Here is a 54,907-nt window from a genome sequence, read left to right as displayed (position 1 = left end):
GCCAGCGTTCGCGCCTGTACCGCAAGGCCAAGGAGCAGGTCACCCACTCTCTGGTCTACAACTACAACGACCGCAAGAAGCGCAAGGGCGACTTCCGCCAGCTGTGGATCCAGCGCATCAACGCCGCTGCCCGCGCCAACGGCATCACCTACAACCGCTTCATCCAGGGTCTGAAGGCCGCCAACATCGAGGTGGACCGCAAGATCCTGGCCGAGCTCGCGGTCAACGACGCAGGCGCGTTCGCCGCGCTCGTCGAGGTCGCCCAGAAGGCGCTGCCGAGCGACGTCAACGCGCCCAAGGCTGCCTGACGGCGCACCGAGCCGACCGGACCCGCAGGCCTGAGGGCCTGCGGGTCCGGTGTGTTTGACCGTGCCCCGCGACCGATCCCAGCCGACCGAGGAAGAGAGCCCAAGGCGCCCATGCCCACCCCCGAGCTGATCTCCCCGCGTTCCCCGCGGGTCGCCGCCGCCCGGCGGCTCGCCAAGCGGAACTTCCGGGGGAAGGACCGGCTGTTCATCGCCGAGGGGCCGCAGGCCGTCCGTGAGGCCGTCGCCCACCGGGGCCCCGGCGGCGAACCGACCCTCGTCGAGCTGTTCACCACCGTCGAGGCCGCCGAGCGGTACGCCGACATCGTCGGCGCCGCCCGCGCCGCGGGCGCACGCGTGCACCACGCCGCCGACACCGTGCTCGCCGAGGTGTCCCAGACCGTCACTCCGCAGGGGCTCGTCGGGGTGTGCCGTTTCCTGGACTCGCCGTTCGAGGACATCCTCGCCGCCCGGCCCAAGCTGGTCGCCGTCCTCGCCCACGTACGGGACCCCGGCAACGCGGGCACCGTGCTGCGCTGCGCCGACGCCGCGGGCGCCGACGCCGTCGTCCTCACGGACGCCTCCGTCGACCTCTACAACCCCAAGTCCGTACGCGCCTCCGTCGGTTCGCACTTCCACCTGCCGGTCGCCGTGGGCGTTCCGGTGGAGCAGGCCGTCCGGGGCCTGAAGGAGGCCGGCGTGCGTGTACTCGCCGCCGACGGCGCGGGCGACGACGACCTCGACGACGAGCTCGACGCCGGGACCATGGGCGGCCCCACCGCCTGGATCTTCGGCAACGAGGCATGGGGCCTGCCGGAGGAGACCCGCGCCCTCGCCGACGCCGTCGTACGCGTCCCCATCCACGGCAAGGCCGAGAGTCTGAACCTGGCCACCGCCGCGGCCGTATGTCTGTACGCCTCGGCGCGTGCCCAGCGGGCCGGGGCCCGGGGCACCTCCCGCTGAGGGAGTACTCGCTCAGGGGGTCCGCCACGTCACTTTGAGCTAGTAGGGTGACGGGCTCGGGGCCCACTCGGCAGCGGAGAGGTGGGGTACGGGGAGATGACCGTCGGGACCAGCAGGCCGAACCGGACACTGGAGGCCGTCCTGTGCCGCACCGGCGGTCCCGAGGCGTCCGGAGCCGTGTCCGCCGTCGACCCCGACGACCTCCCCGACGGGCTGGTCGTCGCCGACGAGAACGGCCACGTCGTCTGCTTCAACGAGGCCGCGGTGCGCATCACCGCCGTCTCCAAGGCCGACGCCATCGGCGCCCCGCTGGAGAGCGCGCTGCCGCTGGAGGACCTCAAGGGCCGTCGCTGGTGGACGCTGACCGATCCCTACGGCGGCCTGTCCACCCGGGTCGGGCAGCCCGAGCGCAACCTGCTGCTCCCCGGCGGCCGCGAGGTCCTCGTGTCCGCCCGCTACGTGCGCGACGTGCCCACCGGGCCGCTGCGCCGGCTCGTCGTCAGCCTCCGCGGCACCGAGGCCCGGCGCCGCACCGAGCGCAGCCACGCCGAACTGATCGCCACCGTCGCCCACGAGCTGCGCTCCCCGCTGACCTCCGTCAAAGGTTTCACGGCGACCCTGCTCGCCAAGTGGGAGAGGTTCACCGACGACCAGAAGCGGCTGATGCTGGAGACCGTCGACGCCGACGCGGGCCGGGTCACCCGGCTCATCGCCGAGCTCCTCGACATCTCCCGCATCGACTCCGGCCGGCTCGAGGTACGCCGCCAGCCCGTCGACATCGCCGCCGCCGTCGCCCGCCACGTCCAGGCGCACACAGCAGCCGGCCAGGCGCCCGACCGGTTCCTCGTCCGCATCCGGCCCGGGCTGCCGGATCTGTGGGCCGACCCCGACAAGATCGACCAGGTCCTCGCCAACCTGCTGGAAAATGCGGTGCGCCACGGCGAGGGAACGGTCACCATCGAGGTGGCGCCGGCACCGGCGAAGGACGACGAGAAGGGCACGGCGGTCACCGTGAGCGACGAGGGTCCCGGCATCCCCGAGGAGTCGATGGCCCGTGTCTTCACCCGCTTCTGGCGGGGGAGCAAGCGCGGCGGCACCGGGCTGGGCCTCTACATCGTCAAGGGCATCGTCGAGGCGCACGGCGGGACGATCACCGTCGGCCGGGGACCCGGCGGCGGCGCCGAGTTCCGATTTATTCTGCCCGTCGGCACTCCGGCCCACCTCCTGTAGAGGCCGCCGGGCAGCCCACGGGCGCATTCGAATCCCCGCACCCCGTTAGACTCGGCCTTTGGCACCTTTGCGTCCTCGGTCGTCCCTGGTCGACGTGCGGGGTCCCCAGCCAGCCCATTCGGAAGTACGGGAAGAGATGTCCGCACCCAATAAGTCGTACGACCCTGTTGAGGTCGAGGCACTGAAACCGGAAGAGATCGAGCGCATGCGGGACGAGGCGCTCGCCGCCTTCGCCGCCGCCGCCGACCTCGAAGCGCTCGCCCACGCGAAGACCGCGCACACCGGTGGCACCTCGCCGCTCTCCCTCGCCAACCGCGAGATCGGCGCACTGCCGCCGCAGGCCAAGGCCGAGGCCGGCAAGCGCGTGGGCCAGGCCCGCGGCGCCGTCAGCAAGGCGCTGGCCGCTCGCCAGGCCGAGCTGGAGGCCGAGCGCGACGCCCGGGTGCTGGTCGAGGAGTCCGTCGACGTCACGCTGCCCTACGACCGCGTCGCCGCCGGTGCCCGCCACCCGCTCACCACGCTCTCCGAGCGCATCGAGGACGTCTTCGTGGCCATGGGCTACGAGGTGGCCGAAGGTCCCGAGGTCGAGACCGAGTGGCTGAACTTCGACGCGCTCAACATCGCGGCCGACCATCCCGCCCGCGGAGAGCACGACACCTTCTTCGTCGCCGACGCCGACGGCAAGTCGGACTCCGGCGTCGTGCTGCGCACGCACACCTCGCCCGTCCAGGTCCGGTCGATGCTGGACCGCGAGCCGCCGGTCTACGTGATCTGCCCCGGCCGCGTCTACCGCACCGACGAGCTGGACGCCACGCACACCCCGGTGTTCCACCAGGTCGAGCTGCTCGCCGTCGACGAGGGCCTGACCATGGCCGACCTCAAGGGCACGCTCGACCACATGGTCCAGGCGCTGTTCGGCGAGGGCATGAAGACCCGGCTGCGGCCGAACTTCTTCCCGTTCACCGAACCGTCCGCCGAGATGGACATGGTCTGCTACGTGTGCCGCGGCGAGTCCGTCGGCAACCCGGACCGGCCTTGCCGCACCTGCTCCAGCGAGGGCTGGATCGAGCTCGGCGGCTGCGGCATGGTCAACCCGAAGGTGCTCGTCGCCTGCGGTGTCGACCCCCAGAAGTACAGCGGATTCGCCTTCGGGTTCGGCATCGAGCGGATGCTGATGTTCCGCCACAACGTCGAAGACATGCGAGACATGGTCGAGGGTGACGTCCGGTTCACCCGGCCGTTCGGGATGGAGATCTGATGCGGGTCCCGCTTTCTTGGCTGCGGGAGTACGTCGACCTGCCGGCGACGGAGACCGGCCGTGACGTCCAGGCCAAGCTCATCTCCGCCGGCCTCGAGGTCGAGACCGTCGAGCAGCTCGGCGCCGGGCTCAAGGGCCCCCTGGTCGTCGGCCAGGTCCTGACGATCGAGGAGCTCGACGGCTTCAAGAAGCCGATCCGCTTCTGCACTGTCGACGTCGGCCAGGCCAACGGCACGGGTGAGCCGCAGGAGATCGTCTGCGGCGCGCGGAACTTCTCCGTCGGCGACAAGGTCGTCGTCGTGCTCCCCGGCGCGGTGCTGCCCGGCGACTTCGCGATCTCCGCCCGCAAGACGTACGGCAGGACGTCCCACGGGATGATCTGCTCCGGGGACGAACTCGGCATGGGCGACGGGGGAGGCGGCATCATCGTGCTGCCGCCCGAGCACGAGGTCGGAACGGACGCGATCGAGCTCCTCGAGCTCGTCGACGAGGTCCTCGACATTGCCGTCACCCCGGACCGCGGCTACTGCCTGTCGATGCGCGGTGTCGCCCGTGAGGCGGCCATCGCCTACGGGCTGCCACTGCGTGACCCGGCGCTGCTCGACGTGCCCGCGCCCAACTCCTACGGCTACGAGGTGCAAGTCTCCGACCCCGTCGGCTGTGACCGCTTCACCGCGCGCACCGTCGTCGGCCTGGAGCCCGAGGCCCGCTCCCCGATCTGGCTGCAGCGCCGGCTGCAGAAGGCCGGCATGCGCCCGATCTCCCTCGCCGTCGACATCACCAACTACGTGATGCTCGAGCTCGGCCAGCCGCTGCACGCCTACGACCGCTCCCGTGTCGACGGGCCGATCGGGGTGCGCCGCGCCCAGCCCGGCGAGCAGCTCACCACCCTCGACGGTGCCAAGCGCGTCCTCGACGCCGAGGACCTCGTCATCACCGACAACCGTGGCCCCATCGGCCTCGCGGGCGTGATGGGCGGGGCCAACACCGAGATCGCGGACGCTCAGCCCGACCCGGAGACCGGCCGGATCACGGGCACGACCGAGGTCGTGATCGAGGCCGCGCACTTCGACCCGATCGCCGTCGCCCGCACGGCGCGTCGCCACAAGCTGTCCTCCGAGGCGTCCAGGCGCTTCGAGCGGGGCGTCGACCCGGAGGCCGCGGCCGCCGCCGCGCAGCGGACCGTCGACCTGCTGGTGCTGCTCGCGGGCGGCACCGCAGAGGCCGGCGTCACGCAGATCACCGCGGCCGCCGCGCCGCGCACCGTCACGATGCCGGCCGACCACCCCGACCGGGTGGCGGGCGTCGCGTACGGGCGCGAGACCGTGGTGCGCCGCCTCCAGGAGGTCGGCTGCGACGTCCTGGGCCAGGACGAGCTCGTCGTCACCGTCCCGTCGTGGCGCCCCGACCTCGCCCACCCGAACGACCTGGCCGAGGAGGTCATCCGGCTGGAGGGCTACGAGAACCTGCCCTCCACGCTGCCCACGCCGCCGTCCGGCCGCGGTCTCACCGCCCGGCAGCGGCTGCACCGCCGGGTCGGCCGCGCGCTGGCCGGCGCCGGTTACGTCGAGGCGCCGAACTACCCGTTCGTCTCCGAGCAGGTCTTCGACCAGCTCGGCCTCGACGCCGACGACCCGCGGCGCAACGTGGTCACGCTCGTCAACCCGCTGTCCGACGAGGAGCCGGCGCTGCGCACGACGCTGCTGCCCGGACTGCTCGCGACCCTGCGGCGCAACGACGGGCGCGGCAGCCACGACCTCGCGCTCTTCGAGACCGGCCTCGTCTTCCGGCCGACCGGCGACGAGGTCCGCGCGGCCCAGCTGCCCGTCGACCGCCGGCCCACCGACGAGGAGATCGCCTCGCTGAACGCGGCCCTGCCGCGCCAGCCGCGGCGTGCCGCCGTCGTCCTCGCCGGCGCCCGCGAGCAGGCCGGCTGGTGGGGCAAGGGCCGCCCGGCCGACTGGGCCGATGCGATCGAGGCCGCGCGGCTGCTCGGCCGAGAGGCCGGTGTCGAGCTCACCGTGCGCGCGGACCGGCACGCGCCGTGGCACCCCGGCCGCTGCGCCGCGTTCTACACGACGGTCGACGGCGAGGAGATCCTCGTCGGTCACGCCGGTGAGCTGCACCCGCGCGTCCTCAAGGCGCTGCACCTGCCGGCCCGCACCTGCGCGATGGAGATCGAGCTCGACCTCCTGGAGCAGGCGGCCCAGGGTGCCGTCCGGGCCCCGAGGATCTCCACCTTCCCGGTGGCCACGCAGGACGTGGCGCTCGTCGTCGCGGACGACGTGCCGGCGGCGGACGTGGAGGCGGCACTGCGCGAGGGCGCGGGCGAACTGCTGGAGGCGGTCCGGCTGTTCGACGTGTTCACCGGTGAGCAGATCGGCGAGGGCCGCAAGTCGCTGGCGTACGCGCTGCGGTTCCGCGCGCCGGACCGCACCCTGACGGTCGACGAGGCGTCGGCCGCGCGGGACGCGGCGGTGTCGCTCGCGGCCGAGCGCACGGGAGCGGTGCTGCGGGGCGCGTGACGCCTCTTGGAGCCGGGGCCCGGGGGCGCTGCCCCCGGGCCCTTCTGCCTCTCCGCCCGGCCCCGACCCGGTGCCCGACCCGCCCCGCGCACCGACCGCGCGCGGATATCGGCGCAGTCGGGGAAGCCCTGCGCCGGTACCCGGCCGGAACCTCCCGTCGCCTGGGCCTGTGCTGCCTCGCGGTGTCCGGCAGGAGTGGGGCTGCCGCCGCGGCCGGCGCCGTCCGCCCTGCCGCGGAGTGTCGGGCAGATCAGCAGGGCAGACGGCGCGAGGGGGGCCGCCGCACTGTACGAGGGGGAGCCGGCGGCCCGGCCGCCTCTGTGAGAGGCAGTTCAGTCAACCGGCCCCCGATGTGCGGCGGGAGAGCACGCACGGTGCGGAACAGGGCACTTGATTCACACCCCGTGCGAATCGTCCTCTACTAGGCTGAGGCGGACCGAGTCACCGGAGGGGCCCATGCAGCCCAATACCCTGCTCGACGCCCTGCTCGACGAAGCGGGCATCTCCCACGCCGGTCTCGCGGCGCGCGTCAATCAGGCCGGCCGGGCCCGAGGACTGTCGCTGCGCTACGAACACACCGCGGTCGCCCGCTGGTTGAAGGGCCAGCGCCCGCGAGGACAGGTGCCGGATCTGATCTGCGAGGTCTTCGCCGTCCGGCTGCGCCGCGTCGTCACGCTCGACGACATCGGCCTCGGCGTACCGGGCGAGCCCGCCCCGCCGCAGGGGTCGTCGCTGTCCGGCTTCGTGGAGCGCGCCGCGGCCCTGTGGCGCTCCGACGAGCAGCAGCGACCGCACATCGTCGAGGCGCCCGCCGTCACCGGCACGCCGGCCGTGATGCCGGTCTGGGAATGGGAGAACCCTCCCGAGGACTCGGACGTCTCCCGTGCCGGCCAGACGTCCGTGGGCATGGCCGACATAGAGATGCTCAGGGCCGCCCGCGCGCACTACGAGCTGATGTACCGCAAGGCCGGCGGGATCGCGACCCGCTCCCGTGTCGTCGGCTTCCTCAACGCCGAGACCGCCCCGCTGCTGCGCGGCGCGTACAGCGACACCCTCGGCCGCCAACTGCACCGCGCGACCGGCGGACTGGTCGCCGTCGCCGGGATCTGTGCGTACGACTCCGACGCGCACGGTCTGGCCCAGCGCTACTTCCACCAGGCGCTGCGCCTGGCGAAGGCCAGCGGCGACCGGGGACTTGGCGCGTACGTGATCGCGCTGCTGGTCAACCAGTCGCTGTTCATGTCGGACTACCGTCAGGCCGTGGCCTTCGCGGAGGCCGCGCTGCGTGCCGCCGGGCACCAGATCACCCCCGCGCTCGCGGCCGACCTGTACGCGATGCAGGCCAAGGCCTACGCCCACCTCGGCGACGCCGCGAGCGCACTGCGGTGCATCCGCCGGGCCGAGTCGGAGGCGGAGCGTATCCGTCCGGGGCACGAGCCGGACGAGACGGGTTACGTCCAGCCGGGGCTGGTCAACGTCCAGGTGGCCGAAGCCCTGTTGAGCCTGGGAGACCTGGCCGCGGCCCGCGAGCACGCGGCGACCGCGGTGGACACCCCCGCGCACGACCGCGGCCGGGTGCACCGGCTGGCGATGCTCAGCCAGATCGAACTGCGCCAGGGCGAGGCGGACCGCGCGGCGCGGACGGCGGCACGGATGGTGGAGCGGGCCCGGGGGATGGAGTCGCAGCGGCTGAGGGACCGTCTGCGGGACGTGCGGAAGCACCTGGTGACCAGCGGCTGTGCCGATGCCGCGGAGGCGGCCCACCTCATCGACGGAGCGCTGCGCGTTCCCCTCTGAGCCGGGTCCTGCTGCCATGTTGCCATCGACTTGTCGGAAGGTGGCAGAAGCGTGCAGTGGACGAACTTAAGCGAACGAACTGTGTATGAGAACCGTTGGTTCAGGGTCAATCTGGCGGATGTCGCCCTCCCGGACGGCCGTCACCTGGACCACTTCCTGATTCGGCTCCGCCCGGTCGCCGTCGCGACCGCGGTCAACGACGCCAACGAGGTGCTGATGCTCTGGCGGCACCGCTTCATCACCGACAGCTGGGGCTGGGAACTCGCCGCGGGAGTCGTCGAGGACGGTGAGAGCGTCGCCGACGCGGCGGCGCGCGAGATGGAGGAGGAGACCGGCTGGCGTCCCGGCCCCCTCCGGCATCTGCTGACCGTCGAGCCGTCCAACGGCCTCACCGATGCCCGGCACCACCTCTACTGGGCCGAGGACGCCACCTACATCGGCCACCCCGAGGACGACTTCGAGTCGTCGCGCCGGGAGTGGGTGCCGCTCAAGCTGGTGCCCGACATGATCGCCCGTGGTGAGGTCCCGGCCGCCAACATGGCGGCCGGACTGCTGATGCTCCACCACCTGCGCCTGGGCTAGGGCCCCCGGCCGCGGCCTACGGGCTCACCGCCTGCCACACCGCGACCGCCAGCGCCCCCAGTGCGGTGAGCGCCGCCACGGCGGGCAGGGGCCATCGGGCGTGTTCGAGCGCCCCGACGCGCGCGGTCAGATCGGCCAGTTCCCGGTCGATCTGGTCGCCGCGCTGGGCCAGCAGTGCCAGGTGGCCGTCGATACGGGCCAGTCCCACGTCGATGCTGCGGCGCAGTTCGGCGAATTCCTCGACGGCCACTAAGTGATCAGGGTCGGTGGACACGGGTGCTTCTCCTGTTCGGGTAGTCGTACGCGGACCCTTGCTGAGCGGGACCGAGTCAACTCCGCCTTGCAGGAGGGCGGGAGCGTGCGCGCGTGGCATATGCGGGCACGCCCCGCGCGCCCCGTGTGAATCCTTGTTCGAATTCCCCTGTGGTCGCGTCAGGAGTAGGTGTAGAACCCCGAGCCGGACTTCCGGCCGAGCCGGCCCGCGTCGACCATCCGCTGGAGCAGCGGGGGAGCGGCGTACAGGGGCTCCTTGTACTCGGCGTACATCGAGTCGGCGACCGAGGCGACCGTGTCCAGGCCGATCAGGTCCGACAGCTTCAGCGGTCCCATCGGGTGGGCGCAGCCCATCTCCATGCCGTTGTCGATGTCCTCGCGGCTGGCGATGCCCGACTCGAACATCCGGATCGCGGACAGCAGGTACGGGATGAGCAGGGCGTTCACCACGAAGCCGGAGCGGTCCTGCGCCCGGATCGGGTGCTTGTCCAGCACCTGCTGCACCACGGCCTCGGAGCGCTTGATCGTCTCCTCGGAGGTGGTCAGTGCCGGAATCAGTTCGACCAGCTTCTGCACCGGGGCCGGGTTGAAGAAGTGGATGCCGATGACCTGGTCGGGGCGCGAGGTCGCGACGGCCAGCTTCACCAGCGGGATCGAGGAGGTGTTGGAGGCGAGGATCGCGTCCTGCCGGGTCACCACCTGATCGAGTACCTGGAAGATCTCGGTCTTGACCTGCTCGTTCTCGACCACGGCCTCGATGACGAGATCGCGGTCGGCGAACTCCCCGAGGTCCGTCGTGAAGGAGAGGCGCTCCAGGGTGGCGTCGCGCTCCTCCTCGGTGATCTTGCCGCGCTCGGCCGCCTTGGTCAGGGAGTTGTACAGCCGGGTCCGGCCGATCTCCAGCGCCTCGCCCGTGGTCTCGGCCACCTTCACCTCGAGGCCGCTGCGGGCGCACACCTCCGCGATGCCCGCGCCCATCTGGCCGCAGCCCACCACTCCGACGCGTGCAATGTCGGCCATTGAGTCCGTCACCTGATGCCTTTCGCTGGTCCTTCGGTCGGCAGGTCCCCCGTACGGTTCCGGCGCCCGCCGACCCCCCGACGTTACTCCGGATGCGTGGGTCACCGAGCCGCAGGGGCGGGCATGCTCTGCGGGACACGGCAATCGCTACCGTCAGCGACAAGGGTGGACATATGAGACATCTCAGGAGAAGAGGTTTCGTGGTCGCGGCGGCCGGAGCACTGGCCGCGCTCGCGACGACCGGGGAAGCGGCGGCCTCCGCCCGCTTCTCGGAGGGGGCCGGGACGGCAGGGGAAGGGGGTCCGATGGGCAGGGCCGCGTGGGGGAAGCGGGCCACACGGGAGTTCCGCGGGATGTGGGTGGCCACCGTCGGCAACCGCGACTGGCCGTCGGTGCCGGGTCTGAGCGCCGCCGAACAGCGAGCCGAGCTGCTGGCCCACCTCGACACCGCGGTGGAGCGCCGGCTGAACGCGGTGATGCTCCAGGTGCGGCCGACGGCCGACGCGCTGTGGCCGTCGCCGTACGAGCCGTGGAGCCAGTACCTCACCGGTGTCCAGGGGCGTGATCCCGGCTGGGACCCGCTCGGCACCGCGGTGAGGGAGGCGCACCGGCGCGGTCTGGAGCTGCACGCCTGGTTCAACCCGTACCGGGTGGCGGCCCACGCGGACCCCTCCCGGCTGGTGCCCTGCCATCCGGCCAGACAGCACCCGCACTGGATCGTGCCGTACGGCGGGAGGCTGTACTACAACCCGGGCATTCCGGAGGTCCGGGCCTTCGTCGAGGAGGCCGTACTGGACGCCGTCCGCCGCTACGACATCGACGCCGTGCACTTCGACGACTACTTCTACCCGTATCCCGTCGCCGGCCAGTATTTCGACGACGACGCGGCCTGGGCCCGGTACGGCACGGGATACGCGAACAGGGCCGCCTGGCGCCGGGCCAACATCGACCTGCTGGTGCGGGAGACGAGCGAGCGGATCAAGGGTGTGAACAAGCACGTCCGCTTCGGGATCAGCCCCTTCGGCGTGTGGCGCAACGCCTCCACCGACCCGGCAGGTTCCCGCACGACGGCGGGCGTGCAGACGTACGACGACCTCCACGCCGACACCCGCGCCTGGGTCAGGCGGGGCTGGATCGACTACGTCGTCCCGCAGGTCTACTGGCACATGGGCTTCGCCGCCGCCGACTACTCGACGCTCGTGCCCTGGTGGTCCGCCGTCGCCGACGGCACGGGAGTCGACCTGTACATCGGCGAGGCGCTGTACAAGGTGGGAATGGCGGGCCAGCCCTCGGCGTGGCACGACCCCGCGGAACTCTCCCGCCACCTCACGTACGCCTCGCGGTACCCGCAGGTGGGCGGCCACTGCTTCTTCTCGGCGCTGGAAGTGGGGACCGATCCGCTGGGGGCGATGACGAGGGTGGTGGAGGACCACTACCCGACCCGGGTGCGGACGGCGCGCTGAGCCCGGCGCCCGCGCTCCCGGACCGGAACGGTGTGGTCAGGTCTTCTCGTGGTGCTGGACCACGCAGTCGGGCCCGGGCGAAAGCACCGCCTCGTGCCCGTCGTCGAAACGGACGCGGTACGGAGGAGTGCCGTCGGGTCCCAGCACCTTGAGGACTTCGGCGTGCTTGTCGTGCTGCCCCACGGTTCTGCCGTGCACCAGCAGCGTGTCGCCCTCGTTTGCTTGCATCGGGAGTGACCTCCTCGGCAGCGGGTCCCTTTGATGGGTCTTTTCGAGTCTACGGCCGGGGGCATCCCGCGCATCCCCGGCCGTGGACTCAGGTGCGGGCCCGCTGTGTGACCGCGATGCACACGAGGACGCCCACGGCGGCGAGAGGGGCCGCGGGGGAGAGGGTCTCGCCGAGGAGGGCCACCGACCAGACCAGGGTGAGCAGCGGCTGGGCGAGCTGGAGCTGGCTGGCCCTGGCGATGCCGATCTCGGCCATGCCGCGGTACCAGACGTACAGCCCGAGGAAGGTCGATCCGACGGCCACCCAGACCAGCCCGGTCAGGCCCTTGGCGGTGAGGTGCACCGGCTCGACGGAGAGCGCGACGAGGGACCCGGCCAGGCTCAGCGGCAGACACAAGACCAGTGCCCAGCCGATGACGTGCCAGCCGGGCATCACCGAGGCGAGCCTGCCGCCCTCGGTGTAGCCGGCGGCGCAGACCAGCAGGGCACCGAAGAGGTACAGATCGCCCGTGTGCAGGGCACCGCCGCTCTGCTGCACGGTGAAGGCGATCACGATGACGGCTCCGGCGAGCGCGGCGGCCCAGAAGGTGCGCGACGGCCGGCGACCCGTGCGCAGGGCCGCGAAGGCCGCCGTGGTCAGCGGCAGCAGTCCCACGACGACCGCGGCGTGCGAGGTGGTCGAGGTCTGCAGGGCCAGGGTGGTCAGCAGCGGAAAGCCCACGACGACGCCGCCGCCGACGACCGCGAGTCCTGCCCAGTGCCGGCGCTCCGGGACGCGGACGCGCAGTGCCAGCAGGAATCCGCCCGCGACGAGCGCCGCGAGCACACTGCGCACGGCGACCAGGGACCAGGGGCCGAAGCTGTCCAGTCCCCAGACGGTGGAGGGGAACGTCAGGGAGAAGGCGAGGACGCCGAGCGCGGCGAGGACCGTGCCGCCGCTGACCGCTATCGTGGTGATGGGAGTAGCGCTATCCTGTGCTGTCATGCAACAGCGTAGCAGTGTGGTTGACCTGGCGCACTCGCTGAGGCGGGAGCTGGACCGCTACTCACCAGGTGGGAAGCTGCCGTCGAGTCGGGCCCTCGTCGAGCGCTACCGCGTCTCGCCGGTGACCGTCTCCCGCGCCCTCGCCCAGCTCGTCGCCGAAGGACTCGTCGTCACCCGGCCCGGTGCCGGGGCCTTCCGGGCCCACCCGCGCACCGACGTCCCGCCGGCCGCCGACACCTCCTGGCAGGAGGTCACCCTCAGCGCCGACGCCGCCGCCGAGGCGGTGCCGCGCGCCGTCGACGCGTCCGGAGTCCTCGTCACCCTGGCCGTGCCCGCCCCGGGCGTCGTCGAGTTCAACGGCGGGTACCTGCACTCCTCGCTCCAGCCCGAACGGGCCATGGCCGCGGCCCTCGCCCGCGCCGGCCGCCGTCCCGGAGCCTGGAGCAGACCGCCCACCGACGGCCTGCCCGAACTGCGTGAATGGTTCGCCCGCTCGATCGGCGAGACGCTGGGACCGGCGGACGTCCTGGTCACGGCGGGCGGCCAGTCCGCGCTGACCACCGCACTGCGCGCGCTCGCCCCGCCCGGCTCGCCCGTCCTCGTCGAATCGCCCACGTACCCCGGCATGCTGGCCATCGCCCGTGCCGCGGGGCTGCGGCCGGTCCCCGTTCCGGTGGACGCCGACGGCGTGCGGCCCGACCTGCTCGCCGCCGCCTTCCGCGCCACCGTCTCCCGCGTCTTCGTCTGCCAGCCGCTCTTCCAGAACCCGACCGGCGCTGTCCTCGCGTCCGAGCGCCGCCCGGAGGTGCTGCGTGTCGCCCGCGAGGCGGGCGCGTTCGTCGTCGAGGACGACTTCGCCCGGCGACTCGTCCACGAGGACGCGGGCCCGCTGCCCAGGCCGCTCGCGGCCGACGACCACGACGGCGTCGTCGTCCACGTCAGCTCGCTCACCAAGGCCACCTCGCCCAGCCTGCGCGTGGGCATGCTCGCCGCCCGCGGACCCGTGCTCGAACGGCTCCGCGCCATCCACGTCGTCGACACGTTCTTCGTCCCCCGGCCCCTCCAGGAAGCCGCACTCGAACTCGTCGGCGCGCCCGCGTGGAACCGGCACCTGCGCGCCGTGGCCGCCGAGCTGAAGGTCCGCCGCGACACCATGACCACCGCGCTGCGGCTCCACCTGCCGCAGCTCGCCCTGCCACACATCCCCTCGGGCGGCTACCACCTCTGGCTGCGCTTGCCCGACACCGTCGAGGAGAGCGCACTCGTCGCCGCGGCGCTGCGGGCCGACGTCGCGGTGGCCCCCGGCCGCCCGTACTTCTCCGCCGAACCGACCGCCGGCCACATCCGCCTGAGCTTCGCGGGCGTCGCCGGTGTCGGCGAGATCACCGAGGGGGTGCGCAGGCTGCGGGCCGCCTACGGCGAGCTGACGAGGTGACCGGACGTCCCGGAGAGATACTCCGGTGACAGCCCTCGCGCCGCTGTGCGACGCTCCCGCCCATGACCGAGACGATGCATGGCGCGTACACGATTTCCACCGACCCGGCCCGGCTGGACGAGGACCGGATCCACCGCTGGCTCTCCACCGAGGCGTACTGGGCGCTCGGCCGCAGCCGGGAGAAGCAGGACCGGGCCATCGCCGGATCGGTCAACTTCGGTGCGTACGAGACGGTCTCGGGGCAGATGGCCGGCTTCGCACGGGTGGTCACCGACCACGCCACCTTCGCCTGGCTCTGCGACGTCTACGTCGACCGGTCCGCGCGGGGCGAGGGGCTGGGCACCGCACTGGTCACCGCGGTCCGCGACCATTTCGCCGCCCTCGGACTGCGCCGCATCCTGCTCACGACCGACGACGCCCACGGCCTCTACGAGAAGGTGGGCTTCACCAAGCTCGCCGTCCCCGGCAACTGGCTCAACCTGATGTTCGAGTGACACCTTGACCTGCGAGGCTTTGCCCATCACCATCACGCCATGACTGTCCGGGTCACCCTGGTCGCCGCCGCGCGCAGCTCCCCGCTGCTCACCGAGCGGTTCGACGACGACCGGCCGCTCGACCAGGCCGGCTGGCACGAGGTGCAGCTCGCGGCGCACGCGCTCGTGCCGCTGAGCGCCGCCGAGCTGCGCTACTGCTCGCCCACCACCCGCAGCCGGGCGACCGGCGAGGCGCTCGGCTTCGCCCCGCTCGCCCAGCCCGCCCTGCGCGACTGCGACATGGGCCGCTGGCGCGGCTGCACGCTCGCCGAGGTGACCGCGCGCGAGCCCGCCGCGGTCGACGCCTGGCTCGCCGACCCGCGCAGCGCCCCCCACGGCGGCGAACCGCTGCTGGCGTTCATCTCACGGATAGGCGGCTGGCTCGACACCCGGCCCGCGGACGACTGCCGTGCGATCGTGGCCGTGGCCGAGCCTTCCGTGGTGCGGGCGGCCTTTGTGTACGCGCTGCGCGCCCATCCCTCGATGTACTGGAACGTCGATGTCCGCCCGTTGTCGACGGTCACCCTCACCGGACAGCCGGGCCGCTGGCACCTGTGCCTGGAGGCGGCCGCCTGACCGGCGCGGCACGGCTACTTCGCCGTCCCCACCACCCGCTCCGGCGTGATCCGGATGGCCACGCGCACGGCCTCAGGCGGCAGGTCCAGATACTCCTGCCCCGCGCCAGGCCCCTCGTACTCCTCCGCCAGCCGCACCGCCAGTGCGCGTCCCCGGTCCTTGGTGACGGTCGCGGTCCCGCGCACCTCCACGTAGCGCAGCGGGTCCTTGCGGTCGTACACCGTCAGCGAGACGCGCGGGTCGCGGGCGATGTTGCGGTCCTTGCGCCGGCCGGCCTGCGAGGAGATCACCAGTTCGTCTCCCTCGCGGCTCACCCAGACGACCGACGTCTGCGGGCTGCCGTCGGGCAGGACGGTGGCGAGAACAGCCGGATTCGGCTCGTCGAACATCAGGCGGGCTGACTCGCTCAGAGACATCGGCATGGGCCGAGGGTAACCCCCGTGCGGGTCAACGCGGTTGGGAATGGGGCCCGGGCCCCTCACACCGGCCCGAGTTCGCGGAGTCTGCGCTCCAGGTAGGCGGCCTCGGCCGCGTTCCCGGCGCTCGCGATCGCCGCTGCGTAGGCCGACGCCGCCTCGGCGCCGCGGCCGAGCCGCCGCAGCAGATCGGCCCGCACGGCGTGCAGCACGTGGAACCCGCCCAGCGTGGGGGCGAGCGCCTCCACCAGGTCGAGCGCCGGGCCGGGGCCCCGTACCTCGGCCACGGCGACCGCCCGGTTGAGCGCCACCACCGGGCTCGGCGCGATCGCCGTCAACTGGTCGTACAGACGCAGGATCTGGCCCCAGTCCGTGGCGGCCGCGTCCCGCGCGTCACTGTGCACCGCGCTGATCGCCGCCTGGATCTGGTACGGCCCGGGCCTGCCGCGGCGCAGACACCGCCGCACCAGCGCCTGGCCCTCGGCGATCAGGTCCCGGTCCCACAGGCCGCGGTCCTGCTCGGCGAGCACCACCAGTTCGCCGTCCGGTCCGGTGCGTGCGGGCCGTCGGGACTCCGCCAGCAGCATCAGCGCCAACAGGCCCGGCACCTCGGGCTCGTCCGGCATCAGACGGGCCAGCAGCCGGCCCAGTCCCACCGCCTCCGCGCACAGGTCCTCGCGCACCAGCCGGTCGCCCGAGCCCGCGCTGTAGCCCTCGTTGAAGACGAGGTAGACGACCGACAGCACGGCCGGCAGCCGGTCGGGCAGTTCGGCCTCGTCCGGGACGCGGTACGGGATCCGCGCATCGCGGATCTTGCCCTTGGCGCGGACCAGGCGCTGCGCCATGGCCGGCTCGGCCACCAGGAACGCGCGGGCGATCTCCGCGGTGGTGAGCCCCCCGACGAGCCTCAGGGTCAGGGCGACGCGGGCGGCCGGCGCGAGCGCGGGGTGGCAGCAGGTGAAGATCAGCCGCAGCCGGTCGTCCTCCACGGGGGCCTCCTCGAGCGGACGCTGCTGCGCGTGCAGCAGCGCGGCCTGCGCGTGCCGGTCCGCCCGGGACGCCTCCCGCCGCAGGCGGTCGATCGCCCGGTTGCGGCCGGTGGTGATGATCCAGCCCGCCGGGCTGGGCGGCAGCCCGTGCGCGGGCCACCGCTCCAGTGCCGTGGTGAAGGCGTCCTGGACCGCTTCCTCGGCGATGTCGATGTCGCCGAAGACCCGGACGAGGACGGCGACGGCGCGTGCGTACTCCTCGCGGAAGACCCGCTCGACGGCCGCCGCGCCGCCCGCCCCCGCCGGCCCCGTCGTCATCCGCCGCTGCCGTGGGCGAGCGGCCTCACCTCGATCGGGAGCGTGATCGCGCGGGCCAGCTTGCGGCCCCACGCCAGCGCCGCGTCGAGATCGGGTGCCTGGATGACGGTGAAACCGCCCAGGTGCTCCTTGCCCTCGACGTACGGACCGTCGGTGGTGAGCACCTCGCCGTCTTGGAGCGTGAGGACGGTGGCGGTGCTCGGCGGGTGCAGCCCGCCGGAGAACACCCAGGCCCCGGCCTCCCTCAGCTCGGCCTTCACGACCTCGACGTCCCGCATGATCGGGTCCAGGACCTCGGGCGGCGGCGGATCACCGTCGGGCTGGTAGATACTGAGCAGATACTGCTGCATGGTGGCCTCCTCGGTGCCTCGCGGCGTCCTGCCGCGTTCTCACCCTCTACACGAACGGGGCAGGCCCGGGATCGACACGTCCCGCCGGGAATTTCGCGTGTGTGAGACCCCGGCTCCGTCAGGGCCCCTCCCGCGACCTGGTTCATGCCTCCGTCCATGGGAACCCCCTTTGTGATGGAGTGACAACTCCCGGTCCGGTCGATCGCGGGTGTGTCCTTGCGCGTGACTCCACCCTGACAAGCGCATCAGGCGGGGCCCCGTGCGGAGCCCGAGGGAGCCGGTGATTATGGTTCTGTAGAGTTCCGACACTTCTTTGATGCCCGGTACATCTACTCGCGCGAGAGGTCATTGCATAGTTCTGCATCGCTGCGTATAGTCATGCCATCGATGAGGAGGCTTTCGATGACGGTTCGAGCAGCAGTGGCAGGGGCGAGCGGGTACGCGGGCGGAGAGTTGCTCCGACTGCTGCTGGCGCACCCCGAGGTCGAGATCGGCGCCCTCACCGGCAACTCCAACGTGGGCCAGACGCTCGGCGCGCTGCAACCGCATCTGCTGCCGCTCGCCGGCCGGGTGCTCCAGCCGACGACCGCCGACGTCCTCGCCGGTCACGACGTCGTGTTCCTCGCCCTTCCGCACGGCCAGTCCGCCGCCGTCGCCGAGCAGCTCGGGGACGACGTCCTGGTCGTCGACATGGGCGCCGACTTCCGGCTCGCCGACTCCGCCGACTGGGAGGCCTTCTACGGCTCCGAGCACGCCGGGACATGGCCGTACGGCCTCCCCGAACTGCCGGGCGCCCGCGCCGCGCTGGAGGGGTCCAAGCGTGTCGCGGTGCCCGGTTGCTACCCCACGGCCGTCTCGCTCGCGCTGTTCCCGGCGTACGCCGCCGGCCTCGCCGAGCCCGAGGCCGTGATCACCGCCGCCACCGGCACCTCCGGCGCGGGCAAGGCCCTCAAGCCGCACCTGCTCGGCTCCGAGGTGATGGGCTCGATGAGCCCGTACGGTGTGGGCGGCGGCCACCGGCACACCCCGGAGATGATCCAGAACCTGAGCGCGGTGGCGGGGGAGCGCGTCAACGTCTCCTTCACCCCGACGCTCGCACCCATGGCACGGGGCATCCTCGCCACCTGCTCCGCCAAGGCGAAGCCCGGCACGACCGCGGGCGACGTCCGCGCCGCGTACGAGAAGGCGCTGGCGGACGAGCCGTTCGTCCACCTGCTGCCCGAGGGGCAGTGGCCCGCCACCGCCTCGGTGTACGGATCGAACGCCGTCCAGATCCAGGTCGCCTACGACGAGGCGGCCGGGCGCGTCATCGCCATCAGCGCCATCGACAATCTCACCAAGGGCACCGCGGGCGGCGCGGTGCAGAGCATGAACATCGCCCTCGGATTCGCCGAGAGCACGGGTCTTTCCACGATTGGAGTTGCGCCGTGAGCGACGCGCGCGCAGCCGCCGGTCCGCGGATGAGGACGATGCCTGCGCCTCTGCGCTGCGCGGGCGGAGAAGCGAACGGAGAAGCACAGTGAGCGTGACCGCAGCGAAGGGATTCACGGCGGCCGGCATCGCCGCCGGAATCAAGGAGAACGGCAACCCGGACCTGGCCCTCGTGGTCAACAACGGGCCGCGCCGCGCCGCCGCGGGTGTCTTCACCTCCAACCGCGTCAAGGCCGCACCGGTGCTGTGGTCCGAGCAGGTCCTGAAGGGCGGCGAGGTCACCGCCGTGGTCCTCAACTCAGGCGGCGCCAACGCCTGCACCGGCCCGAAGGGCTTCCAGGACACCCACACGACCGCCGAGAAGGCGGCCGACGTCCTCGGCATCGGCGCGGGCGAGGTCGCCGTCGCGTCCACCGGACTCATCGGCGTCCTGCTGCCCATGGACAAGCTGCTGCCCGGCATCGAGCAGGCGGCCGCCCAGCTCAGCGAGCACGGCGGCGAGAAGGCCGCCATCGCCATCAAGACCACCGACACCGTCCACAAGACCGCCGTCGCGCAGGGGGAGGGCTGGACCGTCGGCGGCATGGCCAAGGGCGCGGGCATGCTCGCGCCGGGCCTCGCCACGATGCTCGTCGTCCTCACCACCGACGCGGACCTGGACGCGGCCACCCTCGACAAGGCGCTGCGGGCCGCCACCCGTCAGACGTTCGACCGGGTCGACTCCGACGGATGCATGTCCACCAACGACACCGTGCTGCTGCTCGCCTCCGGCGCGTCCGGCGCGACGCCCGCGTACGAGGAGTTCGCCGAGGCCGTGCGCACGGTCTGCGACGACCTGGCCCGGCAGCTGATCGGCGACGCCGAGGGCGCCTCCAAGGACATCCGCATCGAGGTGATCAACGCGGCGACCGAGGACGACGCCGTCGAGGTCGGCCGCTCCATCGCCCGCAACAACCTCCTCAAGTGCGCCATCCACGGCGAGGACCCGAACTGGGGCCGGGTGCTCTCCGCCATCGGCACCACCAAGGCCGCCTTCGAGCCCGACCAGCTCAACGTCGCCATCAACGGCGTCTGGGTCTGCAAGAACGGCTCCGTCGGCGAGGACCGCGACCTGGTCGACATGCGCTACCGGGAGGTGCGCATCACCGCGGACCTGGCCGCGGGCGCCGAGTCCGCGGTCATCTGGGCCAACGACCTCACCGCCGACTACGTCCACGAGAACAGCGCGTACAGCTCATGAGCACCACGAGGAAGCACACCGCCCTGCCCAAGGCGCAGATCCTCATCGAGGCGCTGCCCTGGCTGACCCGCCACAACGGCAAGACCGTCGTCATCAAGTTCGGCGGCAACGCCATGATCGACGACGAGCTCAAGGCCGCCTTCGCCCAGGACGTCGTCTTCCTGCGGCACGCGGGGCTCAAGCCCGTCGTGGTGCACGGCGGCGGCCCGCAGATCTCCGCCGCGCTCGACCGGCACGGACTGGTCAGCGAGTTCAAGGCCGGCCTGCGGGTCACCACGCCCGAGGCCATGGACGTCGTCCGGATGGTGCTCGCCGGGCAGGTCCAGCGGGAGCTGGTCGGTCTGCTCAACCAGCACGGGCCGCTCGCCGTCGGCCTCACCGGCGAGGACGCCCACACCATCACCGCCACCAAGCACCAGCCGACCATCGACGGGGAACTCGTCGACATCGGCCGGGTCGGCGAGATCACCGACATCGACACCGGGGCCATCGAGGCACTGCTCGCCGACGGACGGATCCCGGTGATCTCCTCGATCGCCCGTTCCGAGGACGACGGACACGTCTACAACGTCAACGCCGACACGGCGGCCGCGGCACTCGCCGCGGCGCTGGGCGCCGAGACGCTGATGGTCCTCACCGACGTCGAGGGCCTGTACGAGGACTGGCCCCACAGCGACGAGGTCATCAGCCGGCTCACCGCCACCCAGCTGGAGAAGCTCCTGCCCGACCTCTCCAGCGGCATGGTCCCCAAGATGGAGGGCTGCCTGCACGCCGTGCGCAACGGGGTCAACACGGCCCGCGTGATCGACGGCCGGGTGCAGCACTCGATCCTGCTGGAGATCTTCACCGACGAGGGCATCGGCACGATGGTCGTGCCGGACGGACAGGGGGACTGACATGACGAACCAGGAGCTCACGCACCGGTGGCAGGGCGTGATGACGGACAACTACGGCACGCCGAAGCTGTCCCTGGTCCGCGGCGAGGGCGCCCGGGTGTGGGACGCCGACGGCACCGAGTACACCGACTTCGTCGGCGGCATCGCGGTCAACGCGCTGGGCCACGCACACCCCGCGATCGTCGAGGCCGTCTCCCGCCAGATCGCCTCGCTCGGTCACGTCTCCAACCTCTTCGTCGCGGAGCCGCCCGTCGCGCTCGCCGAACGGCTCGTCCAGCTCTTCGGCCGGCCCGGCCGGGTCTACTTCGCCAACTCCGGCGCCGAGGCCAACGAGGCCGCCTTCAAGATCGGCCGGCTGACCGGCCGCGGGCACATGGTCGCCACCACCGGCGGGTTCCACGGGCGGACCATGGGCGCCCTCGCCCTCACCGGACAGCCCGCCAAGCAGCAGCCGTTCCTGCCGCTGCCCTCGGACGTCACCCACGTCCCCTACGGTGACGCCGAGGCGCTGCGCGCGGCCGTCACCGAGGACACCGCCCTGGTGATCATCGAGCCGATCCAGGGCGAGAACGGGGTGGTCGTCCCGCCCAAGGGCTACCTGGAGGCCGCGAGGGAGATCACCCGGGCCACCGGCACCCTCCTCGTCCTCGACGAGGTCCAGACCGGCATCGGGCGCACCGGCCACTGGTTCGAGCACCAGGCGCACCAGGGCGTCGAGCCCGACATCGTCACGCTGGCCAAGGGTCTGGGCGGCGGACTGCCCATCGGCGCGACGGTCGTCTTCGGCGAGGCGGCGGACCTGCTGAAGCCCGGTCAGCACGGCACGACGTTCGGCGGGAACCCCGTCGCCTGCGCCGCCGGACTCGCGGTCCTCGACACCCTCGCGGCCGGCGGAGTGCTCGACTCGGTCAAGCGGCTCGGCGAGAAGCTGCGCGACGGGATCGAGGGTCTCGGGCACCCGGTCGTCTCCCACGTCCGCGGCAGCGGCCTGCTGCTGGGTATCGTGCTCACCGGACCGCTCGCACCGAAGGTGCAACAGGCGGCCCAGGATGCCGGATTCCTGGTGAACGCCCCCGCGCCCGATGTCGTACGGCTCATGCCGCCCCTGATCATCGGTGACGCCGAGGTGGACGGGTTCCTCCAGGCGCTCCCGGGCATCCTCGACGCGAGCAACGGGGAAGGACGAGCCGGGGAATGAGACGACGATGACAGAGGCGCGGTACCCCGAAAACGCTGAGCACGGCGGCCCCGCCGTACCGCAGACCCGCACGGCCCGCCACCGCCGGATCGTGGACATCCTCAACCGCCAGCCGGTGCGCTCACAGAGCCAACTGGCCAAGCTCCTCGCGGACAACGGGCTGAGCGTCACGCAGGCGACGCTCTCCCGCGACCTCGACGAGCTGGGCGCGGTGAAGATCCGCAACACGGGCGGCGAGCTGATCTACGCGGTGCCCAGCGAGGGCGGTTTCCGCACTCCGCAGGCACCGCTGGGCGAGTCCGCCAAGGAGGAGCGCATGCGGCGCCTCTCCGGTGAGCTGCTGATCTCCGCGGAGGCGTCGGCGAACCTGGTGGTGCTGCGTACACCGCCGGGGGCGGCCCAGTTCCTGGCCTCGGCCATCGACCAGGCCGAACTGCACGACATCCTCGGCACGATCGCGGGCGACGACACCCTGATGCTGATCAGCCGCGACCCGGCCGGCGGGCAGGCACTCGCGGACCATCTGCTGCGGCTCGCGCAGAAGGAGCGCTGAACCCGTACGGCGCAGCACCCCCTCGCGGCGGTGCCGCGCCGTGCTGTGGCTCAGCCCGTGCTCACCGGGGCAGCGGCGGCAGCGGCAGCGGCAGTCCCGGAAGACCGTCGATGCTGGCCGCGATGTGCTCCTTCTTGGCGAAGTACGCGTCCAGCGAGGCGTCGTCCTCGCGCGCGAACCGCTTCCCGTGCAGGTCGCGGTCCTCGTCGTACGTCATGAACGGCACGGCGTACCCGCAGGTGTCGCGGATCAGTTCGGCCGTCACCACGATGACGGCGCGCAACCCGTGCGGTGACGGATCGATCCCGGGGAAGTGCGCGAGCAGCCCGGCCCAGCGCTCGTCGTCGCGGAAGACCGCCTCGCCGCGCCCGTGCACACGGACGATGTTCGGCGGCCCCTGGAAGGCGCACCACATCAGGGTGATGCGGCCGTTCTCACGGAGGTGGGCGATCGTCTCCGCATTGCTGCCGGCGAAGTCGAGGTAGGCGACGGTCCGTTCGTCGATGACGGCGAACGACCCCTTCAGGCCCTTGGGCGAGAGATTGACCGTGCCGTCCCCCGAGAGCGGCGCGGTCGCGGTGAAGAACACCGGCTGGGCCTCGATGAAGGCACGGAGTCGTCCGTCTATGTGCTCATGCGTCTTTCCCATGGGGGAATTATCGCCGCGCGGTCGTGGCGGCCACCTGGGATTCAGGCTCTGACACCGAGGTGGCCGCGCATCGCGTTCATCACGTGGTCGCTGAACAGATGCGTGCACCGTTCCAGCAGCGCCTCCAACTCCGCCCGCAGACCGCCCTCATCCGCCCGGAGCTCCGCGTACGGCAGCTCGTCGAGCCAGCGGCGCTCCTGCACGGTGGCCGCCGCGTTCCGCCGCACACCGGGGTCGGCGTCGGTCAACAAGAGCACGGCGGCGCGCAGTTGTGTGACACCTCCGTGCGCTTTCAGCAGCCGGAAGGCCGCCCGGCGCGTGTGCGCGGGCAGTTCGGGCGACAGCCGCTCGAAGAGCTCCTCGGCCGGCATCCGGCGCGAGAACGGCAGGAGGGCGCGAGCCGTTTCGCGGGCCACGGCCGCCGACGGGTCGTCGAGCAGCGCGCGTACGTCCTCCTGGGGGACCGCCTGGAGCAGTCGCAGACCGGCGACCGCCTGGGCGCGCACCCCCGCCACGGGGTGCGTGAGGAAACCGCGCAGCACAGCGGCGTCCTCCCGCCTGCCGCACTCGGCGAGCCCGGTCAGGGCCCAGGGCACGAGCGCCGCCGGGTCGGCGCACAGCTCGGTGCAGGCGGCGCGCGGGTCCCCGCCGTTCCCGCTCACGAGCCAGCGGGCGCAGGCGCGCACCAGAGGAGAGCGGTCGGCGAGGTGACGGGCCGCCTCGTGCGCACGGCCCGCCCGCCGCAGCGCGGTCACCCCGGCCGACCGTACGAGCGGCGCATGCGCGCTCAGCAGGATGTCGACGGCCTCGTCGTCCGGTCCCTCGGCTGCCATCGCGGCGAGCGCCGCGTCCGCCCACCACCGCCCCAGGACGGGGTCCAGGTCGTCGGCCGCGTGCCGCGCGAGCTCGCGCACCCCGAGCAGGCCGTGGTCCAGGACGACGCGGGCGGCGAGCCGCCGCGCGGCGGTGTCCCGGCCGAAGCCGCCGAGCTGGGCGAGCGCGAGGTGCGGCGCGGCCCGCAGGGCCTCCTCGAACAGTTCACGGGCCCACACCCCCAGCCCGCGACGGCCGACCCGGAGCACCAGCGGGGTGAGGGTGCGCAGCGCGGCCTCGGGCTCGGCCCGGAGGTGCTCCGCGAGCATCCGGCGGGCCCGCAGCCGTACCGGCTCCACCCAGTCGGCGCACCTGATGACGGTGAGGAGCCAGAAGGCGGGCGTGCGGCCTGCCGTGGCGAGGGCCGCCTGCCGCACCCGTCCGTCCGGGTGGCACAGGGCGGTTTCCGGCTGAGTCCTCAGCCGGTCGGCCAGCTCGCTGTCGTACCGGCCCAGGTCGCGCACCGCGTGGTCGAGGGCCGTCCAGCGGGCCGGGTCCTCGAAGCCGAGGACGTGGCTCGCGGAAAGCCCCCGCATCAGACGGCCGACGGCTTCACGGCCTGCCGCCTCGTCCCCTCGCTTGCCCCAGCCCATCTGTCCTCCCCCCGGTCGACGATGGTGCGGGGACAGCCTAGGGAGGCGGCACAGCGGTGACCAGCGGATATTCCGGCCCGATTGACAAAACATACGAAGCTCTGCATAGTTATGCCCATCAGTGATCGCACCGTAAGGAGAAGCCCGTGACCGAGCGCGTCGTACTCGCCTACTCGGGCGGACTGGACACCTCCGTCGCCATCGGCTGGATCGCGGAGGAGACGGGCGCGGAGGTCGTCGCCGTCGCCGTGGACGTCGGCCAGGGCGGCGAGGACCTGGACGTCATCCGTAAGCGCGCGCTCGCCTGCGGTGCCGTGGAGGCCGAGGTCGCGGACGCCAAGGACGAGTTCGCCGAGGAGTACTGCCTCCCCGCGATCAAGGCCAACGCGCTCTACATGGACCGTTATCCGCTGGTCTCCGCGCTCTCCCGGCCGGCGATCGTCAAGCACCTCGTCGCCGCCGCCAAGAAGCACGGCGCCACCACCGTCGCCCACGGCTGCACCGGCAAGGGCAACGACCAGGTCCGCTTCGAGGCCGGCATCGTCGCCCTCGCACCCGAGCTCACGTGCATCGCCCCGGTCCGCGACTACGCGATGACCCGGGACAGGGCGATCGCCTTCTGCGAGGAGAAGCAGCTCCCGATCGCCACCACCAAGAAGTCGCCGTACTCCATCGACCAGAACGTCTTCGGGCGGGCCGTCGAGACCGGCTTCCTGGAGGACATCTGGAACGCGCCGATCGAGGACATCTACGAGTACACCTCGAACCCGGCGGAGCCGCGGGAGGCCGACGAGGTCGTCATCACCTTCACGGCGGGCGTCCCGGTCGCGATCGACGGCAGGCCCGTCACCGTCCTGCAGGCGATCCAGCAGCTCAACGAGCGGGCCGGCGCCCAGGGCATCGGCCGGATCGACATGGTCGAGGACCGGCTCGTCGGCATCAAGTCCCGCGAGGTCTACGAGGCGCCAGGGGCGATCGCCCTGATCACCGCCCACCAGGAGCTGGAGAACGTGACCGTCGAGCGCGAGCTCGCCCGGTACAAGCGGCAGGTCGAGCAGCGCTGGGGCGAGCTGGTCTACGACGGCCTGTGGTTCTCCCCGCTCAAGCGGGCCCTGGACGGCTTCATCGACGAGGCCAACCAGCACGTCAGCGGCGACATCCGGATGACGCTGCACGGCGGCCGGGCCGTCGTCACCGGCCGGAGGTCCGACGAGTCGCTGTACGACTTCAACCTCGCCACCTACGACTCGGGCGACACGTTCGACCAGTCCAAGGCGCAGGGTTTCATCGAGATCTTCGGCCTGTCGCAGAAGATCGCGGCCCGCCGTCATCTGCGGGCGTAGCCCGACGCGACCTCGCGTGACCCGCACGCGTTGTACAGACCGCCTCCCCGGACAGTCCGGCTGGGCCGGGGTGTCCCCGGGCGAAGCTCCGGGGAGGCCGCACATCACAACCCTCCCAAGGAGCAACAGCTGTGAGCAGCAACAACGGTGACGTCCGGCTCTGGGGCGGCCGCTTCGCCGACGGCCCCGCCGAGGCGCTGGCGAAGCTGTCGGCGTCGGTCCACTTCGACTGGCGCCTCGCGCCGTACGACATCGCCGGTTCCCGCGCTCACGCGCGCGTGCTGCACAAGGCGGGCCTGCTCACCGAGGACGAGCTGACCCGCATGCTCGCCGGGCTGGACCGGCTGGAGGCGGACGTCGCCTCGGGGGAGTTCACCGGCACCATCGCCGACGAGGACGTGCACACCGCACTCGAGCGGGGCCTCCTCGAGCGGCTCGGCCCGGACCTCGGCGGCAAGCTCCGCGCCGGCCGCTCCCGCAACGACCAGGTCGCCACGCTCTTCCGGATGTACCTGCGCGATCACGCCCGGATCATCGGCGGGCTCATCGCCGACCTCCAGGACGCCCTCGTCGGCCTCGCGGAGGCGCACCCGGACGTCGCCATGCCGGGCCGTACGCACCTCCAGCACGCCCAGCCCGTCCTGTTCGCGCACCACGTCCTCGCCCACGTGCAGTCCCTGTCCCGCGACGCGGAGCGGCTGCGCCAGTGGGACACCCGTACCGCCGTCTCCCCCTACGGCTCCGGCGCGCTGGCCGGCTCGTCCCTCGGGCTCGACCCGGAGGCGGTGGCCAGGGACCTGGGCTTCGAGCGCGGTTCGGCGGGCAACTCGATCGACGGAACGGCCTCGCGTGACTTCGTCGCCGAGTTCGCCTTCATCACGGCGATGATCGGTGTGAACCTCTCCCGGATCGCCGAGGAGGTCATCATCTGGAACACGAAGGAGTTCTCCTTCGTGACCCTGCACGACGCCTTCTCGACCGGGTCGTCGATCATGCCGCAGAAGAAGAACCCCGACATCGCGGAGCTCGCCCGCGGCAAGTCCGGACGGCTCATCGGCAACCTCACCGGCCTGCTCGCCACGCTCAAGGCGCTGCCGCTCGCCTACAACCGCGACCTCCAGGAGGACAAGGAGCCGGTCTTCGACTCCTGCGACCAGCTCGAGGTCCTGCTGCCGGCGTTCACCGGGATGATGGCGACGCTGACCGTCAACCGGGAGCGCATGGAGGAACTCGCCCCCGCCGGCTTCTCGCTCGCCACCGACATCGCCGAATGGCTGGTCAAGCAGGGCGTGCCGTTCCGGGTCGCCCACGAGGTCGCCGGTGAGTGCGTCAAGGAGTGCGAGCAGCACGGCATCGAGCTCGACCAGCTGACGGACGACCAGTTCGCGAAGATCTCGCCGCACCTCACGCCCGAGGTCCGCACCGTCCTGAACGTGCCCGGCGCGCTGGCGTCCCGCAGCGGCCGCGGGGGCACGGCCCCGTCCGCGGTCGCCGTCCAGCTCAACGAGGTCAAGGCCGATCTGGTGATACAGCACGCCTGGGCCTCCGCCAAGGCCAAGCAGTAACGGCCCGCGGCACTACAGCGCCGCCGCCCAGTCCGCGAGCGCGTCGAAGTCCGGCCGGGTCAGCCCGATCCGCTCGTCGACGCGCAGCAACAGGGCGGCGGCGAGGTGCTGTTGCTCCACGTATTCGTGGTCGTACGGGGTGATGTCGTCGTCGACCCAGGCGAAGGGCCGACCCGCCGCGTACTCGAGGATGTACTGCGTCTTCCAGAAGGTGCCGCGCGGTGCCCTTCCGTGCATCTGGGGCCAGTCGATGAACGGCAGTTCCGGCAACCCGAGCCGGGGCCCGATCCAGTCGTTCGCCTCGCCCTTCCAGGTCGTCGCCCACACCAGGTCGTACCACCGAGCCAGGGCCAGCAGCTCGGTGCCGTGACCGGGATTGAGCCACACCCGCAGCGGTTTGCCGTCCGTCCAGCCGGTCGGGCGCATCCGGTGCGTGCCGTATCCCTCCGGTCTGCGCTCGGGACGGGCGGCGTACGGATTGAGCGGGCCGTCGACGTCTATCAGCAGCAGGGGTCTCACGGGCAGCCGTCTCCTCGGGAATGTCAGCGGGGCGGTCGGGCGGGGGTGGGCCGGTGGGCGACCACCCTTTGGCGGGGGGCGCAGCGGTGTGAGCAGGAGCGCTGGACGGGACGGCTGCCGACGACGGTGAAGACGTTGCGGGCAGCCGCCGGAGGCGCGGACGCCGCCGGGCGCCGCCGCAACGGTCCCGGATGAGGACGGTCCCGGATGAGGACGGTCGGAGCCGGACACGACGGCGCGAGGCACCCCTCACCCCACGTCTCGGCCCGGGGGTGCATCTCCGTGGTGGGCCTTGCGAAATCAGGTGCAGTGTACCGGCGTTGAGGGCCGGCAGCCGGTTCAGCATGGGGGGGCCGAGGCGTCGAGGTCCTCGGCCGCGAAGACCCCCCGCAGAGCACAGCGGCCTCCCGTATCCGGGCGAGGTCCGTGCCGGACGGCGGGACTGCGCCGCTCCCGCCGTGGTCGCGCGCCGGGCGTGCACGCGCCCCCGGTACCTGCCCCCAGAGGGACGCCCCTGTATTGAATGAGACATGGGTGTCTCACATGGGCTACGCTTGTCTCATGGCCATGGATCGTGAACAGGTACTCCGTACCGCCGCAGCCCTGCTGTCCCGGAAATCGACCGCCACCTTGGACGAGGTCGCCCGGGCCGCCGGTATCGGCCGTGCCACGCTGCACCGCCACTTCGCCGGCCGCGACGCGCTCGTCAGGGCGCTCGAGGCGTTCGGCATCCAGGAGTTCGAGGCCGCGCTCGACCGGGCGCGGCTCGACGAGGGCGACGCGAGCGACGGACTGCGGCGGCTGATCGCCGAGATGGAGCCCGCCGCCGATCTGCTGGCCTTCCTCTACACCGAGAACCAGCTGTTCGAAGGGGACCAGGTCAACGAGGGCTGGTCGCGGCTCGACGCCCGGGTATCGGCGCACTTCCGGCGCGGCCAGGAGCGGGGCGAGTTCCGCATCGACCTTCCGCCCGCATGGCTGACCGAGGCGCTGTACGCGCTCATCGGCTCCTGCGCGTGGGCCGTCATGGACGGCCGCGTCGCCAAGAAGGACTTCCAGGACATGACCGCCGAGCTGCTGCTCGGCGGAGTTCGACGGAGTGTGACATGAGCAGCACCTACCGGCCCACGACCAGGGCGGACGAGACCGTGTACCGCCCCGGGCGGTGGCTGGCGCTCTCCGTTCTGGTGCTGGCCGTCCTGCTGGTGGCGGTCGACGCGACCGTCCTCGGCCTCGCGACCCCGTTCCTGAGCGAGGACCTCGAACCGACCGGCAACCAGCTCCTGTGGATCGGCGACGTCTACTCGTTCGTCATCGCCGGACTCCTCGTCTCGATGGGCAGCCTCGGCGACCGCATCGGGCGCAAGAGGCTCCTGCTCGGCGGCTCGGTCGCGTTCGGCGCCGTGTCCGTGCTCAACGCGTACGCCACCAGCCCCGAGATGATGATCGCCGCACGGGCACTGCTCGGTGTCGCGGGCGCCACCCTGATGCCGTCCACGCTGGCCCTGATCCGTAACATCTTCCACGACCCGAAGGAGCGCAGCCTCGCCGTCGGCATCTGGGGTGCCATGGCCTCGGCCGGTGCCGCCGTCGGACCCGTGGTCGGCGGCTTCCTGCTGGAGCACTTCTGGTGGGGCTCCGTCTTCCTGATCAACCTGCCCGTGATGGCCGTGCTGGTCCTCGTCGGCGTCAGGCTGCTGCCCGAGTCCAGGAACGCGGTGGCCGGTCCGTGGGACCTGGTCAGTGTCGCCCTGTCGCTCGTCGGCATGGTCGGCGTCGTGTACGCGGTCAAGGAGGCGTCGAGCCACGGGCCCGGTCCGGTCGCGGGCGCCGCCGCGGTGATCGGCGTCGCCGCGCTGTACGGGTTCGTACGCCGGCAGCTGACGCTGCCCGCGCCGCTGCTCGACATGCGGCTGTTCCGGAACAGGGGCTTCTCCGGCGCGGTCCTCGCCGACCTGCTGACCATTCTGGGCCTGTCCGGCCTGGTGTTCTTCCTGTCCCAGTTCCTGCAACTGGTGCAGGGCAGGCAGCCGTTCGAGGCCGGACTCGCGGAGCTGCCCGCCGCGATCGGCGCGGTGGCCACCGGACTCGTCGCCGGCACCGTGGCCCGGCGCTTCTCGGTACGGGCGGTGGTCGCGGGCGGTCTCGCCGCCGTCGGGCTGGCGCTCGCCGCGCTGACGTTCGTCGGCCAGTCCACCGGCTATCCGCTGCTGGGCGCGGCACTGCTGGTGGTCGGCGCGGGGGCGGGCTTCTCGTTCACCGTCACGGCCGATGTGATCCTCTCCAGCGTCCCCAAGGAGCAGGCGGGCGCGGCGTCCGCGGTGTCCGAGACCGCCTACGAACTGGGCGCCGCGCTCGGCATCGCGCTGCTCGGCTCCGTCCTGACCGGCGTCTACAGCGGCTTCGCCACCCCGGCCGGAGTGCCGGCGGACACCGCGTCGGCGGCGCACGAGTCCCTGGGCGGCGCGGTGGAGGCGGCCGCCCGCCTGCCCCACGGCGAGGCGGCGGCGCTGCTGGCCGCGGCGCAGGAGGCCTTCGTCGACGGCTTGCGGACGGCGGTGGGCGTGGGTGCGGTGGTCCTGCTGGCGACGTCGGTCGCGGCGTGGTTCCTGCTGCGGGGGCAGAAGCTGGCGTACGGCGTGGAGCACTGACGCACGGGGGCGCCGGGCGGCTGCTTCCGAACCGGGCTCCGCCCGGATCCGGTGCCGCGCTCGCACGATGTCCAAGCGCCGGCGGGGCTGATTTCGCGCAGCGAAATCCAGCCCCGCCGGCGCTTGAGGCGCTGGGGGTTCCCTTGCGCCCGCAGGGCGTACGCGGAGGGCCCGGTCACGGGAGAGGGCGGGGGCGGGAACAGACCCGCAGGCACCCCGCCCACCCGCCCGGCAGGTTTACGCCGCCTTCGCCTTCGTGGCGTACATGTCCACGTACTCCTGGCCCGACAGCCGCATGACCTCCGCCATCACCGAGTCCGTGACCGCCCGCAGGACATAGCGGTCGCGATCCATCCCCTCGTAGCGCGAGAACTCCATCGGCTCGCCGAAGCGGACCGTCACCCGGCCCGGGCGCGGCAGGCCCGCGCCGCCCGGCTGGAGCTTGTCCGTGCCGATCATCGCGAAGGGGACCACCGGCGCGCCCGTCATCAGCGTCAGGCGCGCGATGCCCGTACGGCCCCGGTAGAGGCGGCCGTCGGGGGAGCGGGTGCCCTCGGGGTAGATGCCGAAGACCTTGCCCTCCTCCAGCACCCGGCGGCCCGTCATCAGCGCGGCGACACCGCCGTTGGCGCCGTCACGGTCGACCGGGATCATGCCGACGCCGGTGAAGAACCACGCCATCGCGCGGCCCTTGAGGCCCTTGCCGGTGACGTACTCGTCCTTGCCGATGAAGAACACCGGACGGTCGGTCACCAGGGGCAGCACCATCGAGTCGATGAAGGTGAGGTGGTTCCCGGCGAGGATGACCGGCCCCGTCCCCGGAATGTTCTCGGCGCCTTCCACGCGGGGGCGGAACATCAGACGCAGAAACGGCCCGAGCACTGCCTTGATGAGCGTCAAGCGGGACAACGGGTCCTCCGGTGTCATGGGACGGGACGGTGATGGCCGGCGCAGTCGCTGCTGCGGTGCGTGAGTCTGTGCAGGTGAGGACGATACTCGCGGGTCGTGTCCGCCGCACATCGGGTTCACCGAGGCGATACGCACTGTTGACGCGCGTTTTCACGGTGTTCGCCCAGGGTCTGCCGCGGGTAAGGGGCGGCTGCATACGATCGGGCGACGCTCGACAGGTGCGGGACATCACATGGAGGAACGTTTCATGACACAGGGTGCGAGCAGCGGTCCGGCACGCCGGACGGTTCTGGGAGCCGCCGTTCTGAGTACGGCCGCTCTCGGCGTGGGCGCGGGTGCGGGCACGGCACAGGCCGGTGAGCGCTCCGGCGGCGGCCCGTCGTACAAGGGACTGCCCGTGCCTGCCGTCATCGCGCACCGCGGGGCCAGCGGCTACCGCCCCGAGCACACCCTCGGGGCGTACCAGTTCGCCCTCGACATGGGCGCGCACGTCATCGAGCAGGACCTGGTGCCCACCAAGGACGGTCATCTCGTATGCCGTCACGAGAACGACATCACCGGCACCACGGACGTCGCCCAGCACCCCGAGTTCGCCTCGCGCAGGACCACCAAGTCCGTCGACGGCGTCAGCATCACCGGCTGGTTCACCGAGGACTTCACGCTCGCCGAGCTGAAGACGCTCCGCGCCAAGGAGCGCATACCGGGCACCCGCCAGGAGAACACCCTCTACGACGGCCGCTGGACCGTGCCCACCTTCGAGGAGGTGCTGCGCTGGGCCGAGGACGCGGGCCGCCGTCGCGGCCGCCCGGTGTGGCTGCACGTCGAGACCAAGCACCCCACTTACTTCCGGGGCATCGGGCTCGGCCTGGAGGAGCGCCTGGCCAGGCTGCTGCGGCGCTACGGACGCCACCGCGCGGACTCGCCGACGTTCCTGCAGTCCTTCGAGCCCACCAGCATGGAGCGCATGGCGAAGCTCGTGGGCACGCCGCGCGTGGTCCTGCTGTGGACGCCCGACGACCGTCCGTGGGACTTCCGTGAGTCCGGCGACCCGCGCACCGTCGCCGACCTGGTCACGCCCGAGGGACTCGCCTGGATCGCCGGATTCGCCCAGGGCATCGGCCCGTTGCTCGACCTCGTCATCCCCAAGGACGCGAACGGCCGCCTGACCAGGGCCACGACGCTCGTACGCGACGCGCACGCCAAGGGCCTCGTGGTGCATCCGTACACGATGCGCAACGAGAACAGCTTCCTGCCGGCCGACTTCCGCCGGGGCACCGACCCCAACGCCTACGGGGACGTCTTCGGCGCGTACAAGGCGTATCTGGCGACCGGGATCGACGGCATCTTCACCGACAATCCGGACACGGGCCTCCTGGCGGTGGCGGACTTCACCGCCTGACACGCCTTCAGCCCCTCCTGCCGGCGGGGTCCGGTCACGCCACACCCGGACCCCGCGGACCCGGCCGCCCGTCACGGGCCGCCGGGTCCTTTCCGTCGCCCCGTGCGACCTGCGCACGCGGTTGACGGCCGTCGCCGGTACCCGGCGGCCGCGGCCACAGGCGACGGCCCCGTACGGGTGATGCCGTCCGCTCTGCGAAACCGCCGGTCCGCGGGCCGACGTCAGGCCGGGCATGACCGTTCTCGACGAAACCCCCGCCCATGTCGTCGCCGTCCTCGGCCCGCTGGTCAGCGCCGAGGCCACGGCGGAGGCGCCCGGCACCGCCCTGGAGGCAGGTGACCTCGAACAGGCCGTGTGGGTACGGCTGCTGGAGCGGCTCGACGACGACGGCCCGCCGCCGGACGCCGCCCGCTGGGTCAAGGCGGTGGTCCGTGCCGAGGCCCGCCGCGCCCGCCGTACGGCCGCCCGGGAACTGCCGTACCGTCACGAACCCGCCGACGGCCCGGCCGCCGACGCGTCCAAAGGCCCCGAGCCCGCCGCCCTGCGGTCGGAACGCCGGCGCGTGCTGCGCGCCGCCGTCGCCCGCACCCCCGGGAGCTGCCCCCGGCTGCTGACTGCGATGTTGTCCCCGAAGGACCCCACCTACCGGGAAATCGCAGGGACGTTGGGAATCTCACAGGGGAGTCTGGGGCCGATGCGTTCCCGCTGCCTGGGATGTCTGCGCAGAATGCTCGCGGCAGAGGTTGCGGCTCCTGAACATCGGGGAAAGGAGCGGTAGACAACCGGCGGACAGGTGAGCGGGAGGCATGCGCACATGGGCATGAGCGTGACCATCTCAGCGGCGGGTGAGCACGATGCGGAGCACATCCTCAAACTCCAGTACCTGTGCTACCAGACCGAGGCCGAGCTCTACGGCGACTACGGCATCGAGCCCCTGACCCAGACCCTCGCCGACCTGCGGGACGAGATCTCCCAGGGACACGCGCTGGTCGCCAGGCTCGGCGACGAGGTGGTCGCCTCCGTGCGCGGCCGGGTCGACGAGAGCGGCACGGCCAGGATCGCGAAGCTCATCGTGCATCCGCGGATGCAGCGCCACGGACTCGGCGGCCGGCTGCTCGACGCGATCGAGGCCCGTTTCGCCTCAGACCCGGACACCAAGCGGTTCCAGCTCTTCACCGGCCACCGCAGCGAGAACAACCTGCACCTCTACCGCAGCCGCGGCTACGTACCGGTCTCGACCGAGCAGGTCGGCCCGCGCCTGACCCTGGTCACGCTGGAGAAGGAGCAGACACCGGGCGCGTACGCCGCGAGCGCCTAGGCGAGGGCGCTGTGGCCGCGCGCACGGCGCAGCCACAGCATTCCCGTCACCGGCAGGAGCACCGGGATGAAGAGGTAGCCCATCCCGTACTCGGACCACACCGTCGAGTCGGGGAACGCGGACGGCTCCGCCAGCGTCCAGGTCCCCACGATCAGCACGCCCGCGAGCTCGGCGGCGCAGCACACCAGCGCCGCCCTGCGGGCCGTCTCCCCGCCGCGCACCAGCGTGTACGTGATGAACGCGTACACCGCGGCGGCGACCGCGGACAGCACGTGCGCCAGCGGCGCGCTGCCGAAGTCGGTCAGGATCTGGTAGACGGAGCGCGACACGGCGCCGACGGACATCACCCCGTACAGCCACACCAGCAGCAGCCCCGGACCCCGCACCAGCCTGGTCCGCTCGGTCTCCGTCGTGGGCCCGGCCATCGTCAGCCTCCCCAGATGTCGTGGAGCCGTACTTCCAGGACGGCGAGCACGACGGCGCCGGCCGCCACGGTCGCCGAACCCCAGCGGGTGCGCTCCGCCAGGGACAGGAACCCGGCGGCGGGCACCGCGAGCGCGGAGCCGATCACGTACGCCAGGAAGATGGCCGTGCCCTCGTCCGCCTTCTCGCCCCGCGCCAGCTGCACGACCGCGACGACCAGCTGGGCGAGCGCAAGGACGGAGACCACGGCCATGCCGATGAAGTGCCAGTCCTTGGTCGGCTGATCCCGGTACGCGGCCAGGCCGCACCATGAGGCGAGTGCGAGCGCGGTCACGGCGACCGCGATCGTCAGGGCGTCGAGCATGGGCTCGAGCGTATTACGGCGCGAAGGGCGCACTGCGCGCGACCCCGGCCCGAGGGGCCGGCGACCGGGCCCTGGGGTCGTGAACCATGGAGATCCACGCCGAAGCCCTGTTGTTCGACACGACGGAACCCTCGTCTCCTCGCTGGAGTCGGTCGACCGCTGCTGGACCACGTGGGCGCAGGAGTACGGAATCACGGCGGAGGACTTCGCCCGCGTCGAGCTGCACGGCCGTCCCGCCGCCGAGACAGCCGCCGACCTGCTGCCCGCGGGCCTGGTGCGGGAAGCGGTCGCCCGTATCGAGACCGTGGAGGTCGAGGACGTCGCCGGGTCGGTGGCCGCACTGTCCGGAACGCTCGCCCTCCTCGCGCAGCTGCCGCCCGAGCGGTGGGCCGTCGTCACCTCGGCCACCCGGCGGCTCGCCGAGGCGCGGCTCGGTGAGGTGGGCATCACGCCCAAGACGACCGTCGCCGCCGACGACGTCACCCGCGGCAAGCCGGACCCGGAGCCGTATCTGCTCGCGGCCCGGCGGCCCGGCGGCCCGGCGGCCCGGCGGCCCGGCGGCCCGGCGCCGACCCGGAGCGCTGTGTCGTCTTCGAGGACGCCCCGGCCGGGCTGGCGTCGGGGCGGGCCGCCGGCATGCGCACCGTGGCCTTGACCACAACGCATCGCGCGGACGAGCTGGCCGCCGACGTGGTGGTGGCCGACCTGGCGGCCGTGTCCGTGCAGGTGACGGCCGACGGCGTGACGATCCGGACCGGAGCGTAGGCGTCCACATAGTGTGCCGGTCGTGTCCGCATAGCGGACGCGGCCGAATTCCTCGCGCACGTCTCTGCTTTACTTGCAGCCATGACCACGACGAGCAGCCGCACCCTTGCGACCGAGGCGATCACGACGCCCGGTGCTCGTTGTATGTGTCGAATGTGCGCCTTCTGAGGGTCCCTGACCGCCTCGCGCCCCGAAGCGAGACCGACAGCCGCGCCGCGTCCGATCGTCCCCGCAGCCACGGAGAACACCCCGGACCGAGCCCTGCCCCGCGCGCGCCTCGCCCCCGGCCACCAGCCGAGAAGGCCGTGCCGCGGAGAGCTGTCTGAACCGAATGCCCCGTGCCCGGCGGACACCGCGCCGCGCACTCGACAGTGACGGAAACCCTGTGATCACCACCAAGGGCCTGACCAAGGTCTACTCATCGCGAGGCCGCGAAGTCACCGCTCTGGACGGCGTCGACCTGCATGTCCGCGAGGGCGAGGTCTTCGGCGTCATCGGGCGCAGCGGCGCCGGGAAGTCCTCGCTCATCCGCTGCGTCAACCTGCTCGAACGCCCCACCGCCGGCACGGTGACCGTCGACGGCCAGGACCTCACCGCGCTCGCCGGCCGGGGCCGGCGCGCGTCGAAGGAGCTGCGGGAGGCCCGCAGCCGCATCGGCATGGTCTTCCAGCACTTCAACCTGCTGTCCTCGCGCACCGTCAAGGACAACGTCGAACTGCCGCTGGAGATCCTCGGCGTGTCCGGCGCCGAGCGTTCCCGCAAGGCGCTCGAACTCCTCGATCTCGTCGGCCTCGCCGACAAGGCCAAGGCGTACCCCGGCCAGCTCTCCGGCGGACAGAAGCAGCGCGTCGGCATCGCCCGCGCCCTCGCCGGAGACCCCAAGGTGCTGCTGTCCGACGAGGCGACCAGCGCCCTCGACCCCGAGACGACCCGGTCGATCCTCCAGCTGCTGCGCGACCTCAACCAGCAGCTCGGACTGACGGTGCTGCTCATCACGCACGAGATGGACGTCGTCAAGACCATCTGCGACTCCGCCGCCCTGATGAAGAAGGGGAAGATCATCGAATCCGGCACGGTGAGCGACCTGCTCGCGACCCCCGGCTCCGAACTCGCCCAGGAACTGTTCCCGGTGAGCGGCGACGCCTCCGGCCCCGACCGCACCGTCGTCGACGTCACCTTCCGCGGCGAGGCCGCCACCCAGCCGGTGATCTCCCAGCTCTCGCGCACGTACAACGTCGACATCTCGATCCTCGGCGCCGCGATGGACACCGTCGGCGGCAAGCAGATCGGCCGGATGCGCATCGAACTCCCCGGCCGCTACGAGGAGAACGTCGTCCCCGTCGGCTTCCTGCGCGAACAGGGCCTCCAGGTCGACGTCGTCGACCCGCACACCGCCGCGGCCGTCCCGGCCCAGGCCCCCGCACTCGTCGAGGAGGTCGCGAAGTGACCTGGTCCGAGATGCAGCCCCTGCTCACCCAGGGCACGCTCGACACGCTCTACATGGTGCTGTGGTCCACCCTCGTCACGGTCGCCGGCGGACTCCCGCTCGGTGTGCTGCTCGTCCTCACCGACAAGGGCGGACTGCTCCAGAACACCCCGGTGAACAAGGTCGTCGGCGTGATCGTGAACATCGGCCGCTCGCTGCCGTTCATCATCCTGCTGATCGCGCTGATCCCCTTCACCACCCTGGTCGTCGGCACCTTCATCGGCCCCACCGCGATGATCGTGCCGCTCGCCGTCGGAGCCATCCCCTTCTTCGCCCGGCTCGTCGAGACGGCGATCCGCGAGGTCGACCACGGGCTCGTCGAGGCCGTCCAGTCCATGGGCGGCTCGATCCCCACCATCGTCCGCAAGGTGCTGCTCCCGCAGGCGCTGCCCTCGCTGGTCGCGGCCGTCACCACCACCGTGATCGTCCTCGTCGGCTACTCGGCGATGGCCGGAGCGGTCGGCGGCGAAGGTCTCGGCTCCAAGGCCGTCACCTACGGGTTCCAGCGCTTCGAGACGCAGTTCATGCTCATCACCGTCGTGATCCTGATCGCGATCGTGACCGTCGTGCAGCTCGTCGGCGACGGAGTCGTGCGGCTGCTGGCCCGACGCGGACACACCGCGGGCTGACCCGCGGACGTCCACCCAAACAGCCCGCACTCCTTGTCCGGGCGTTGTTCCACCCATCAGAAAGAGGCACTCTTCGTGCGTAAGAACACCAAGCTCACCGCGGCTGCCGCCGCCACCGCCGCGCTCGCCCTCGGCCTCACCGCCTGCGGCACGGCCTCCGACCCGGGCGCCGGGACCGACTCCGGTGCCAAGGCCGACGAGTCCAAGGCGCTCGTCGTCGCCGCGTCCCCGACGCCGCACGCCGACATCCTGAACTTCGTCAAGGACAAGCTCGCGGCCGAGGAGGGCCTCAAGCTGGAGGTCAAGGAGTTCACGGACTACGTCCTGCCGAACACCGCCACCCAGCAGGGCCAGGTCGACGCCAACTACTTCCAGCACAAGCCGTACCTGGACGACTTCAACAAGAAGAACAAGACGACCGTCGTCCCCGTCGTCAACGTCCACCTCGAGCCCCTCGGCCTCTACTCCCACAAGGTCAAGGACATCAAGGACATCAAGGCCGGCCAGACCGTCGCGGTCCCCAACGACACCACCAACGAGGGCCGCGCGCTCAAGCTGCTCGCCGACAACGGTCTGATCACGCTGAAGGCCGGCGCCGGGAACGACGCCAAGCTCTCCGACGTCCAGGACGCCAAGGGCCTGAAGTTCAAGGAGCTGGAGGCCGCCACGCTGCCCCGCGCCCTGAACGACGTCGACGCCGCCGTCATCAACGGCAACTACGCCATCGAGGCCGACCTCAAGCCCGCCTCGGACTCCCTGGTGCTGGAGAAGGCCGAGGGCAACCCGTACGCCAACTTCCTCGCCGTCAAGGACGGCAACGAGGACGACCCGCGCGTGCAGAAGCTCGCGAAGCTCCTGAACTCGCCCGAGGTGAAGAAGTTCATCGAGGACACGTACCAGGGCTCCGTCGTCGCCGCCTCCGGCGCGGTCAAGTAACCACGTCATCACGCCACTTGACGCCGGCCCCGGGCACCCACCAAGGTGCGCGGGGCCGCGTCGCACCTGCACCCGGCCATGCGCAGCCGGCAGCGGATGTTGCATGCTGTGCCTTTACGGCTACGACGCACACACGGCAACGACCCCTTCGACGGTCCCGGCATGGAGCAGTGCATGACTCACACCTTCCCGGACGTGTCCATCAGCACGGAGCGGTTGGTGCTGCGCCCCTTCGAGGACGCCGACATCCCGGCTTTCACCGAGATGATGAACGACGAGCTGACCACGGCCTGGACGTCGGTACCGCATCCCTACACGGCGCAGGACGCCGAGGACTGGGTGCGCAGGATCGCTCCTGCTGAACGCACCACGGGCAGGGGCATCGTCCTCGCCGTCACCGAGTTCCTCACCCAGCGGCTCGTCGGCACGGTCCACCTGCAGAACACCGACTGGCGCACGCTCGCCACCGAGGTCGCCTACGTCACCGCGCCCTGGGCGCGCGGCGAGGGCTACGCCACCGAATCCGTCCTCGCCGTCGCCCAGTGGCTCTTCCGCAACCAGCGGTTCGAACGCATGGAGCTGCGCACGGCCGCCGACAACACCGCCTCCCAACAGGTCGCCCAGAAGATCGGCTGCATCAGCGAAGGCGTCCTGCGCAACGCGTGGATAGTGCGGGCCCAGACGGAGGAGGGCGCCTGGACCGACGTCCGCACCGACCTCATCGTATGGAGCCTGCTCCCCGAGGACCTGGAGGCCGACCGCCTGACCGAGGCCGGCTACGCCTCCTACACCGACTGGAACTGAGCCGCCGCCCCGTTCCCGGGCACGGAGGCACACCCTCACCGCCCCCGAACCGCTCCGGGTACGCTCACGAGGCGACCCCACAAGGTGTCGCGCATCCGCGGAGCATCCCCCACCTGCAACAACTCCAGGAGACTGACGAGATGGCCGACCGGGTCACGGTGATCGGCTGGGACGGCTCACCGCTCACCCAGGCGGCCAGGTCCGCGCTGTCGGCCGCGACCCTGGTCGCCGGCGCCGCCCACCACCTGGCCCTGCCCGAAGTCCCGCCCCGCGCCGAACGCATCCGCCTCGGCAGCGTCGACCTCGCCGCCCGGCGCATCGCGGGCCACCGCGGCAGCGCGGTCGTGCTCGCCGACGGGGACCCCGGGTTCTTCGGCGTCGTCCGCACACTGCGCGCGCCGGAGCACGGCCTGGAGGTCGAGGTCGTCCCCGCCGTCTCGTCCGTGGCCACCGCCTTCGCCCGGGCCGGCATGCCGTGGGACGACGCCCGGATCGTCGTCGCCCACCGCCGCACACTGCGCCGCGCCGTCAACGTGTGCCGCGCCCACACCAAGGTCGCCGTCCTCACCTCCCCGGGCGCGGGCCCCGCCGAACTCGCCCTCCTCCTCGACGGAGTGCACCGCACCTTCGTCATCTGCGAGGAGCTGGGCACCTCCCGGGAACAGGTCACCGTCCTCACCTCCGACAAGGTCGCCGACCTCGTGTGGCGCGACCCCAACGTCGTCATCGTCATCGGTGGAGCAGGCAGTCTCACCGCCGCCTCCGGCACCGGGTCCGGCTGGATCGCCGGCCACGAACCGGGCTATCCGCCCGAGCTGCGCGGCTGGGCCCTGCCGCCCGCCGACCCGCGGGCGCCGCAGGCCGGCGAGGGCGAGTACGCGGGACTGCGCGCCGCCCAGCTGGCCCGCCTCGGACCCCGCGTCGGCGACCTCGTGTGGGACATCGGCTCCGGCGGCGGCGCGCTCGCGGCCGAGGCCGCCCGCTTCGGAGCCGCGGTCATCGCGGTCGACGCCGACCCCGACGCCTGCCGCCGCAGCGAGAGCGAGGCACGGCGTCTGGGCGTCCAGCTCCAGGTCGTCCAGGGACACGCCCCGCACGTACTGGAGCGGCTGCCCGAACCGGACGTCGTACGCATCGGGGGCGGGGGAGTGCTCGTCGTCACGGCGGTCGCCGACCGCAGGCCCCAGCGGATCGTCACCCACGCCTCCACCCGCGACGAGGCGGAGGCGATCGGCGCGGCCCTGGCGGCCGGGGGCTACGACGTCGAATGCGCGCTGCTCCAGGCCGTCGAACTGGACACCGCCGACTGGACGGAGCGCGAACGCACCGTCGTCTTCCTGCTCTGCGGCCGCCACCCGGAGCCCCGCGCGTAGAACCGCCCGCTCCCGGCGAACCCCGGCCCACGCCCCCTGCCGCGGACGGCGGGAGGTAGGCTGGCCGATCGTTGTACCGCACCCGGGCGTTCGCCGATTGGTTCGTCAATGTCCGGAAAAGGGAGCCACTTTGGCTCCCGTTTGTGGTACGTCGGAACCAGGGGGGCGCGCGACGTGGCGCAGCCCACAGCGGACCGCGGCGGATCTTGCTGCCATGGTGGCGAACGACGGCGACAATGCTTGGGTCCGGGGTCGATCGTGCCGCGCGGCGCACACGCTCGTTGTTGTTCACGGGCGTCAGGTGTGCCGGTCGGACGTCCCGGGCGATGGGCGAAGGAGCAAACCGATGGGCGAGGGGAACGCATGACTGACACCGGCCAGATCCCGGGCCAGGGGCTGCCGGAGAACGCAGGCATGGTGGAGCAGCCGGGCGTCCCCGCCCCCGGCGCGTACACCTACCTCGAACCCTCCGAGCACACCTCCGAAGAGGACGACCTCCTGCTGATGCCGGGAGCCCAGGGAGCCTGGAGCGACCCGCAGCAGGTGCCGATGGCGCAGGCGCCACAGGCGCACGGAGCACCCGCCGCCGACCAGTACGCGGCGGCGCCCGTCTCCGTTCAGCCGACGGACCCTCAGGACGCCGTCCCGCAGCACGCAAGCGGCGCCTACCAGGTGGACTACCAGGCGGCGGGGTACGGCACGCACGAGTACCCGGCCGCGCCCGGTGTCCCGCAGGCCGTCGGGCAGGAAGCGGCGCCCGAGCCGGTGCCCGCCCCGGAATTCGTCGAGGTCACCCCGGCGCCGGCGGCAGACGCCGCCGCGTACGCGCAGGCGGCGCAGCCGCAGGACGCCCAGGCGCAGCTGCCGCCGGAACAGCCCGCCTTCCAGGACGCGCCGGCCCAGCAGACCGCGCCGGTCCAGGCGCAGGACGCCCCCGCACAGGACGTCCACGCGCTCGGGGCCCCGGGCGATCCGCTGCCCGGCGTACCGTCGCAGCAGGTGTCCCAGGAGGGGCTGCCGCAGGAGCCGTTGGCGCAGGTCCAGGGCACCATGTCCGTGGTGCCCGGCGTGGCGCCGGGCGACCGTGTGCCGGTGGCCGCCGAGACGGCCCACGGCGCGGGCGCGCACACCGCCGTCGTGGCCGACGCACCGGCCGGGGAGACCGCCCACGCCGCTCCGCAGGAGGCCGCCGCCGCGCCGGAGCACGTGGCCGCGGCGCAGCAGGCGCCGCACGAGACCGGCGCCCACGAGGCCGGTGGCCGGGACTCCGGCTCCGTTGATCTGGGGGCCGTACGGATGCCCGCGGCCGCGACCTCCGCCATGCCGACGCCGCCGCCCGCGCGCCGCCCGCTCCACATGGGTCCGCCGGTGCCCGAGCCCAACACCGGCGTGGTGCGCTCGCTCGCCGACCGGGGACCCGCGGGTACCCCGCCGCACCCGATGGTCGTGCGGCCCGCCCCGGAGCAGTCCGCCGCGACGGGCGTGGAATACCTCGATGTTCCGAGCGAGGAGCCCGCTGCCGGGCTCCCGGGCCCTCAGCTCGGAGACATCCCGCCGCAGCCCGGCGCCCCCTGGGACCCGCAGCCGCCACAGGAGCAGGTGCAGCACCCACCCGCGGCATCCGCAGAAACGGTCGTCCCCGAGGCGGTCGCCGAGCCAGTGACCGTGGAGGCAGGCGCCGGGGCGGAAATGACCGAAGCCGCCGAGGTGAGCGCGACCGCGCCCGCGCAGGAGGCCACCGTGCCCGCTCCGCGCGCCGGCGGCTCCGAGGCGGCGGAGGCCGTGGAGGCGGTGACGGAGACCACCGCGGAGGACGGGGCCGCCGAGAGCGCCGACCCCGCGGCGGACGCCGTGGGAGAAGAGCCTGTGACGCAGGCCGCCAAGAGCGCGGTGCCTGCTGAGGTCGTTGAGGTCGTTGAGGTCGTTGAGGCCGTTGAGGCCGAGCCCGTGACCGCCGCGGAGCCGGCTGCCGCGGAGACCGGCCAGGTCGTCGCCGCCGAGGCACCGGCGGCACAGGCCGAGTCCGTCGGCGCACAGGAGGCCGAAGTGTCCCCCGAACCGGCGGCCCCCTCGGCCGAAGCGGCCCCCGAGGCCGCGGCGCAGGCGGCTCCGGTCCAGGCGGCTCCGGCGCAGGAGCCCGAGGACACCCCCGCGCCGCAGCACGCCGAGACCGAGGATCCCGGAGGCGACACCGCCGCCCCCGACACCACCGAGGCCGCCGCCCACACCGAGCCCGCCGACGCCGAGCCCGCCGACGCCGATGCCGGTTCCGCCGAAGCCCACTCCGAGGCCGACGCCGAGCCCGCGCCTGCTCCGGAGGCCGACGCCGCTCCCGAGACCGCGCCCGCTCCCGAGGCCGACCCCGCGCCGGCGACCGCCCCCGCGCCCGGCTACGACGACGCCGAACGTGAGGCCGTCCTGCGTGTCATGCGCGAACGGCGCGACATCCGCAACGGCTTCCGCAGCGACCCCATCCCGCACGAGGTCCTCCTCCGCGTCCTCGAAGCCGCGCACACCGCGCCGAGCGTCGGCCACTCCCAGCCGTGGGACTTCGTCGTGATCCGTTCGGCCGAGACCCGCCGCACGATGCACGAACTGGCCCAGCGCCAGCGCGAGGCGTACGCCAAGTCGCTGCCCAAGGGGCGGGCCAAGCAGTTCAAGGAACTGAAGATCGAGGCCATCCTCGACACCCCGGTGAACATCGTCGTCACCGCCGACCCCACCCGCGGCGGACGCCACACGCTGGGACGCCACACGCAGCCGCAGATGGCGCCCTATTCCTCGGCGCTCGCCGTCGAGAACCTGTGGCTCGCCGCCCGTGCCGAGGGCCTGGGCGTCGGCTGGGTCTCCTTCTTCGACGAGCGCGAGATGGTCCGTACGCTCGGCCTGCCCGAGCACCTCGAAGTCGTCGCGTACCTCTGCGTGGGCTACGTCGACGAGTTCCCGGAGGAGCCCGAGCTGATGCAGGCGGGCTGGTCCAAGCGCCGCCCGCTGTCGTGGGTCGTCCACGAGGAGACGTACGGCCGTCGTGCGCTGCCCGGGGAGGAGCCGCACGACCTGCTCCAGGAGACCGTCAAAAACATCCGCCCGCTGGACGCCAAGGCGCTCGGTGAGGCGTGGGAGCGCCAGAAGCGGATGACCAAGCCGGCCGGCGCGCTCGGCATGCTGGAGATCATCTCCGCGCAGCTCAGCGGCCTGTCCCGGATGTGCCCGCCCCCGATCCCGGAGCCGGCGGCGGTCGCCATCTTCGCGGGCGACCACGGCGTGCACGCCCAGGGAGTCACGGCCTGGCCGCAGGAGGTCACCGGCCAGATGGTCGCCAACTTCCTCGGCGGGGGAGCGGTCTGCAACGCCTTCGCGACCCAGGTCGGCGCCGAGGTCTGCGTGATCGACGTGGGCGTGGCCTCCGATCTGCCCGCCACTCCGGGGCTGCTGCCGCGCAAGGTCCGGCCCGGCACGGCCGACTTCACCACCGGCCCCGCGCTGACCCGCGACGAGGTGGTCGCCGCGATCGAGGTCGGCATCGAGACGGCCCGCGACCTGGTGGCCGCCGGCAACAAGGCGCTGCTGACGGGCGAGATGGGCATCGCCAACACGACCACGTCCGCGGCCCTCATCGCCGTCTACACGGACGCCGACCCGGCGGAGATCACCGGCCGCGGCACCGGCATCAACGACGAGATGCACGCCCGCAAGGTCGACGTCGTGCGCCGCGCGCTCGAACTCCACCGGCCCGACCCCGCCGACCCCATCGGCGTGCTGTCGGCCGTGGGCGGCCTGGAACACTGCGCACTGGTCGGTCTCATCCTCGGCGGTGCGTCGCTGCGCACGCCGGTCGTCCTCGACGGTGTCAGCACCGGCGCGGCCGCCCTGGTCGCCCGGGCCATCGCCCCCGAGGCGCTGGCCGCCTGCATCGCGGGCCACCGCAGCGCCGAGCCGGGCCATGTGGCCGCGCTCAACAAGCTCGGCCTGCGCCCGCTGGTCGACCTCGACCTCCGCCTCGGCGAGGGCACGGGCGCGCTGCTGGCGCTTCCCGTCGTCCAGAGCGCGGCACGCGCCATGCACGAGGTCGCCACGTTCGACTCGGCCGGCGTCACGGAGAAGTAGCGCAGCGGCCCGGGCGTCCCTCGGGACGCCCGGGCCGGGCACACGGCCGCGAACGGCCACATCCCCGGGCCACGGAACCGGCAGGACGCCTCCGGGCCACGGCGCGCGGTCCGGGGCAGGGTACGGTGCCTGGCCTCGGAACCGTACCCTGGTGCCAGCAGCGCCCCCACCAGCCGCTTCACCGCCGCAGCGGCCCCCGCACACGCACCACCCGCACGAGGAGCCGCACCGCCATGCCCGAGCCCGCCGAGCACCCCGCCTACCCCGTCGGACTGCGCCTGACCGGGCGGCGCGTCGTCGTCATCGGCGGCGGCCAGGTCGCCCAGCGCCGCCTCCCGGCCCTCGTCGCGGCCGGTGCCGACGTCATGCTGATCTCACCGTCCGCGACCCCGTCCGTCGAGGCGATGGCGGAGTCGGGCGAGATCACCTGGACGCGGCGGCGGTACGAGGACGGGGACATCGCCGACGCCTGGTACGCGCTCGTCGCCACCAGCGACCCCGACGCCAACGCCCGCGCGTCCGCCGAGGCCGAGCGCACCAAGACCTGGTGCGTACGCAGCGACGACGCCGAGGCCGCCACCGCGTGGACGCCGGCCACCGGCCGCAGCGAGGGCGTCACGGTCGCCGTGCTCACCGGCCGCGACCCGCGCCGCTCGGCGGCTGTGCGGGACGCCATCGTCGAGGGCCTGCGCGACGGCAGCATCGCCGCACCCCACCGGCGCACCCGCGCCCCGTTCGTCGCCCTCGTCGGCGGCGGCCCCGGCGATCCGGACCTGATCACCGTGCGCGGCCGGCGTCTGCTCGCCGACGCCGACGTCGTCATCGCCGACCGCCTCGGACCGCGCGACCTGCTCGACGAACTCCCGCCGCACGTCGAGGTGATCGACGCGGCCAAGATCCCGTACGGCCGCTTCATGGCCCAGGAGGCCATCAACAACGCGCTCATCGAGCACGCGAAGGCCGGCAAGTCCGTCGTACGGCTCAAGGGCGGCGACCCGTTCGTCTTCGGCCGCGGCATGGAGGAGGCGCAGGCCCTTGCCGAGGCGGGCATCCCCTGCACGGTCGTGCCGGGCATCTCCAGCTCGATCTCGGTGCCGTCGGCGGCGGGCATCCCGGTCACCCACCGGGGTGTCGCCCACGAGTTCACCGTGGTCAGCGGGCACGTCGCGCCCGACGACCCGCGATCGCTCGTCGACTGGCAGTCCCTGGCCAAGCTGACCGGGACCCTCGTGATCCTCATGGGGGTCGACAAGATCGGCGCCATCGCCCAGGCGCTCGTCACCCACGGCAAGGCGCCCGAGACCCCGGTCGCCCTGGTGCAGGAGGGCACGACCGCCGCCCAGCGCCGCGTCGACGCGACGCTCGCCACGGTCGCCGAGGCCGTCCGGACGCACGAGGTGCGGCCGCCGGCCGTCATCGTCATCGGAGATGTCGTCGGCGTCGGCGTCCCGCCGATCACGTGACCAGCGGTGACAGAAGTCCGCGCGAGCCGTTGGCACCGCACCACCGAGAAGGCAGTATCACCCCGTGGCTGAACTCATCACCGTCGACGACCCCGACGACCCGCGCCTGGCCGACTATACCGGCCTGACGGACGTCGAACTGCGGCGCAGGCGCGAGCCCGCCGAGGGGCTGTTCATCGCCGAGGGCGAGAAGGTGATCCGCAGAGCCCGGCAGGCCGGCTACGAGATGCGGTCGATGCTGCTGTCCGCCAAGTGGGTCGACGTCATGCGCGACGTCATCGACGAGGTCCCCGCGCCCGTGTACGCCGTCGACCCGGCCCTGGCCGAAAGGGTCACCGGCTACCACGTGCACCGCGGCGCGCTCGCCTCCATGCAGCGCAAGCCCCTGCCGACGGCCGGGGAACTGCTCGGCACGGCCCGCAGGGTGGCCGTCATGGAGTCGGTCAACGACCACACCAACATCGGCGCCATATTCCGCAGCGCCGCCGCCCTCGGGATGGACGCCGTGCTCCTTTCCCCGGACTGCGCGGACCCGCTCTACCGGCGTTCCGTGAAGGTGTCCATGGGCGCCGTCTTCTCGGTCCCCTACGCCCGCCTCGACAGCTGGCCGAAGGGCCTCGAAGCGGTCCGCGAGGCCGGGTTCAGGCTGCTCGCCCTCACGCCCGACGAGAAGGCGTCCTCGATCGACGAGGCGGCCCCGCACCGGCTGGAGCGGGTCGCCCTCATGCTGGGCGCCGAGGGCGAGGGCCTGTCGGCCAGGGCGCTGAGGGCCGCCGACGAGTGGGTACGCATCCCCATGGCGCACGGAGTCGACTCGCTCAACGTGGGCGCGGCGGCCGCGGTCGCGTTCTACGCGGTGGCGACCGGGCGCCCCGGAGCCTGACCTACAGCTGCTGCGCGGCGGCGATGCCCAGCGCCACGATCAGCGTCACCACGAAGAAGACGACGATCCGCTGCCGCAGCAGCCGCGGATTGGCGGGCCGCCGGCCGGCCGACGTCGTACGCACCCCCGGTCGCGTGCCGTTCTGACGGCCGTTCGTCCTGCCGTTGGTCCTGCCGTTCGTACGGCCCGTGCCGCGCCCGGTGTTGCGGGCCTGCGGCGGCCGGGAGCCGCCGCCCGTGCGGGACGGCGGCTGCGGCCGCTGCGCCGACGAGCCGCCCGTACGCCGTTCCAGGCGCTCCGTGCGCTCGGTGTAGCGCGAGGTCGGCCGGTCGATCTCCACCCGTTCCCGCTGCACCGGCGGCCGCACCTCGTGCAGGCCCTGCGCCTCCCTGGCGGCGATCTCCTTGAGACGCATGGACAGCTGCAGTGTGCTCGGCCGTTCCTCGGGGTCCTTCTCCAGGCAGGCGGCCACCAGCGGGGCCAGCGCGTCATGCACACCGTGCAACTGCGGCTCCTCGTGCACCACGCGGTACAGCATCACCTCGGAACTGCCGTGGCCGAAGGGAGAGTCGCCCATCGCCGCGTACGCGAGGGTCGCACCGAGCGCGAAGACGTCCGTGGCGGGCGTGACGACGGCGCCGCGCACCTGTTCGGGCGCCAGGAAGCCGGGGGAGCCCACCGCCGTGCCGACGTGCGTGAGCGTGCTGGCGCCGGTGGCCCAGGCGATGCCGAAGTCGATGATCCGGGGCCCCTTGGGCGACAGCAGGATGTTCGACGGCTTCAGGTCCCGGTGGACCACGCCGGCCTCGTGGACGGCGACGAGCCCCTCCGAGAGCGCCGCCCCGACGGCGGCGACGTCCGCGGCCCGCAACGGGCCCTCCTCGGCCACCTTGTCGTGCAGGGACGGGCCGGGGACGTACTGCGTGGCGAACCAGGGGCGGTCCGCCTCCAGGTCCGCGGCCACCAGCCGGGCCGTACAGCCGCCGCGGATGCGCCGCGCCGCCGAGACCTCCCGGGCGAACCGCGACCGGAACTCCTGGTCCTCCGCGAGATCCGGCCGGATCACCTTCAGCGCGACCCGCTGGCCGCGGCGGTCGGACCCCAGATAGACGACACCCATGCCGCCCGCGCCGAGCCGCCGGTGAATCCTGAACGAGCCGACGACACGCGGGTCCTCGCGCCGGAGCCGCATCATCGCCATTGTCCGTCCCCTACCTACGGTGGGAGGCCCCACCCCGCTGCCCGGTCGTCCGTTTGACGTGGCACAGCTTACGTATCGCCGCGCCGGTGTGCTCATAGGCCGCGCCCTCGCGCCCGGATCGATTGTCAGTGCCGGATGGGAAACTTGAGGAGTGGTCAGGGGCGGCCGGGTCCGCCGCCCCTGACCCGTGCGTGATCTCAACGGTCAGTCGCAGAAGGGGGATTGGATCGATGAAGGGCGACCGGGTGGAAATCGTCGTCGACGCGGGAGACACGACGCGTACCTACGAAGTGGTGGCAAGCCGGGCGGGCCGCCGGGTGGAGACGGCCGTGCGCAGAGGGGTGGTGGAAGTGAGCGAAGTCACCAGGTCGGGCACGGTCGTGCGCACGGCGCGCTTCATGGCCAACCGTGTGCTGGCGCTCGTCGAGCAGCCGGTTCCGCGCGACGACGCCGCCGACGGGGAGCGCCCCCTCCGGGATGACCCCACGTCGTAGGCCCCGATCTCCACCCAGGGGAGTACATGACCGGGCGGCGGCTCATCCTCCGGGAGGCCCGGCAATCGGTACGCGGGCATGACGTCCGGACCCCGCCGTTTCCCTAGTGTTGAGGTCAAGCGGCGGGTGCAGCACTCGTCCCCCGAGGTCAACCACCCGCCGCTGCCAACCACGACAGGAGAGGGACCATGGCGGACACGGCATCGCGCAAGGCCCACGCCGGGCTCGGCGTCCGTCCTTGCGGCACGCGCCACCCGCTGGTGGCGACGGCCATGGTCCTTCCCCTCGCGGCACTGCTGGTGGTCGTTTTCGGCGGCTGGGAAGCGGTGGTCACACAGGCGTCGTCCGTGGGCGTGATGCTGGGGCGCTGAGGAGCGCCCCGGGCCCGGAAGAGCGGTCCGGGTCGGGGACATCCGGCCAACAACCCCGTGGGGACGGGGGTGCGGCGGACGGCAGCGTTTGGCCGGTCAGCTGGGGAGCTGACCGGCCATCGCGCATGAAATGACGAGCGGCATCGGGCCCCTCCGGGCGCGGGGCCCCGCATCCGGAAGAGGGGCGGGGCGGACAAGCCGCGTGCGGCGGCCCGTCCCGATTACGCTCCACGACGTGACCGCCCCACTCGTCCGCATCCTGGCCACCGTCGCCCGCGACGCCGCCCACCTCGCCGCCCCTGGTGGCGCTCCCTGCCCGGCCTGCGGCGCCGGAGGCGCCCCCATGGACGGCGAGACGCTCGCCGATCGCCCGGACGGCACCGTCGTGCGGCACGGCGAGGCCGTCGCCAAGGCGCACGCCGCCGAGACCGACCCGGTTGCCCACCACGCCCGTCTCGCCCTGGCCGCCCACCCGGCGCTGGCGGGCATCCTCCTGCCGCCGCTGCCGCCTCCAGCGCGTGTCCTCCCGCAGTTCCGCCCCGTCACCGCGTGGCCCTACGGCGTCCCCGTCGACCCCACGGACCCCGACGCCGCCCCCTGGGAGGAGACGGGCACCCTCCTCGCCCGGCTGCACCGGGTGGAGACGGGCGGCCTTCCCGGCCCGCTGCCACCCATGCGCGGCCCCGTCAAGGCCGCGGCCGCCATGGCGCGCATGGAGGCCGCCGCGGCCGGCCACCCCGCCGCGCCCGCGGTCCGGCGCGCCTGGGAGCGCCTCCCCGCGTGGGCCAGGGGAGAGGCCCTCTCCGGCTCGCCGGACCATCGCCCCCGGACCTTGTGCCACGGCGACCTGCACCTCGGCCAGCTCGTACGCCACCCCGCCCCCGACGGCCCCTGGCTGCTCATCGACGTCGACGACCTCGGACTCGGCGACCCCGCCTGGGACCTGGCCCGCCCCGCGGCCTGGTACGCGTCCGGAATCCTGCCCCCGCAGATCTGGCAGCGCTTCCTCGGCGCCTACACGGCCGCGCACGGACCCGCGGTCCCGCCCCACTGCGACGACCCCTGGCCCCAACTCGACGTGCCCGCCCGGACGCTCACCGTCCAGACCGCCGCGCTCGCCCTCGCGAAATGCGCCGCCGAAGGCCGGCGACCGGACGGCGTGGAAAGCGCGGTGATCGACACTTGTACCCGAATCGGCACACTGCCACCCGAGTTGGCGTGCGAATCCTCGTCGTAGGGTGAAGTCCTCGTCGCCGGGCATGCATCCGGCGACGTCGACCGAACGGCGAGAGGCTGGGCAGACGATGCAGTGTCCCAAGTGCCATGCAGCGATGCACACGTACAACCGAAACGGGGTCCAGATCGAGCAGTGCAGCGGCTGCCGCGGGATATTCCTCGACTACGGCGAGCTGGAGTCGCTGACCCGGCTCGAGTCCCAGTGGGTGCAGCAGGCGCCGCCCCCGCCGCCGGCCCCGCAGGCGTACCCGGCCGCTCCCGCCCCGGCCGCGCCGGCCTGGGGAGCCCCGCACCACGGCGGACACCACGGCGGGCACTACCGCCAGCGCAGCTTCGGCAGGATGCTCTTCTCGTCCTGAACGGCTCCCCGGCACGAGTCCCTCCGCACGGCTGACCACGGCCGTCACCGCCGGCCCGGGCGCGCCCGGAGCGTCCCGGCCGGCGGCCTGAGGGGGCACCGGCAGGGAACGGCCGGCGGACCACGCACCCCGCACACGACGAAGCCCCGGCCGTCGAGACGGCCGGGGCTTCGGACGGTGCGCGATACTGGGATTGAACCAGTGACCTCTTCCGTGTCAGGGAAGCGCTCTCCCGCTGAGCTAATCGCGCAGGTCACCGCATGACTGCGGCGTACTGCGAGGTGCTGCGTGCGCGATACTGGGATTGAACCAGTGACCTCTTCCGTGTCAGGGAAGCGCTCTCCCGCTGAGCTAATCGCGCGGGGATCCTTGCGGACCAGTGGACGATACTGGGATTGAACCAGTGACCTCTTCCGTGTCAGGGAAGCGCTCTCCCGCTGAGCTAATCGTCCATGGAGGTGGAGACGGGATTTGAACCCGTGTAGACGGCTTTGCAGGCCGTTGCCTCGCCTCTCGGCCACTCCACCCGGAGTGCGGGGGTCGGGAAGATCCCCCATTCTCGAGCGGACGACGAGATTCGAACTCGCGACCCTCACCTTGGCAAGGTGATGCTCTACCAACTGAGCCACGTCCGCCTGTCGTTTCCGTTTCGCTTGCGCGTCCCGGCGACGTGTTGAACTCTAGCGGATTCCTGGGCCAGCACAAAAACGCGTTTGTGCAGCGTGCTGAGGTGTGTGCGCGTCGCGGCAGCTCATCGGCGGCTCGGCGGCGGCCGACCGGCCGCTCTTCACCACCCCATCCCCGCCGGTCATAGACTCACAGACGTGCACGCCCTCGCTCCTCTGGCCCGCTTCGGCCCCCTCGTCGCCACCGACCTCCGGGACGTCACCAGCGACCCCTCCGCTCTGGACTCCTCCGGGTTCTGGGCCGTCGCCGCGGACTTCGAGGGGCGGCTGACCTGCGCCCGCTTCGGCGACGTCCGTACGGAGCCGGTGCCCGACCCCGTGCCCGGACGGTGGCGGGGCCCGGCCGCCGGGGACTGGACCTCGTCGCTGGACCGCGCCTCCTACACGGCCGGTGTGCGGCGCATCCGCGAGCACATCGCGGCCGGCGAGGTGTACCAGGCGAACCTGTGCCGGGTGCTCTCCGCGCCGCTGCCCGACCCGGACGACGCCGACGTCGACGAGCTCACCGCGCTGCTGGCCCGCGGCAACCCCGCCCCGTACGCCGGGACGATCCGGCTCCCCGCGCACGGGGTCGAGATCGCCACCGCCTCGCCCGAGCTGTATCTGCGCCGCGCCGGGCGCACCGTCGAGTCGGGACCGATCAAGGGCACCGGCCGGACCGCGGATGACCTGCTCGAGAAGGACCACGCCGAGAACGTGATGATCGTGGACCTCGTCCGCAACGATCTCGGCCGCGTCTGCGCCACCGGCAGTGTGAGCGTGCCCGCACTGTGCGCGGTCGAGCCGCATCCCGGGCTGGTCCACCTCGTCTCCACGGTGCGCGGCGAGCTGACCCCGGAGGCGGGCTGGAGCGAGCTGCTCGCGGCCACGTTCCCGCCCGGGTCGGTCACCGGCGCCCCCAAGTCCAGCGCGCTGAAGATCATCGAGGCGCTGGAGACCTCGCCCCGCGGCCCGTACTGCGGAGGCATCGGCTGGGTCGACGCCGACCGCGGCACCGGTGAGCTCGCCGTCGGCATACGCACGTTCTGGATCGACCGCCGGGGCGCGGGCGGCCCCGTGCTGCGCTTCGGCACCGGCGCCGGGATCACCTGGGGCTCCGACCCCGAGCGTGAGTGGGACGAGACCGAACTGAAGGCGTCCCGGCTGCTCGCGGTAGCGTCGGGGGCGTACGAGGCAAGCGGAAGGACAGCTGGATGAAGCTCTGGGTCAACGGCGAGCTCAAGGACGCCGAGGACGCCCGGGTGTCGGTCCTCGACCACGGCATGACCGTGGGCGACGGCATCTTCGAGACCGTCAAGGCGGTCCACGGGCAGCCCTTCGCCCTCACCCGCCATCTGGAACGGCTCACGCGCTCGGCCCGCGGCCTCGGTCTGCCCGAGCCCGACCACGACGAGGTGCGCCGCGCCTGTGCCGTCGTCCTCGACGCCAACCCGATGCCGCTCGGGCGCCTGCGCATCACCTACACCGGAGGGCTCTCGCCGCTCGGCTCCGACCGCGGCGACGCCGGCCCGACCCTGGTCGTCGCCCTCGGCGAGAGCCGCCGCAGGCCCGACTCCACCGCCGTGATCACCGTCCCGTGGACGCGCAACGAGCGCGGCGCGCTGACCGGGCTCAAGACCACCTCGTACGCCGAGAACGTCGTCGCCCTGGCGCGGGCGCACCAGCGGGGCGCCTCCGAGGCGCTGTTCGCCAACACCGTCGGACAGCTCTGCGAGGGCACCGGCTCCAACGTCTTCGTGGTCCTCGACGGCGAACTGCACACCCCGCCGGTCTCCTCCGGCTGCCTCGCGGGCATCACCCGCGCCCTGACCGTGGAGTGGACGGGGGCCAAGGAGACGGACCTGCCGCTCGACGTGCTCGACCGGGCCGAGGAGGTCTTCCTGACCTCGACGCTGCGCGACGTGCAGGCCGTCGTCCGCATCGACAGCCGCGAGATCGGGCACGCCCCCGGCCCCGTGACGACGAAGGCGATGCGCGTCTTCGAGGAGCGGGCGGCGGCCGACCCGGACCCGAAGTCCCTGTAGGAGCAGGCCCGTCGGAAAACGTGGTGTCGGACGGCCGCGGGGCAGGTAGAAAGTCCCCGATGACCACAACCCTGCGGCCCACCGGGCCGATTCAGCGCGATGAGTCCGGCGCCGCCTCGCGGGCGTACGACGTCTGTGTGAACGGCCGGCCGGTCGGCTCCGTCCTCCTCGCGACGGACGCCGGGGCCGGTCCCTCGGTCGGCTACGTACGCGCCCTGACCATCGACGACGCGGACCGCCGGCGCGGCCGCGGCACCGTCGCCGCGCTGGCCGCCGAGGAGGTGCTGCGCGGCTGGGGCTGCACCGAGGCCCGCACCTCCGTCCCGGCCGACGCCGCTGCCGCCCTGCGCATGGCCTCGGCCCTCGGCTACGCCGAGCGCGGCCGCAACATGCTCAAGGAGCTGCCGGACGGTCCGCCCCCGCTGCCCGGCGCGGTCGAGGGGCGGCCCATGGCCGAGGACGAGTTCGACGGGTGGCGCTCCAAGGCGGTCGAGCACTACGCCGAGGAGTGGATCGCCAGGGGAGTGCCGCGCGAGGAGGCCCTCACCCGCTCGGAGAACCTCCACCGCACCCTCCTTCCGGAAGGTCTCGCGACGCCGGGCGCCGAGCTGTACTGCCTGGTCGCCGAGGACACCGTGGTGGGACACGTCTGGGTCGCGACGCGGCACGAGGTGCGCCCGGGGGAGCAGGGCGCGTACGTCTTCGACGTCGAGGTGGCCGAGCAGCACCGCGGCAGGGGCTACGGCCGCGCCCTGATGCTGCTCGCCGAGCGCGTCGCCCGTGCCGCCGGCAACACGCTGATCGGTCTGCACGTCTTCGCGGGCAACACCCCGGCGCAGCGCCTCTACGAGTCCCTCGGCTACCGGACCACGCACCACAACTTCGGCAAGCGGCTCCTGTGACCGCGCGTGGCTACGGGG

The 54,907-nt window shown here is 72.5% G+C and carries 53 protein-coding genes, 5 tRNA genes and 1 pseudogene (2 of these 59 running past the window's edge); 39 read left to right on the top strand and 20 right to left on the bottom strand.

Going from position 1 to position 54,907, the window contains the following annotated elements; all coding sequences use genetic code 11:
* The 7 genes from rplT to AB0K02_RS06300 form a co-directional block, all read left to right on the top strand.
* Positions 1–308, top strand: the 3' portion of a protein-coding gene (gene rplT, locus AB0K02_RS06330; RefSeq protein WP_019325184.1) for a 50S ribosomal protein L20. It extends 76 nt beyond the left edge of the window; only the last 308 of its 384 coding nucleotides appear in the window; its start codon lies off the left edge, out of view; it ends in the stop codon at positions 306–308.
* Between the two features lie 111 nt (positions 309–419).
* Positions 420–1,268 (top strand): RNA methyltransferase, encoded by an 849-nt coding sequence (locus tag AB0K02_RS06325; protein ID WP_365991188.1) that lies wholly within the window; start codon positions 420–422, stop codon positions 1,266–1,268.
* A gap of 96 nt (positions 1,269–1,364) precedes the next feature.
* Positions 1,365–2,498, top strand: coding sequence for an ATP-binding protein (locus tag AB0K02_RS06320; RefSeq protein ID WP_365991187.1), 1,134 nt, complete (start codon positions 1,365–1,367; stop codon positions 2,496–2,498).
* Between the two features lie 136 nt (positions 2,499–2,634).
* Entirely contained in the window at positions 2,635–3,756 is a 1,122-nt protein-coding gene (pheS, locus tag AB0K02_RS06315) for a phenylalanine--tRNA ligase subunit alpha (RefSeq protein WP_365991186.1), read from the top strand.
* Entirely contained in the window at positions 3,756–6,281 is a 2,526-nt protein-coding gene (gene pheT, locus AB0K02_RS06310; RefSeq protein ID WP_365991185.1) for a phenylalanine--tRNA ligase subunit beta, read from the top strand. The genes pheS and pheT overlap by 1 nt, the downstream gene beginning before the upstream one ends.
* 456 nt (positions 6,282–6,737) lie before the next feature.
* The gene (locus tag AB0K02_RS06305) at positions 6,738–8,078 is read left to right on the top strand and encodes a transcriptional regulator (protein WP_365991184.1); all 1,341 of its coding nucleotides are present in this window, start codon (positions 6,738–6,740) and stop codon (positions 8,076–8,078) included.
* Between the two features lie 51 nt (positions 8,079–8,129).
* Positions 8,130–8,660: an NUDIX hydrolase gene (locus tag AB0K02_RS06300; protein WP_365991183.1), complete on the top strand. Its 531-nt coding sequence runs from the start codon at positions 8,130–8,132 to the stop codon at positions 8,658–8,660.
* Positions 8,661–8,676: 16 nt separating this feature from the next.
* Here AB0K02_RS06300 and AB0K02_RS06295 read toward each other — a convergent pair whose 3' ends face one another.
* Complete coding sequence (locus AB0K02_RS06295) at positions 8,677–8,934, bottom strand: hypothetical protein (RefSeq protein ID WP_365991182.1); 258 nt, start codon at positions 8,932–8,934, stop codon at positions 8,677–8,679.
* A gap of 158 nt (positions 8,935–9,092) precedes the next feature.
* Positions 9,093–9,953 carry a 3-hydroxybutyryl-CoA dehydrogenase gene (locus AB0K02_RS06290; RefSeq protein WP_177153463.1) on the bottom strand — a complete coding sequence of 287 codons (861 nt, stop codon included), beginning with the start codon at positions 9,951–9,953 and terminating at the stop codon, positions 9,093–9,095.
* A 173-nt stretch (positions 9,954–10,126) separates the two neighbouring features.
* On the opposite strand from AB0K02_RS06290, the gene AB0K02_RS06285 reads away from it, so the two are divergent.
* Complete coding sequence (locus AB0K02_RS06285) at positions 10,127–11,416, top strand: family 10 glycosylhydrolase (protein WP_365991181.1); 1,290 nt, start codon at positions 10,127–10,129, stop codon at positions 11,414–11,416.
* 36 nt (positions 11,417–11,452) lie between these two features.
* Here the strand turns inward: AB0K02_RS06285 and AB0K02_RS06280 are convergent, their stop codons facing one another.
* Both AB0K02_RS06280 and AB0K02_RS06275 read right to left on the bottom strand, forming a co-directional pair.
* A complete protein-coding gene (locus tag AB0K02_RS06280; protein WP_365991180.1) occupies positions 11,453–11,644 on the bottom strand; it encodes a DUF1918 domain-containing protein in 192 nt (63 codons plus the stop codon).
* 88 nt (positions 11,645–11,732) lie between these two features.
* The gene (locus AB0K02_RS06275; protein WP_365991179.1) at positions 11,733–12,629 is read right to left on the bottom strand and encodes a DMT family transporter; all 897 of its coding nucleotides are present in this window, start codon (positions 12,627–12,629) and stop codon (positions 11,733–11,735) included.
* On the opposite strand from AB0K02_RS06275, the gene AB0K02_RS06270 reads away from it, so the two are divergent.
* The 3 genes from AB0K02_RS06270 to AB0K02_RS06260 all read left to right on the top strand — a co-directional run bounded on the left by AB0K02_RS06270 (position 12,628) and on the right by AB0K02_RS06260 (position 15,173).
* Positions 12,628–14,064, top strand: a complete 1,437-nt coding sequence (locus tag AB0K02_RS06270) for a PLP-dependent aminotransferase family protein (protein WP_365991178.1) — start codon at positions 12,628–12,630, stop codon at positions 14,062–14,064. The genes AB0K02_RS06275 and AB0K02_RS06270 overlap by 2 nt on opposite strands.
* 62 nt (positions 14,065–14,126) lie before the next feature.
* On the top strand, positions 14,127–14,558 hold the full coding sequence (locus tag AB0K02_RS06265) for a GNAT family N-acetyltransferase (RefSeq protein WP_365991177.1): 432 nt from the start codon (positions 14,127–14,129) through the stop codon (positions 14,556–14,558).
* 39 nt (positions 14,559–14,597) lie between these two features.
* The gene (locus tag AB0K02_RS06260; protein WP_365991176.1) at positions 14,598–15,173 is read left to right on the top strand and encodes a histidine phosphatase family protein; all 576 of its coding nucleotides are present in this window, start codon (positions 14,598–14,600) and stop codon (positions 15,171–15,173) included.
* A 14-nt stretch (positions 15,174–15,187) separates the two neighbouring features.
* On the opposite strand, the gene AB0K02_RS06255 is transcribed toward AB0K02_RS06260, so the two are convergent.
* From AB0K02_RS06255 to AB0K02_RS06245, 3 genes are read right to left on the bottom strand one after another with little or no spacing between them, the layout of a single operon-like run.
* The gene (locus tag AB0K02_RS06255) at positions 15,188–15,595 is read right to left on the bottom strand and encodes a PPOX class F420-dependent oxidoreductase (RefSeq protein ID WP_365991175.1); all 408 of its coding nucleotides are present in this window, start codon (positions 15,593–15,595) and stop codon (positions 15,188–15,190) included.
* Positions 15,596–15,651: 56 nt separating this feature from the next.
* Entirely contained in the window at positions 15,652–16,896 is a 1,245-nt protein-coding gene (locus tag AB0K02_RS06250; protein WP_365991174.1) for an RNA polymerase sigma factor, read from the bottom strand.
* On the bottom strand, positions 16,893–17,246 hold the full coding sequence (locus tag AB0K02_RS06245) for a YciI family protein (protein ID WP_365991173.1): 354 nt from the start codon (positions 17,244–17,246) through the stop codon (positions 16,893–16,895). The genes AB0K02_RS06250 and AB0K02_RS06245 overlap by 4 nt, the downstream gene beginning before the upstream one ends.
* 402 nt (positions 17,247–17,648) lie before the next feature.
* Here AB0K02_RS06245 and argC point away from each other — a divergent pair, with 402 nt between their 5' ends.
* The 5 genes from argC (at position 17,649) to AB0K02_RS06220 (ending at position 22,564) form a co-directional block, all read left to right on the top strand.
* Entirely contained in the window at positions 17,649–18,677 is a 1,029-nt protein-coding gene (gene argC / locus AB0K02_RS06240; protein WP_365991172.1) for an N-acetyl-gamma-glutamyl-phosphate reductase, read from the top strand.
* 88 nt (positions 18,678–18,765) lie between these two features.
* Entirely contained in the window at positions 18,766–19,917 is a 1,152-nt protein-coding gene (gene argJ, locus AB0K02_RS06235; protein WP_365991171.1) for a bifunctional glutamate N-acetyltransferase/amino-acid acetyltransferase ArgJ, read from the top strand.
* On the top strand, positions 19,914–20,813 hold the full coding sequence (argB, locus tag AB0K02_RS06230) for an acetylglutamate kinase (RefSeq protein ID WP_365991170.1): 900 nt from the start codon (positions 19,914–19,916) through the stop codon (positions 20,811–20,813). The genes argJ and argB overlap by 4 nt, the downstream gene beginning before the upstream one ends.
* A 1-nt stretch (position 20,814) precedes the next feature.
* A complete protein-coding gene (locus tag AB0K02_RS06225; protein WP_365991169.1) occupies positions 20,815–22,011 on the top strand; it encodes an acetylornithine transaminase in 1,197 nt (398 codons plus the stop codon).
* 7 nt (positions 22,012–22,018) lie between these two features.
* On the top strand, positions 22,019–22,564 hold the full coding sequence (locus AB0K02_RS06220; protein WP_365991168.1) for an arginine repressor: 546 nt from the start codon (positions 22,019–22,021) through the stop codon (positions 22,562–22,564).
* Positions 22,565–22,625: 61 nt separating this feature from the next.
* Here AB0K02_RS06220 and AB0K02_RS06215 read toward each other — a convergent pair whose 3' ends face one another.
* Both AB0K02_RS06215 and AB0K02_RS06210 read right to left on the bottom strand, forming a co-directional pair.
* On the bottom strand, positions 22,626–23,213 hold the full coding sequence (locus AB0K02_RS06215; RefSeq protein ID WP_365991167.1) for a pyridoxamine 5'-phosphate oxidase family protein: 588 nt from the start codon (positions 23,211–23,213) through the stop codon (positions 22,626–22,628).
* Between the two features lie 41 nt (positions 23,214–23,254).
* Entirely contained in the window at positions 23,255–24,679 is a 1,425-nt protein-coding gene (locus AB0K02_RS06210) for a hypothetical protein (protein WP_365991166.1), read from the bottom strand.
* A 146-nt stretch (positions 24,680–24,825) separates the two neighbouring features.
* Here AB0K02_RS06210 and AB0K02_RS06205 point away from each other — a divergent pair, with 146 nt between their 5' ends.
* On the top strand, positions 24,826–26,022 hold the full coding sequence (locus AB0K02_RS06205; RefSeq protein ID WP_365991165.1) for an argininosuccinate synthase: 1,197 nt from the start codon (positions 24,826–24,828) through the stop codon (positions 26,020–26,022).
* Positions 26,023–26,153: 131 nt separating this feature from the next.
* Entirely contained in the window at positions 26,154–27,587 is a 1,434-nt protein-coding gene (argH, locus tag AB0K02_RS06200; RefSeq protein WP_365991164.1) for an argininosuccinate lyase, read from the top strand.
* A gap of 12 nt (positions 27,588–27,599) precedes the next feature.
* Here the strand turns inward: argH and AB0K02_RS06195 are convergent, their stop codons facing one another.
* Positions 27,600–28,106: an HAD domain-containing protein gene (locus AB0K02_RS06195; RefSeq protein WP_365991163.1), complete on the bottom strand. Its 507-nt coding sequence runs from the start codon at positions 28,104–28,106 to the stop codon at positions 27,600–27,602.
* A 561-nt stretch (positions 28,107–28,667) separates the two neighbouring features.
* On the opposite strand from AB0K02_RS06195, the gene AB0K02_RS06190 reads away from it, so the two are divergent.
* Together AB0K02_RS06190 and AB0K02_RS06185 are read left to right on the top strand one after the other, a co-directional pair.
* On the top strand, positions 28,668–29,216 hold the full coding sequence (locus AB0K02_RS06190; RefSeq protein ID WP_365991162.1) for a helix-turn-helix domain-containing protein: 549 nt from the start codon (positions 28,668–28,670) through the stop codon (positions 29,214–29,216).
* Positions 29,213–30,757 carry an MFS transporter gene (locus tag AB0K02_RS06185; protein ID WP_365991161.1) on the top strand — a complete coding sequence of 515 codons (1,545 nt, stop codon included), beginning with the start codon at positions 29,213–29,215 and terminating at the stop codon, positions 30,755–30,757. Before AB0K02_RS06190 ends, AB0K02_RS06185 begins: the two co-directional genes overlap by 4 nt.
* A gap of 237 nt (positions 30,758–30,994) precedes the next feature.
* On the opposite strand, the gene AB0K02_RS06180 is transcribed toward AB0K02_RS06185, so the two are convergent.
* Positions 30,995–31,666: a lysophospholipid acyltransferase family protein gene (locus AB0K02_RS06180; RefSeq protein ID WP_365991265.1), complete on the bottom strand. Its 672-nt coding sequence runs from the start codon at positions 31,664–31,666 to the stop codon at positions 30,995–30,997.
* A 247-nt stretch (positions 31,667–31,913) separates the two neighbouring features.
* On the opposite strand from AB0K02_RS06180, the gene AB0K02_RS06175 reads away from it, so the two are divergent.
* From AB0K02_RS06175 to AB0K02_RS06165, 3 genes are all read left to right on the top strand, one after another.
* Complete coding sequence (locus AB0K02_RS06175) at positions 31,914–33,065, top strand: glycerophosphodiester phosphodiesterase (protein WP_365991160.1); 1,152 nt, start codon at positions 31,914–31,916, stop codon at positions 33,063–33,065.
* Between the two features lie 232 nt (positions 33,066–33,297).
* Complete coding sequence (locus AB0K02_RS06170) at positions 33,298–33,843, top strand: sigma-70 family RNA polymerase sigma factor (RefSeq protein ID WP_365991159.1); 546 nt, start codon at positions 33,298–33,300, stop codon at positions 33,841–33,843.
* Positions 33,844–33,879: 36 nt separating this feature from the next.
* Entirely contained in the window at positions 33,880–34,383 is a 504-nt protein-coding gene (locus AB0K02_RS06165; RefSeq protein WP_365991158.1) for a GNAT family N-acetyltransferase, read from the top strand.
* Here AB0K02_RS06165 and AB0K02_RS06160 read toward each other — a convergent pair.
* Entirely contained in the window at positions 34,380–34,808 is a 429-nt protein-coding gene (locus AB0K02_RS06160; protein WP_365991157.1) for a hypothetical protein, read from the bottom strand. The genes AB0K02_RS06165 and AB0K02_RS06160 overlap by 4 nt on opposite strands.
* 2 nt (positions 34,809–34,810) lie before the next feature.
* Entirely contained in the window at positions 34,811–35,170 is a 360-nt protein-coding gene (locus tag AB0K02_RS06155; RefSeq protein ID WP_365991156.1) for a hypothetical protein, read from the bottom strand.
* An 86-nt stretch (positions 35,171–35,256) separates the two neighbouring features.
* Between AB0K02_RS06155 and AB0K02_RS06150 the strand changes: the two are divergent.
* From AB0K02_RS06150 to AB0K02_RS06110, 9 genes and pseudogenes are all read left to right on the top strand, one after another.
* A pseudogene (locus tag AB0K02_RS06150) lies at positions 35,257–35,935 on the top strand (HAD-IA family hydrolase).
* Positions 35,936–36,320: 385 nt separating this feature from the next.
* On the top strand, positions 36,321–37,382 hold the full coding sequence (locus AB0K02_RS06145) for an ATP-binding cassette domain-containing protein (RefSeq protein ID WP_365991155.1): 1,062 nt from the start codon (positions 36,321–36,323) through the stop codon (positions 37,380–37,382).
* Positions 37,379–38,050: a methionine ABC transporter permease gene (locus AB0K02_RS06140; RefSeq protein WP_365991154.1), complete on the top strand. Its 672-nt coding sequence runs from the start codon at positions 37,379–37,381 to the stop codon at positions 38,048–38,050. Before AB0K02_RS06145 ends, AB0K02_RS06140 begins: the two co-directional genes overlap by 4 nt.
* Positions 38,051–38,125: 75 nt before the next feature.
* On the top strand, positions 38,126–38,986 hold the full coding sequence (locus tag AB0K02_RS06135) for a MetQ/NlpA family ABC transporter substrate-binding protein (protein WP_365991153.1): 861 nt from the start codon (positions 38,126–38,128) through the stop codon (positions 38,984–38,986).
* Positions 38,987–39,160: 174 nt separating this feature from the next.
* Complete coding sequence (locus AB0K02_RS06130) at positions 39,161–39,790, top strand: GNAT family N-acetyltransferase (protein WP_365991152.1); 630 nt, start codon at positions 39,161–39,163, stop codon at positions 39,788–39,790.
* Positions 39,791–39,930: 140 nt separating this feature from the next.
* The gene (gene cbiE / locus AB0K02_RS06125) at positions 39,931–41,163 is read left to right on the top strand and encodes a precorrin-6y C5,15-methyltransferase (decarboxylating) subunit CbiE (protein WP_365991151.1); all 1,233 of its coding nucleotides are present in this window, start codon (positions 39,931–39,933) and stop codon (positions 41,161–41,163) included.
* 363 nt (positions 41,164–41,526) lie between these two features.
* Entirely contained in the window at positions 41,527–45,270 is a 3,744-nt protein-coding gene (cobT, locus tag AB0K02_RS06120) for a nicotinate-nucleotide--dimethylbenzimidazole phosphoribosyltransferase (RefSeq protein ID WP_365991150.1), read from the top strand.
* Positions 45,271–45,503: 233 nt separating this feature from the next.
* Positions 45,504–46,733 carry a uroporphyrinogen-III C-methyltransferase gene (gene cobA / locus AB0K02_RS06115; RefSeq protein WP_365991149.1) on the top strand — a complete coding sequence of 410 codons (1,230 nt, stop codon included), beginning with the start codon at positions 45,504–45,506 and terminating at the stop codon, positions 46,731–46,733.
* Between the two features lie 64 nt (positions 46,734–46,797).
* Positions 46,798–47,616, top strand: a complete 819-nt coding sequence (locus AB0K02_RS06110) for an RNA methyltransferase (RefSeq protein WP_365991148.1) — start codon at positions 46,798–46,800, stop codon at positions 47,614–47,616.
* 1 nt (position 47,617) lies between these two features.
* Here the strand turns inward: AB0K02_RS06110 and AB0K02_RS06105 are convergent, their stop codons facing one another.
* Entirely contained in the window at positions 47,618–48,817 is a 1,200-nt protein-coding gene (locus AB0K02_RS06105; protein ID WP_365991147.1) for a protein kinase, read from the bottom strand.
* A 230-nt stretch (positions 48,818–49,047) separates the two neighbouring features.
* Here AB0K02_RS06105 and AB0K02_RS06100 point away from each other — a divergent pair, with 230 nt between their 5' ends.
* The 4 genes from AB0K02_RS06100 (at position 49,048) to AB0K02_RS06085 (ending at position 51,277) form a co-directional block, all read left to right on the top strand.
* Positions 49,048–49,311, top strand: a complete 264-nt coding sequence (locus tag AB0K02_RS06100) for a hypothetical protein (RefSeq protein WP_365991146.1) — start codon at positions 49,048–49,050, stop codon at positions 49,309–49,311.
* A gap of 188 nt (positions 49,312–49,499) precedes the next feature.
* Positions 49,500–49,682: a hypothetical protein gene (locus AB0K02_RS06095; protein WP_365991145.1), complete on the top strand. Its 183-nt coding sequence runs from the start codon at positions 49,500–49,502 to the stop codon at positions 49,680–49,682.
* 235 nt (positions 49,683–49,917) lie between these two features.
* Positions 49,918–50,919: an aminoglycoside phosphotransferase family protein gene (locus AB0K02_RS06090; protein ID WP_365991144.1), complete on the top strand. Its 1,002-nt coding sequence runs from the start codon at positions 49,918–49,920 to the stop codon at positions 50,917–50,919.
* A 67-nt stretch (positions 50,920–50,986) separates the two neighbouring features.
* Positions 50,987–51,277: a zf-TFIIB domain-containing protein gene (locus AB0K02_RS06085; RefSeq protein WP_177153633.1), complete on the top strand. Its 291-nt coding sequence runs from the start codon at positions 50,987–50,989 to the stop codon at positions 51,275–51,277.
* 178 nt (positions 51,278–51,455) lie between these two features.
* Here the strand turns inward: AB0K02_RS06085 and AB0K02_RS06080 are convergent.
* From AB0K02_RS06080 to AB0K02_RS06060, 5 genes are all read right to left on the bottom strand, one after another.
* Positions 51,456–51,527 (bottom strand) — tRNA-Val (locus AB0K02_RS06080).
* A gap of 39 nt (positions 51,528–51,566) precedes the next feature.
* A tRNA-Val gene (locus AB0K02_RS06075) sits at positions 51,567–51,638 on the bottom strand.
* Between the two features lie 19 nt (positions 51,639–51,657).
* A tRNA-Val gene (locus AB0K02_RS06070) sits at positions 51,658–51,729 on the bottom strand.
* 1 nt (position 51,730) lies between these two features.
* A tRNA-Cys gene (locus AB0K02_RS06065) sits at positions 51,731–51,804 on the bottom strand.
* 35 nt (positions 51,805–51,839) lie between these two features.
* A tRNA-Gly gene (locus tag AB0K02_RS06060) sits at positions 51,840–51,912 on the bottom strand.
* 189 nt (positions 51,913–52,101) lie between these two features.
* Between AB0K02_RS06060 and AB0K02_RS06055 the strand changes: the two genes are divergently transcribed.
* The 3 genes from AB0K02_RS06055 to AB0K02_RS06045 are packed head-to-tail and all read left to right on the top strand — an operon-like array spanning position 52,102 to position 54,889.
* Positions 52,102–53,160, top strand: coding sequence for a chorismate-binding protein (locus AB0K02_RS06055; RefSeq protein WP_365991143.1), 1,059 nt, complete (start codon positions 52,102–52,104; stop codon positions 53,158–53,160).
* A complete protein-coding gene (locus tag AB0K02_RS06050; protein WP_365991142.1) occupies positions 53,157–53,987 on the top strand; it encodes an aminodeoxychorismate lyase in 831 nt (276 codons plus the stop codon). The genes AB0K02_RS06055 and AB0K02_RS06050 overlap by 4 nt, the downstream gene beginning before the upstream one ends.
* Positions 53,988–54,046: 59 nt before the next feature.
* On the top strand, positions 54,047–54,889 hold the full coding sequence (locus AB0K02_RS06045) for a GNAT family N-acetyltransferase (RefSeq protein WP_365991141.1): 843 nt from the start codon (positions 54,047–54,049) through the stop codon (positions 54,887–54,889).
* Positions 54,890–54,899: 10 nt separating this feature from the next.
* Here AB0K02_RS06045 and AB0K02_RS06040 read toward each other — a convergent pair whose 3' ends face one another.
* Positions 54,900–54,907: the end of a DsbA family protein gene (locus AB0K02_RS06040; protein ID WP_365991140.1), read on the bottom strand. It continues 517 nt past the right edge of the window; only the last 8 of its 525 coding nucleotides appear in the window; its start codon lies off the right edge, out of view; the stop codon is at positions 54,900–54,902.

Origin of the sequence: Streptomyces sp. NPDC049597 (assembly GCF_040675505.1) — a bacterium.
In the GTDB taxonomy this organism is placed as follows: domain Bacteria; phylum Actinomycetota; class Actinomycetes; order Streptomycetales; family Streptomycetaceae; genus Streptomyces.
This window is presented reverse-complemented; position numbering and strand designations above follow the sequence as displayed.

What these genes read in the sequence shown, in the direction of transcription:
- AB0K02_RS06050 (WP_365991142.1), top strand. Translation starts at nt 53,157, where the DNA reads ATGAAGCTCTGGGTCAACGGCGAGCTCAAGGACGCCGAGGACGCCCGG.
- AB0K02_RS06095 (WP_365991145.1), top strand. Translation starts at nt 49,500, where the DNA reads ATGGCGGACACGGCATCGCGCAAGGCCCACGCCGGGCTCGGCGTCCGT.
- AB0K02_RS06255 (WP_365991175.1), bottom strand. Translation starts at nt 15,595, where the DNA reads ATGCCGATGTCTCTGAGCGAGTCAGCCCGCCTGATGTTCGACGAGCCG.
- AB0K02_RS06290 (WP_177153463.1), bottom strand. Translation starts at nt 9,953, where the DNA reads ATGGCCGACATTGCACGCGTCGGAGTGGTGGGCTGCGGCCAGATGGGC.
- AB0K02_RS06225 (WP_365991169.1), top strand. Translation starts at nt 20,815, where the DNA reads ATGACGAACCAGGAGCTCACGCACCGGTGGCAGGGCGTGATGACGGAC.
- AB0K02_RS06210 (WP_365991166.1), bottom strand. Translation starts at nt 24,679, where the DNA reads ATGGGCTGGGGCAAGCGAGGGGACGAGGCGGCAGGCCGTGAAGCCGTC.
- AB0K02_RS06325 (WP_365991188.1), top strand. Translation starts at nt 420, where the DNA reads ATGCCCACCCCCGAGCTGATCTCCCCGCGTTCCCCGCGGGTCGCCGCC.
- AB0K02_RS06250 (WP_365991174.1), bottom strand. Translation starts at nt 16,896, where the DNA reads ATGACGACGGGGCCGGCGGGGGCGGGCGGCGCGGCGGCCGTCGAGCGG.
- AB0K02_RS06105 (WP_365991147.1), bottom strand. Translation starts at nt 48,817, where the DNA reads ATGGCGATGATGCGGCTCCGGCGCGAGGACCCGCGTGTCGTCGGCTCG.
- AB0K02_RS06275 (WP_365991179.1), bottom strand. Translation starts at nt 12,629, where the DNA reads ATGACAGCACAGGATAGCGCTACTCCCATCACCACGATAGCGGTCAGC.
- AB0K02_RS06245 (WP_365991173.1), bottom strand. Translation starts at nt 17,246, where the DNA reads ATGCAGCAGTATCTGCTCAGTATCTACCAGCCCGACGGTGATCCGCCG.
- pheT (WP_365991185.1), top strand. Translation starts at nt 3,756, where the DNA reads ATGCGGGTCCCGCTTTCTTGGCTGCGGGAGTACGTCGACCTGCCGGCG.
- AB0K02_RS06045 (WP_365991141.1), top strand. Translation starts at nt 54,047, where the DNA reads ATGACCACAACCCTGCGGCCCACCGGGCCGATTCAGCGCGATGAGTCC.
- pheS (WP_365991186.1), top strand. Translation starts at nt 2,635, where the DNA reads ATGTCCGCACCCAATAAGTCGTACGACCCTGTTGAGGTCGAGGCACTG.
- AB0K02_RS06085 (WP_177153633.1), top strand. Translation starts at nt 50,987, where the DNA reads ATGCAGTGTCCCAAGTGCCATGCAGCGATGCACACGTACAACCGAAAC.
- AB0K02_RS06270 (WP_365991178.1), top strand. Translation starts at nt 12,628, where the DNA reads ATGCAACAGCGTAGCAGTGTGGTTGACCTGGCGCACTCGCTGAGGCGG.
- AB0K02_RS06265 (WP_365991177.1), top strand. Translation starts at nt 14,127, where the DNA reads ATGACCGAGACGATGCATGGCGCGTACACGATTTCCACCGACCCGGCC.
- AB0K02_RS06280 (WP_365991180.1), bottom strand. Translation starts at nt 11,644, where the DNA reads ATGCAAGCAAACGAGGGCGACACGCTGCTGGTGCACGGCAGAACCGTG.
- AB0K02_RS06185 (WP_365991161.1), top strand. Translation starts at nt 29,213, where the DNA reads ATGAGCAGCACCTACCGGCCCACGACCAGGGCGGACGAGACCGTGTAC.
- cbiE (WP_365991151.1), top strand. Translation starts at nt 39,931, where the DNA reads ATGGCCGACCGGGTCACGGTGATCGGCTGGGACGGCTCACCGCTCACC.
- AB0K02_RS06215 (WP_365991167.1), bottom strand. Translation starts at nt 23,213, where the DNA reads ATGGGAAAGACGCATGAGCACATAGACGGACGACTCCGTGCCTTCATC.
- AB0K02_RS06260 (WP_365991176.1), top strand. Translation starts at nt 14,598, where the DNA reads ATGACTGTCCGGGTCACCCTGGTCGCCGCCGCGCGCAGCTCCCCGCTG.
- cobT (WP_365991150.1), top strand. Translation starts at nt 41,527, where the DNA reads ATGACTGACACCGGCCAGATCCCGGGCCAGGGGCTGCCGGAGAACGCA.
- AB0K02_RS06220 (WP_365991168.1), top strand. Translation starts at nt 22,019, where the DNA reads ATGACAGAGGCGCGGTACCCCGAAAACGCTGAGCACGGCGGCCCCGCC.
- AB0K02_RS06170 (WP_365991159.1), top strand. Translation starts at nt 33,298, where the DNA reads ATGACCGTTCTCGACGAAACCCCCGCCCATGTCGTCGCCGTCCTCGGC.
- argB (WP_365991170.1), top strand. Translation starts at nt 19,914, where the DNA reads ATGAGCACCACGAGGAAGCACACCGCCCTGCCCAAGGCGCAGATCCTC.
- AB0K02_RS06165 (WP_365991158.1), top strand. Translation starts at nt 33,880, where the DNA reads ATGGGCATGAGCGTGACCATCTCAGCGGCGGGTGAGCACGATGCGGAG.
- AB0K02_RS06155 (WP_365991156.1), bottom strand. Translation starts at nt 35,170, where the DNA reads ATGCTCGACGCCCTGACGATCGCGGTCGCCGTGACCGCGCTCGCACTC.
- AB0K02_RS06190 (WP_365991162.1), top strand. Translation starts at nt 28,668, where the DNA reads ATGGCCATGGATCGTGAACAGGTACTCCGTACCGCCGCAGCCCTGCTG.
- AB0K02_RS06175 (WP_365991160.1), top strand. Translation starts at nt 31,914, where the DNA reads ATGACACAGGGTGCGAGCAGCGGTCCGGCACGCCGGACGGTTCTGGGA.
- AB0K02_RS06130 (WP_365991152.1), top strand. Translation starts at nt 39,161, where the DNA reads ATGACTCACACCTTCCCGGACGTGTCCATCAGCACGGAGCGGTTGGTG.
- AB0K02_RS06305 (WP_365991184.1), top strand. Translation starts at nt 6,738, where the DNA reads ATGCAGCCCAATACCCTGCTCGACGCCCTGCTCGACGAAGCGGGCATC.
- cobA (WP_365991149.1), top strand. Translation starts at nt 45,504, where the DNA reads ATGCCCGAGCCCGCCGAGCACCCCGCCTACCCCGTCGGACTGCGCCTG.
- AB0K02_RS06160 (WP_365991157.1), bottom strand. Translation starts at nt 34,808, where the DNA reads ATGGCCGGGCCCACGACGGAGACCGAGCGGACCAGGCTGGTGCGGGGT.
- AB0K02_RS06285 (WP_365991181.1), top strand. Translation starts at nt 10,127, where the DNA reads ATGAGACATCTCAGGAGAAGAGGTTTCGTGGTCGCGGCGGCCGGAGCA.
- AB0K02_RS06100 (WP_365991146.1), top strand. Translation starts at nt 49,048, where the DNA reads ATGAAGGGCGACCGGGTGGAAATCGTCGTCGACGCGGGAGACACGACG.
- argC (WP_365991172.1), top strand. Translation starts at nt 17,649, where the DNA reads ATGACGGTTCGAGCAGCAGTGGCAGGGGCGAGCGGGTACGCGGGCGGA.
- AB0K02_RS06320 (WP_365991187.1), top strand. Translation starts at nt 1,365, where the DNA reads ATGACCGTCGGGACCAGCAGGCCGAACCGGACACTGGAGGCCGTCCTG.